The 57,671-nt window shown below is 67.3% G+C and carries 53 protein-coding genes and 1 tRNA gene (2 of these 54 running past the window's edge); 22 read left to right on the top strand and 32 right to left on the bottom strand.

Features of this window, described 5'->3' with window-relative positions; all coding sequences use genetic code 11:
• Positions 1-568, bottom strand: the 5' portion of a protein-coding gene (locus tag DR843_RS02905) for a 3-hydroxyacyl-CoA dehydrogenase family protein (protein WP_109684027.1). It extends 1,097 nt beyond the left edge of the window; only the first 568 of its 1,665 coding nucleotides appear in the window; it begins with the start codon at positions 566-568; its stop codon lies off the left edge, out of view.
• A 59-nt stretch (positions 569-627) separates the two neighbouring features.
• On the opposite strand from DR843_RS02905, the gene nucS reads away from it, so the two are divergent.
• Positions 628-1,323, top strand: coding sequence for an endonuclease NucS (nucS, locus tag DR843_RS02900; RefSeq protein ID WP_109684026.1), 696 nt, complete (start codon positions 628-630; stop codon positions 1,321-1,323).
• Here nucS and DR843_RS02895 read toward each other — a convergent pair.
• Both DR843_RS02895 and DR843_RS02890 read right to left on the bottom strand, forming a co-directional pair.
• Positions 1,309-2,748 (bottom strand): GH1 family beta-glucosidase, encoded by a 1,440-nt coding sequence (locus DR843_RS02895; RefSeq protein ID WP_109684025.1) that lies wholly within the window; start codon positions 2,746-2,748, stop codon positions 1,309-1,311. The two genes, nucS and DR843_RS02895, sit on opposite strands and share 15 nt — an antisense overlap.
• 21 nt (positions 2,749-2,769) lie before the next feature.
• Positions 2,770-3,123, bottom strand: a complete 354-nt coding sequence (locus DR843_RS02890) for an STAS domain-containing protein (RefSeq protein ID WP_109684024.1) — start codon at positions 3,121-3,123, stop codon at positions 2,770-2,772.
• 215 nt (positions 3,124-3,338) lie between these two features.
• On the opposite strand from DR843_RS02890, the gene DR843_RS02885 reads away from it, so the two are divergent.
• Positions 3,339-3,944: a cob(I)yrinic acid a,c-diamide adenosyltransferase gene (locus tag DR843_RS02885; RefSeq protein ID WP_109684023.1), complete on the top strand. Its 606-nt coding sequence runs from the start codon at positions 3,339-3,341 to the stop codon at positions 3,942-3,944.
• A gap of 9 nt (positions 3,945-3,953) precedes the next feature.
• On the opposite strand, the gene DR843_RS02880 is transcribed toward DR843_RS02885, so the two are convergent.
• Entirely contained in the window at positions 3,954-4,385 is a 432-nt protein-coding gene (locus DR843_RS02880) for a DUF2550 family protein (protein ID WP_109684022.1), read from the bottom strand.
• Between the two features lie 9 nt (positions 4,386-4,394).
• Positions 4,395-4,679 carry a F0F1 ATP synthase subunit epsilon gene (locus DR843_RS02875; RefSeq protein ID WP_109684021.1) on the bottom strand — a complete coding sequence of 95 codons (285 nt, stop codon included), beginning with the start codon at positions 4,677-4,679 and terminating at the stop codon, positions 4,395-4,397.
• A 95-nt stretch (positions 4,680-4,774) separates the two neighbouring features.
• Here DR843_RS02875 and DR843_RS02870 point away from each other — a divergent pair, with 95 nt between their 5' ends.
• The 4 genes from DR843_RS02870 (at position 4,775) to DR843_RS02855 (ending at position 8,444) form a co-directional block, all read left to right on the top strand.
• Positions 4,775-5,584, top strand: coding sequence for a TerC family protein (locus DR843_RS02870; RefSeq protein ID WP_109684020.1), 810 nt, complete (start codon positions 4,775-4,777; stop codon positions 5,582-5,584).
• 9 nt (positions 5,585-5,593) lie between these two features.
• Complete coding sequence (locus tag DR843_RS02865; protein WP_425451539.1) at positions 5,594-6,901, top strand: MurT ligase domain-containing protein; 1,308 nt, start codon at positions 5,594-5,596, stop codon at positions 6,899-6,901.
• A complete protein-coding gene (locus DR843_RS02860) occupies positions 6,898-7,617 on the top strand; it encodes a type 1 glutamine amidotransferase (RefSeq protein ID WP_109684019.1) in 720 nt (239 codons plus the stop codon). Before DR843_RS02865 ends, DR843_RS02860 begins: the two co-directional genes overlap by 4 nt.
• An 86-nt stretch (positions 7,618-7,703) precedes the next feature.
• Complete coding sequence (locus DR843_RS02855; protein WP_109684018.1) at positions 7,704-8,444, top strand: hypothetical protein; 741 nt, start codon at positions 7,704-7,706, stop codon at positions 8,442-8,444.
• 7 nt (positions 8,445-8,451) lie between these two features.
• Here the strand turns inward: DR843_RS02855 and DR843_RS02850 are convergent, their stop codons facing one another.
• From DR843_RS02850 to rpmE, 15 genes are all read right to left on the bottom strand, one after another.
• A complete protein-coding gene (locus DR843_RS02850; RefSeq protein WP_109684017.1) occupies positions 8,452-9,090 on the bottom strand; it encodes a hypothetical protein in 639 nt (212 codons plus the stop codon).
• 76 nt (positions 9,091-9,166) lie between these two features.
• Positions 9,167-10,639 (bottom strand): F0F1 ATP synthase subunit beta, encoded by a 1,473-nt coding sequence (gene atpD, locus DR843_RS02845; protein WP_109684016.1) that lies wholly within the window; start codon positions 10,637-10,639, stop codon positions 9,167-9,169.
• A gap of 42 nt (positions 10,640-10,681) precedes the next feature.
• Positions 10,682-11,599 (bottom strand): F0F1 ATP synthase subunit gamma, encoded by a 918-nt coding sequence (locus tag DR843_RS02840; protein ID WP_109684015.1) that lies wholly within the window; start codon positions 11,597-11,599, stop codon positions 10,682-10,684.
• Between the two features lie 37 nt (positions 11,600-11,636).
• Positions 11,637-13,268: a F0F1 ATP synthase subunit alpha gene (gene atpA / locus DR843_RS02835; RefSeq protein WP_109684014.1), complete on the bottom strand. Its 1,632-nt coding sequence runs from the start codon at positions 13,266-13,268 to the stop codon at positions 11,637-11,639.
• A 99-nt stretch (positions 13,269-13,367) separates the two neighbouring features.
• Positions 13,368-14,180 carry a F0F1 ATP synthase subunit delta gene (locus tag DR843_RS02830; RefSeq protein WP_109684013.1) on the bottom strand — a complete coding sequence of 271 codons (813 nt, stop codon included), beginning with the start codon at positions 14,178-14,180 and terminating at the stop codon, positions 13,368-13,370.
• Complete coding sequence (locus DR843_RS02825; RefSeq protein WP_109684012.1) at positions 14,180-14,761, bottom strand: F0F1 ATP synthase subunit B; 582 nt, start codon at positions 14,759-14,761, stop codon at positions 14,180-14,182. The genes DR843_RS02830 and DR843_RS02825 overlap by 1 nt, the downstream gene beginning before the upstream one ends.
• 49 nt (positions 14,762-14,810) lie before the next feature.
• The gene (gene atpE, locus DR843_RS02820) at positions 14,811-15,020 is read right to left on the bottom strand and encodes an ATP synthase F0 subunit C (protein WP_109684011.1); all 210 of its coding nucleotides are present in this window, start codon (positions 15,018-15,020) and stop codon (positions 14,811-14,813) included.
• A 72-nt stretch (positions 15,021-15,092) separates the two neighbouring features.
• Positions 15,093-15,887 (bottom strand): F0F1 ATP synthase subunit A, encoded by a 795-nt coding sequence (gene atpB / locus DR843_RS02815; protein ID WP_245933959.1) that lies wholly within the window; start codon positions 15,885-15,887, stop codon positions 15,093-15,095.
• Positions 15,888-16,077: 190 nt separating this feature from the next.
• Positions 16,078-16,557 (bottom strand): Cg1360 family ATP-synthase-associated protein, encoded by a 480-nt coding sequence (locus DR843_RS02810; protein WP_109684010.1) that lies wholly within the window; start codon positions 16,555-16,557, stop codon positions 16,078-16,080.
• A 60-nt stretch (positions 16,558-16,617) separates the two neighbouring features.
• Complete coding sequence (locus DR843_RS02805) at positions 16,618-17,715, bottom strand: glycosyltransferase family 4 protein (protein WP_109684009.1); 1,098 nt, start codon at positions 17,713-17,715, stop codon at positions 16,618-16,620.
• A 20-nt stretch (positions 17,716-17,735) separates the two neighbouring features.
• On the bottom strand, positions 17,736-19,013 hold the full coding sequence (locus DR843_RS02800) for a serine hydroxymethyltransferase (RefSeq protein ID WP_109684008.1): 1,278 nt from the start codon (positions 19,011-19,013) through the stop codon (positions 17,736-17,738).
• Positions 19,010-19,894, bottom strand: a complete 885-nt coding sequence (locus DR843_RS02795) for an L-threonylcarbamoyladenylate synthase (protein WP_109684007.1) — start codon at positions 19,892-19,894, stop codon at positions 19,010-19,012. Before DR843_RS02795 ends, DR843_RS02800 begins: the two co-directional genes overlap by 4 nt.
• Positions 19,895-19,904: 10 nt before the next feature.
• Positions 19,905-20,768 (bottom strand): peptide chain release factor N(5)-glutamine methyltransferase, encoded by an 864-nt coding sequence (prmC, locus tag DR843_RS02790; RefSeq protein ID WP_245933958.1) that lies wholly within the window; start codon positions 20,766-20,768, stop codon positions 19,905-19,907.
• On the bottom strand, positions 20,765-21,847 hold the full coding sequence (gene prfA / locus DR843_RS02785; RefSeq protein ID WP_109684006.1) for a peptide chain release factor 1: 1,083 nt from the start codon (positions 21,845-21,847) through the stop codon (positions 20,765-20,767). Before prfA ends, prmC begins: the two co-directional genes overlap by 4 nt.
• A gap of 75 nt (positions 21,848-21,922) precedes the next feature.
• Positions 21,923-22,141, bottom strand: a complete 219-nt coding sequence (gene rpmE, locus DR843_RS02780; RefSeq protein ID WP_109684005.1) for a 50S ribosomal protein L31 — start codon at positions 22,139-22,141, stop codon at positions 21,923-21,925.
• Positions 22,142-22,403: 262 nt separating this feature from the next.
• On the opposite strand from rpmE, the gene DR843_RS02775 reads away from it, so the two are divergent.
• Positions 22,404-24,308 (top strand): N-acetylmuramoyl-L-alanine amidase, encoded by a 1,905-nt coding sequence (locus DR843_RS02775; RefSeq protein ID WP_109684004.1) that lies wholly within the window; start codon positions 22,404-22,406, stop codon positions 24,306-24,308.
• A gap of 81 nt (positions 24,309-24,389) precedes the next feature.
• Here the strand turns inward: DR843_RS02775 and rho are convergent, their stop codons facing one another.
• From rho to lysA, 5 genes are all read right to left on the bottom strand, one after another.
• The gene (gene rho / locus DR843_RS02770) at positions 24,390-26,348 is read right to left on the bottom strand and encodes a transcription termination factor Rho (RefSeq protein ID WP_109684003.1); all 1,959 of its coding nucleotides are present in this window, start codon (positions 26,346-26,348) and stop codon (positions 24,390-24,392) included.
• A 308-nt stretch (positions 26,349-26,656) separates the two neighbouring features.
• Positions 26,657-27,562, bottom strand: coding sequence for a homoserine kinase (gene thrB, locus DR843_RS02765; protein WP_109684002.1), 906 nt, complete (start codon positions 27,560-27,562; stop codon positions 26,657-26,659).
• A 1-nt stretch (position 27,563) separates the two neighbouring features.
• A complete protein-coding gene (gene thrC, locus DR843_RS02760; RefSeq protein WP_109688351.1) occupies positions 27,564-28,643 on the bottom strand; it encodes a threonine synthase in 1,080 nt (359 codons plus the stop codon).
• A 2-nt stretch (positions 28,644-28,645) separates the two neighbouring features.
• On the bottom strand, positions 28,646-29,944 hold the full coding sequence (locus tag DR843_RS02755; RefSeq protein WP_109684001.1) for a homoserine dehydrogenase: 1,299 nt from the start codon (positions 29,942-29,944) through the stop codon (positions 28,646-28,648).
• Positions 29,941-31,317 carry a diaminopimelate decarboxylase gene (gene lysA / locus DR843_RS02750; protein WP_109684000.1) on the bottom strand — a complete coding sequence of 459 codons (1,377 nt, stop codon included), beginning with the start codon at positions 31,315-31,317 and terminating at the stop codon, positions 29,941-29,943. Before lysA ends, DR843_RS02755 begins: the two co-directional genes overlap by 4 nt.
• A 134-nt stretch (positions 31,318-31,451) precedes the next feature.
• On the opposite strand from lysA, the gene DR843_RS02745 reads away from it, so the two are divergent.
• From DR843_RS02745 to DR843_RS02700, 9 genes are all read left to right on the top strand, one after another.
• Positions 31,452-31,523: transfer RNA gene (locus DR843_RS02745), tRNA-Arg, on the top strand.
• A gap of 103 nt (positions 31,524-31,626) precedes the next feature.
• Positions 31,627-32,040 (top strand): phage holin family protein, encoded by a 414-nt coding sequence (locus tag DR843_RS02740; RefSeq protein WP_109683999.1) that lies wholly within the window; start codon positions 31,627-31,629, stop codon positions 32,038-32,040.
• A 270-nt stretch (positions 32,041-32,310) separates the two neighbouring features.
• Positions 32,311-32,397 (top strand): potassium-transporting ATPase subunit F, encoded by an 87-nt coding sequence (locus DR843_RS02730; protein WP_291521282.1) that lies wholly within the window; start codon positions 32,311-32,313, stop codon positions 32,395-32,397.
• Positions 32,397-34,070: a potassium-transporting ATPase subunit KdpA gene (kdpA, locus tag DR843_RS02725; RefSeq protein WP_109683997.1), complete on the top strand. Its 1,674-nt coding sequence runs from the start codon at positions 32,397-32,399 to the stop codon at positions 34,068-34,070. The genes DR843_RS02730 and kdpA overlap by 1 nt, the downstream gene beginning before the upstream one ends.
• Position 34,071: 1 nt before the next feature.
• The gene (kdpB, locus tag DR843_RS02720) at positions 34,072-36,201 is read left to right on the top strand and encodes a potassium-transporting ATPase subunit KdpB (RefSeq protein WP_109683996.1); all 2,130 of its coding nucleotides are present in this window, start codon (positions 34,072-34,074) and stop codon (positions 36,199-36,201) included.
• 18 nt (positions 36,202-36,219) lie between these two features.
• Entirely contained in the window at positions 36,220-36,819 is a 600-nt protein-coding gene (gene kdpC, locus DR843_RS02715; protein WP_109683995.1) for a potassium-transporting ATPase subunit KdpC, read from the top strand.
• 4 nt (positions 36,820-36,823) lie between these two features.
• Entirely contained in the window at positions 36,824-39,310 is a 2,487-nt protein-coding gene (locus DR843_RS02710) for a DUF4118 domain-containing protein (protein ID WP_109683994.1), read from the top strand.
• On the top strand, positions 39,307-39,990 hold the full coding sequence (locus DR843_RS02705; RefSeq protein WP_109683993.1) for a response regulator: 684 nt from the start codon (positions 39,307-39,309) through the stop codon (positions 39,988-39,990). The genes DR843_RS02710 and DR843_RS02705 overlap by 4 nt, the downstream gene beginning before the upstream one ends.
• A 180-nt stretch (positions 39,991-40,170) precedes the next feature.
• The gene (locus DR843_RS02700) at positions 40,171-41,070 is read left to right on the top strand and encodes a DUF559 domain-containing protein (protein WP_109683992.1); all 900 of its coding nucleotides are present in this window, start codon (positions 40,171-40,173) and stop codon (positions 41,068-41,070) included.
• 180 nt (positions 41,071-41,250) lie between these two features.
• Here DR843_RS02700 and DR843_RS02695 read toward each other — a convergent pair whose 3' ends face one another.
• Positions 41,251-42,273 (bottom strand): hemolysin family protein, encoded by a 1,023-nt coding sequence (locus DR843_RS02695; RefSeq protein ID WP_109683991.1) that lies wholly within the window; start codon positions 42,271-42,273, stop codon positions 41,251-41,253.
• Positions 42,270-43,589 carry a hemolysin family protein gene (locus DR843_RS02690; RefSeq protein ID WP_109683990.1) on the bottom strand — a complete coding sequence of 440 codons (1,320 nt, stop codon included), beginning with the start codon at positions 43,587-43,589 and terminating at the stop codon, positions 42,270-42,272. Before DR843_RS02690 ends, DR843_RS02695 begins: the two co-directional genes overlap by 4 nt.
• Positions 43,590-43,678: 89 nt before the next feature.
• Here DR843_RS02690 and DR843_RS02685 point away from each other — a divergent pair, with 89 nt between their 5' ends.
• Genes DR843_RS02685 through DR843_RS02675 form a run of 3 tightly spaced genes read left to right on the top strand, consistent with a single transcriptional unit; the run spans position 43,679 to position 46,822 of the window.
• A complete protein-coding gene (locus DR843_RS02685; RefSeq protein ID WP_109683989.1) occupies positions 43,679-44,608 on the top strand; it encodes an ABC transporter ATP-binding protein in 930 nt (309 codons plus the stop codon).
• The gene (locus DR843_RS02680) at positions 44,605-45,405 is read left to right on the top strand and encodes an ABC transporter permease (protein WP_109683988.1); all 801 of its coding nucleotides are present in this window, start codon (positions 44,605-44,607) and stop codon (positions 45,403-45,405) included. Before DR843_RS02685 ends, DR843_RS02680 begins: the two co-directional genes overlap by 4 nt.
• Entirely contained in the window at positions 45,395-46,822 is a 1,428-nt protein-coding gene (locus DR843_RS02675) for a CYTH and CHAD domain-containing protein (RefSeq protein WP_109683987.1), read from the top strand. Before DR843_RS02680 ends, DR843_RS02675 begins: the two co-directional genes overlap by 11 nt.
• Before the next feature lie 7 nt (positions 46,823-46,829).
• On the opposite strand, the gene DR843_RS02670 is transcribed toward DR843_RS02675, so the two are convergent.
• Entirely contained in the window at positions 46,830-48,179 is a 1,350-nt protein-coding gene (locus tag DR843_RS02670) for a nucleotidyltransferase family protein (protein ID WP_146202467.1), read from the bottom strand.
• A 270-nt stretch (positions 48,180-48,449) separates the two neighbouring features.
• Between DR843_RS02670 and DR843_RS02665 the strand changes: the two genes are divergently transcribed.
• The 3 genes from DR843_RS02665 (at position 48,450) to DR843_RS02655 (ending at position 53,297) form a co-directional block, all read left to right on the top strand.
• Entirely contained in the window at positions 48,450-52,385 is a 3,936-nt protein-coding gene (locus DR843_RS02665) for a multifunctional oxoglutarate decarboxylase/oxoglutarate dehydrogenase thiamine pyrophosphate-binding subunit/dihydrolipoyllysine-residue succinyltransferase subunit (protein WP_109683985.1), read from the top strand.
• 67 nt (positions 52,386-52,452) lie between these two features.
• Positions 52,453-52,626 carry a DUF6104 family protein gene (locus DR843_RS02660; protein ID WP_109683984.1) on the top strand — a complete coding sequence of 58 codons (174 nt, stop codon included), beginning with the start codon at positions 52,453-52,455 and terminating at the stop codon, positions 52,624-52,626.
• Positions 52,627-52,646: 20 nt separating this feature from the next.
• On the top strand, positions 52,647-53,297 hold the full coding sequence (locus DR843_RS02655) for a GDSL-type esterase/lipase family protein (RefSeq protein ID WP_245933956.1): 651 nt from the start codon (positions 52,647-52,649) through the stop codon (positions 53,295-53,297).
• Positions 53,298-53,302: 5 nt separating this feature from the next.
• On the opposite strand, the gene DR843_RS02650 is transcribed toward DR843_RS02655, so the two are convergent.
• The 4 genes from DR843_RS02650 to rfbB form a co-directional block, all read right to left on the bottom strand.
• Positions 53,303-54,769: a sugar transferase gene (locus DR843_RS02650; protein ID WP_170119728.1), complete on the bottom strand. Its 1,467-nt coding sequence runs from the start codon at positions 54,767-54,769 to the stop codon at positions 53,303-53,305.
• Positions 54,770-54,908: 139 nt separating this feature from the next.
• The gene (locus tag DR843_RS02645; RefSeq protein ID WP_109683981.1) at positions 54,909-56,069 is read right to left on the bottom strand and encodes a glycosyltransferase; all 1,161 of its coding nucleotides are present in this window, start codon (positions 56,067-56,069) and stop codon (positions 54,909-54,911) included.
• Positions 56,066-56,926: a dTDP-4-dehydrorhamnose reductase gene (rfbD, locus tag DR843_RS02640; protein ID WP_109683980.1), complete on the bottom strand. Its 861-nt coding sequence runs from the start codon at positions 56,924-56,926 to the stop codon at positions 56,066-56,068. Before rfbD ends, DR843_RS02645 begins: the two co-directional genes overlap by 4 nt.
• Positions 56,923-57,671: the 3' portion of a dTDP-glucose 4,6-dehydratase gene (gene rfbB / locus DR843_RS02635; protein WP_109683979.1), read on the bottom strand. It continues 253 nt past the right edge of the window; the window shows 749 of its 1,002 coding nt (coding positions 254-1,002); its start codon lies beyond the right edge, outside the window — the gene reads right to left on this strand; its stop codon occupies positions 56,923-56,925. The genes rfbD and rfbB overlap by 4 nt, the downstream gene beginning before the upstream one ends.

Below are 57,671 nucleotides of genomic sequence, written 5' to 3'. Positions count from 1 at the left end.
CCGGCTTCTTGCCCAGTCGCGTTGCCAGATCGCGCACCTCACGGACCAGCTTGGTGTCGGTGAACAGCGTGCTGATCACCTCGACCAGCGCCAGCACCGGCGCCGGATTGAAGAAGTGCATCCCGATGACGCGCTCGGGGTGCTTGGTGGCGGCCGCGATGGTGGTCAGCGACAGGCTGGAGGTGTTGGACGCCAGGATCGTGTCCGGGCGCACGATGTCATCCAGCTTGCTGAACAGGTCGATCTTGAACTCCAACCGCTCCGGGATGGCCTCGATCACCAGGTCGACATCGGCCAGGTCGGTCACCGAGGCGGTCCAGGTGACCCGGTCCAGCAGCGCCTTCTGGTCCTGCTCGGACAGCCGACCGCGCGCAACGGCCTTGCCGGTCGACGTGGTGAGGAATCCCTTGCCACGCTCGGCAAGCTCGGGCGTTCCGTCGACACCGACGACGCTCAGGCCGGCCTTGGCGAAGACCTCCACGATGCCAGCGCCCATCGTGCCGAGGCCGACGACGCCGACCGTCCCGATCCGACCCGACCCATTACCCCGTCCACCGCTTGGCACCATGTCCGAAGTCTCCCAGAGCCGGACGTCGGGCCGTCAACCGGCCGGATACGCTGGCGCCCGTGCGGATCGTGATCGCCGAATGCAGCGTCGACTACCTGGGCCGGCTGACCGCCCACCTGCCCCTGGCGACCCGCTTACTGGTCGTGAAGGCGGACGGTTCGGTGCTGGTGCACAGCGACGGCGGGTCCTACAAACCGCTGAACTGGATGTCCCCACCGTGCACCCTGACCGAGGTCGCCCCCAGCGAGGACGAGGCCGAGGAAGGCGTCAGCAACGTCTGGATCGTCCAGCACGCCAAGAACGAGGACCAGCTACGGGTTCGCCTGCACCAGGTACTGCACGACAGCGAGCACGCGCTCGGCGTCGACCCCGGGCTGATCAAGGACGGCGTCGAGGCGCAGTTGCAGGCCCTGCTCGCTGAGCACATCCACACCCTCGGCGAGGGCTACTCCTTGATCCGCCGCGAGTACTTCACCGCCATCGGGCCGGTCGACATCATGTGCCGCGACGCCGAGGGCCACACGGTCGCCGTGGAGATCAAACGACGCGGCGACATCGACGGTGTCGAACAACTGACGCGTTACCTCGAACTACTCAACCGCGATACCTCGCTGGCGCCGGTCACCGGTGTCTTCGCTGCCCAGCAGATCAAGCCGCAGGCGCGGACCCTGGCCGAAGACCGCGGAATCCGCTGTGTCACGTTGGATTACGACGCGCTCAAGGGCATCGACAACGCCGAGTCACGCCTGTTCTGAACGCTCCTGTGAGCGAGCACGATGTGCCGCGATCACCGAGGCGTAGTAGTGCCCGGAGTCCTTGATCGTCCGCTCCAGCGTGTCGTAGTCGACCCGGATGATCCCGAATCGCTTGCTGTAGCCGTAGGCCCACTCGAAGTTGTCCATCAACGACCACAGTTGGTAGCCGCGCACGTCGGCACCCGCCGCGATCGCGTCGGCGACGGCTTGCAGGTGAGCCGCGACGTACGCCGCCCGGTCACCATCCGGGACGCTGCCGTCGGCAGCTACGCGGTCGTCGTACGCCGCCCCGTTCTCGGTCACCATCAGCGGCACGTCCGGGAACCGCGCGCTCACCTCGGTGAGCAACTGGGTCAGTCCCGCCGGCTCGACCAGCCAGCCCATCTCCGTGTGCTCGCCGTCCACGTGCAGCACTTCGAAGTTCTGCTCGCCCGGCCACGCCGTGGCGTCGGTGTCTCCGTGTCCGTCGTCCATCTCCCGCGCTGTTGTGCCGTCCCAGTGACGGGCCAATGACGTTGTGTAGTAGTTGATTCCGAGTACGTCGATCGGCTGGCGGATCTGCGCAAGGTCGCCGTCGCGGACGAAGGACCAGTCGGTGATCGAAGAGGTATCGGCGATCAAATCGGCCGGATAACCGTCGCCCAACTGCGGACCGAGCCAGACCTCGTTGCCCAGGTTGCGCATCCGCCGCACCACGTCGACGTCGCGTGGGTCTTCCGGATCGGCCGGCCGGATGACGTGCAGGTTGTGCGTCACCGAACCTTTGGCAGAAGGCAGCACCGCGCGAATCGCCTGCAACCCCAGGCCATGGGCCAGGTTCAGGTGGTGGACGGCGGTCAACGCTTCGGCCTGGTCGGTGTGCCCGGGGGCGTGCACACCAGCCGAGTACCCCAGGTACGCCGCGCACCAGGGTTCGTTGAGCGTCGTCCAGATCGCAATGCGGTCACCGAGCGCTTCGGCCAGCTGCCCGGCGTACTCGGCGAAGCGGTAGGCGGTGTCCCGCGCAGGCCAACCGCCGGCATCCTGCAACTGCTGGGGCAGGTCCCAGTGGTACAGCGTCGCGATCGGCGTGATCCCTGCGTCGAGCAGTTCGTCCGCCAATCGCGAATAGAAGTCCACGCCAGCGGGATTCACCGCACCAGAACCGGTCGGCACGATCCGCGGCCACGCGATCGAGAACCGGTAGGACTGCAGGCCAAGACGTTTCATCAGGGCGACATCGCCCGGCATCCGGTGGTAATGGTCGTCGGCGATATCGCCGGTGTCGCCACCGTGCACCTTCCCCGGCGTGTGGGAGTAGGTGTCCCAGATGGACGGCCCACGGCCGTCCTCGTCAGCCGCGCCCTCGATCTGATAACTCGCGGTAGCGGCGCCGAAGACGAACCCCTCGGGGAAGGCCGGAATGGGCAGTGACGTCGATGTCATGGCGACATCATGGCAGCCGGTTCAGGCGGTGCGGGTGAGGACGCGATCCAACCGCGATCCGCGCAACAACCGATCGATGCGGGGCGACACAGCGGTCAGGACCAGCCGCCGCCCGGCACGTTCAGCCCGGTGATGGGCACCCACCAGCACCCCGAGACCCGTTGCATCGCCGATATCGGCCAGGCCGAGGTGCAGCAGGAAATCGCCGATCCCGCCGTCGATCGAGCGGACCAGCGCCGTGCGCACCTCACCCACGGTGTGCACGTTGAGCGGCCCGGTGATCGTCATCTCGACGCCGGGTACGATCTCCTCGACCTGCGCCTGCCACCAGCCGCTGAAACCTGCGTCGGCCGCACGTCGGTTCCGAGCAGACATTTCACACCTCCGGCGAGCAAACTGTGGGTTGGGTCCTATCCACTACCCGGCGGCTGTGTCGTCGCAGGGCGTTGACTGTGGAACGGTCATGGGCCAAGGAGGACGGACAGGTCCGCCAGATACTTGGCACAGCGGTCAGGGGGAATTCGGGTGCCAGCATTGAGCCACACCCAGCCGCCACCGGGGCTTAGGCGCGCCGGTGGCAGGATCAGAGCATGGTCATTCTGAGCCGTATCTATACCCGCACCGGCGACGACGGGCAGACGGCCCTCGGTGACATGAGCCGCACCAGCAAGAACGACCCGCGTCTGCTGGCCTACGCCGACACCGACGAGGCGAACAGCGCGATCGGGGTGGCTCTCGCGGCGGGCGACCTGCCCGAGGCGTTGCGCACGATCCTGCTGCGCGTGCAGAACGAACTGTTCGATGTGGGGGCCGATCTGTGTACGCCGATCGTGCCGGATCCGGCGTACCCCCCGTTACGGGTCGAGCAGCCCTGGATCGATGACCTGGAGGCCGACTGCGACCGGCTCAATGAGCAGGTCGAGACCCTGCGGTCGTTCATCCTGCCCGGCGGGACGGCCGGGTCGGCGTACCTGCATCTGGCTCGGACGATCGCACGGCGGGCGGAGCGGTCAGCCTGGCTGGCCCTGGAGACCTATGGTGATCAGCCCGGTGAACGCGGCGGGGTCAACCCGCTGACCGCGCGCTACCTCAACCGGCTGTCCGACCTGCTGTTCCTGGCGGCGCGGGTTGCCAACCTGCCCGCCGGCGGGGATGTGCTGTGGCAACCGGGCGGTGGCCGCAAGACCAAACCCTGAGAGCCGCGCTCAGGCCACGTTGGCGTTGAGCCCGGGAGGGGCGGATTCGGACCAGGATCGCAGCGCTGTGTAGTCCGATGCGGACAGGACGAGCCGATAGGTCGCCAGTCCGACCGTGCAGTCGACGGCAAGTGGCTCAGCCAGCGTCGCGAACCGCTGCCCGGTCACCGGCTGGGGCGTGCCCAGGGTGACATCGCCGCGCCGCCAGCGATACCGCGGACGCAGCCGCAGCGACAGGAACGGAAACCACTGCACCTCATCGGGTGCCACCGCCAGGAAACCGGTGCGCGCGCGGGTGCTGTTCTTCAAATACACCAGCATCAGCGGGTTTCCCCGGCCGATGATCCGTCGGCGCAGCAGGAAATAGGCAATCGTCACCAGGACGACCAGCAGGACCAGCCCGAACGCGACCTCAGCCGAGATCAGCAGGTCGTGAGTCACGCGCCAGAGCTACGCGGACGGTGCGGCGCTGCGCTCGGTCAGCGACTCGGCGTCCACCTCTTCGGCAACCAGGGTCACCACGTTGGAGTCGACCGACAGGAAGCCGCCGTCGATGTGGATCGTCGCGCGCTCACCCTCCACGGGGTCGATGCGAACCTCACCGTCGACCAGCACGGCCAGCAGCGGTGCGTGACCGGACAGGATGCCCACTTCACCTTCGGTGGTGCGGGCCGAGATTTGGGTCGCTTCGCCCTTCCAGACCTCGCGGTCCGCGGCGACGACCTCGACCTTCATACTCACAGGGCTACTCCTCGCATCGATGTACCTGCCAGTCTACCGGCAGGTCAGAGGCGGAACCGACACGCCTGTGCGCACGTTAGGCAGACATCATGGACTTGCTGACAAGCCCAGACGCCTGGCTGGCCTTCGCGACCCTATTCGCCCTCGAGTTGGTGCTCGGCATCGACAACGTCGTCTTCATCTCGATCCTGGTGGGCCGGCTCCCGGAGAGCCAGCGGCAGCGCGCCCGGATCGTCGGGTTGTCGCTGGCGATGGTCATGCGCATCATCCTGCTGTTCTTCGCCTCGTGGATCGTCGGACTCACCGACCCGATCTGGTCCCCCGGGGACGGCCGCTTCGAATTCAGTGGTCGGGACCTGATCCTGATCGCCGGTGGCCTCTTCCTGGTCTACAAGGCGGTCAGTGAGATCCACCACAAACTGGAAGGTGAGTTCGAGGACGAGGAGGCCACGGCGGGGGTCACCTCGACGTTCGGCCGCGTGATCATCCAGATCCTGCTGATCGACGCGGTCTTCTCGTTGGACTCGGTCATCACCGCCGTCGGCATGGTCGACGAACTCGCGATCATGATCGCCGCCGTCATCTTGTCGATCGGCCTGATGATGATCATCGCCGCGCGGATCAGCGACTTCGTCAACGCCCACCCCACCGTCAAGATGCTGGCGCTGGCGTTCCTGGTGCTGATCGGGACCACCTTGATCGCGGAGGGCTTCGACTATCACATCAGCAAGCCGCTGATCTACGGCCCGATCGCGTTCGCCATCGGTGTGGAGTCGCTGAACCTGATCTACGCCCGCAACGTGGCCAAACGCCGTTCGCTGCGACGACCGCCGCCGGTGCACCTGATCTCCAAATACGAGGAGACCTCGCAGTCCACCTCCGACGTGCATCCTTCGTGACCACTTAGGATGACCGGCATGCGCCATGCCCTCGCCATCAGCGTCGGCAAGGCAGCCCGTTGGGCCACCATGCGCCGCGGCGGTGGTTCGGCCGCGCCGGGCCTGGTGGCCGAGCGGATCGATCCGGGCTTCCTGCGGGCGACCCTCGGGGATCTGCCGTACGGCGTGGTGGTGGTCAGCGGGACCAACGGCAAGACGACGACCACCAAGATCGTCGTCGAACTCCTGCAGAGCCAGGGCCTGCGGGTCTTCACCAACCGCACCGGAAGCAACTTCTCCCGCGGCGTTGTCGCATCGTTGCTCGGCGAGGTCGACCGACGTGGGCGTCTCGCCGCCGACATCGCCGTGCTGGAGTTGGACGAGGCGCACGCGATCTCCTTCATCGCCGCCGTCCCGCCGCGGTACAGCCTGCTGTTGAACGTCATGCGCGACCAACTCGACCGCTTCGGCGAGATCGACCACACCGCAAGGCTGTTGCACAAGATCGCGGCCGCCACGCAGGACACGGTGGTGGTGAACGGCGATGACCCGCGCATCGGCGTACCTGCGTTTGCGGCCGACCTGACCGCGACGGTCCGCACCTTCGACACCGACCCGTCCCTGCACCGGCTCTTCCCCAGCGACGACGCGCTCTATTCCGACACCGCTGAAGACCTGCCGACGGCACCCACCGGGCCGCCGATCGACGCGGACGACACCCGTCTGGTCAGCATCGAGGACCACACCGCCGTCTTCGGATTCGCCGGGCAGGCGCACACGGTCCAGTTGCAACTGGAAGGCGTGCACAACTACCTCAACGCGGCTGCGGCGATCGGGCTGACCCGCGCCGTGGTCGGCGACCGGCTGGACACCCCGGCCCTGCTGCGCGCGCTGGCCGCGGTCAAACCGGCGTTCGGCCGGGGCGAGACCATCATGGTCGACGGTCAACCGGTGGAACTCGTGCTGGTGAAGAACCCTGCCGGTTTCCGGCTCAGCCTGGCCTCCTTCGACCCGACGGGTGTCGCCACCATGATCGTGATCAACGACGACTACGCCGACGGCCGCGATGTCAGCTGGCTGTGGGACGTCGGGTTCGAACGGCTGCGGGACAGCGGTGTGGCGATGGTCAGCGGCCATCGCTGCTGGGACATGGCACTGCGATTGCATTACGACCAGGTCGGATTCGAAGCAGTGCAGGAAGAACGCAAGCCTGCTCTGGACGCCTTCCTCGCCGCCCACCCCGAAGGCCGCAAACGGATCTTCGTGACCTACACCGTGATGCTGCAGATCCGTGACCTGCTCGGCGAGCGCGCCTACGTGGAGGCGCGAGTCTCATGAGTGAGTCATTGCGGATCCTGCAGTTGTACCCGCGTGCGATGAACATCTACGGCGACTGGGGCAACACCCTGGTGCTCGCCCGCCGCGCCGAAGAGCACGGGTTGCCGGTCGAGCTGCTCAGTTACAACGAGGGCGACCCGTTCCCCACCGATGTCGACCTGATCGTCGGCGGTGGCGGTCAGGACAGCGGTCAGGACGTCATCCAGGACGACCTGCTGGGCATCGGGGGCCAGTTGCGCGATCTGGCCGCCGACGACGTACCCATGCTGGTCATCTGCGGCCTCTACCAACTCTTCGGGCATTTCTTCCGCACCCAGGACGGCCACACGATCAAGGGCATCGGCGTCCTTGACTTGGAGACTCACGCCGGTGAGACGCGGCTGATCGGCAACGTGGTGACCCACTCGGAGCAGTTCGGCGACATCATCGGCTACGAAAACCACTCGGGCCAAACGTTTCTCGGCCCCGAGGTGCAGTCGTTGGGCACTGTCGTGGCTGGCGAGGGCAACAACGAGAAGGACCAGACCGAGGGCGCCCGTTCGCGAGAAGTGATCGGCTCCTACCTGCACGGCTCACTGCTGCCGAAGAACCCCGCCATCGCCGACCACTTGATCACCACGGCTGCCACCCGCCGCTTCGGTTCCTTCACGCCGCGCCCGCTGGATGACACGCTCGCCGAGCGCGCCCGCGAGATCGCCAGGAGACTGCCGCGTTAGGGACCGGCCTGTCGCTGCTGGCGTGCGTCGTCTGTGCGCTCGCGTACGGTTCGGCGACGGTCCTGCAAGCCCTCGCCGTACGCCGAGTGTCCGCCTTGCCGTCGGACGTCACCTGGGTGCAGCGCGCCCGGGCGGGCTGGTTGTACGCGGTCGGTCTCATCGTCGACGGCGTCGGCTTCCTCGCCTCGATCGTGGCGCTGCAGCAGTTGCCGCTGTTCTTGGTCCAGGCATTCGTCGCCTCGGCAGTGGCCGTGACGGCTGCTCTCGCGGTCCCCGCGCTGGGAATCAAGCTGTCCCGCAAGGAAATTGCGGCGATCGGCGCGATTGCGTTCGGCCTCATCCTGCTCGCGATCAGCGCCGCCGAGGGCGAGGCCCGCAGGGTGTCGAGCAACTTCGAGTGGACTCTTCTCGGCTGTGGCATTGCGCTGGGACTGCTGCTCACCATCGGACTGCTCGACCGCTCTGCTAACCGGTCCTGCATCGTCCTGGCCACGACCTCCGGACTCGGCTTCGGCGTCGTGGCCCTCGCGGCACGGGTCCTGGAGGTGCGCGATCCGTGGTGGAGCACCCTCGCCTCACCGGCTCTGTGGGCAATCGTCGCAGCCGGTGCCGTTGCGTTGGTCGCCTACGGATTCGCCCTCGACCGCGGCCGCGCGACGACCGTTGCGGCGATCACCTCCGCGGTCGAGACGATCATTCCGGCGGGCGTGGGTTTGATCGTGCTGGGCGACGAATTCCGTTCCGGCTTCGCGCCGGTCGCCGTCGTCGGGTTCGTCGTGACCCTGGGCGCGTGCTTCGTGCTCGCCGCCCGCGCCGAAGTCGAGTAGCTGCCGCTCAGCCCAACCGGCCGGTGCCGCCGTACTCCAGCACGAGTTCCTCCACGATCGGGCGGGCGTTGGCCCGCAGCACCGCTTCAGGCACTCGGGGCAGGTTCTCCTCCCAGTCCAGCAGCGGTGAGCCGCGCAGTTGCAGCATCCGGGCCGGGCGCCCCATCAACAGCAGGTGCAGGTGGGCTCCGCCGTCGCCGTACTTGGCGATCTGGGCCCGTCCCACGGACGGCAGCGCCTCGATCTGGGCGCTGATCGCCGCGAGCAGTACGCCGAACTCCGCGGCCCACGCGGGCTTCATCGTGCTGATGTCCATGTGCTCCAACGGGCTGAGCCAGAGCATGATCGGCAACCCACTGCCCTCGACCGCCAAGGAGAGTTTCCAGCGGTCGGAGTACCAGATCAGGCCCGGGTCGCTGAGATCGAGCGGCGAGGCGCACCAACAGTCGTCGGGATCCTCGCCCCGGCGTGCCGGCTCGGTCTCCGCCAGCGGCTCGAGCGGTTTGATCCGCAACGAGTTCGTCTCGAACGGGAAGATGTCCCAGCCGGGCATCTCCTCGATCGCGACCGGCAGTCGTCGCTCACTGTCCACCGCTGCTTCGACGCGGGCGTAGAAGTCCTCGGCACTCTCCGGTGTGTCGGTCACGCCCGCGAATCTACCGGGAACGCCGGCGGCTCCCCACCGTGAGGTGAGGAGCCGCTGGATGAAGCTGAAGAAGGGGTCAGCCTTCCTTCTGGATGCGCTCCCAGGCCTTCTCGACATCGTCCAGGCCACCACACATGAAGAACGCCTGCTCGGCGACGTGGTCGTACTCGCCGTCCGCGATCTTGGTGAAGGCCTCGATCGTGTCGGCCAGCGGCACGGTCGAACCCTCGATGCCCGTGAACTGCTTGGCCACGTAGGTGTTCTGCGACAGGAAGCGCTGGATCCGGCGGGCCCGGTTGACCAGCACCTTGTCCTCTTCGGACAACTCGTCGATACCGAGGATCGCGATGATGTCCTGCAGTTCCTTGTTGCGCTGCAGGATCGACTTGATCCGCACCGCGGTGTTGTAGTGGTCCGCCGAGATGTAGCGCGGGTCCAGGATGCGGCTGGTCGAGGTCAGCGGGTCCACCGCGGGGTAGATACCCATCGAGGCGATGTCACGCGAAAGCTCGGTGGTCGCGTCCAGGTGGGCGAAGGTGGTCGCCGGCGCCGGGTCGGTGTAGTCGTCGGCCGGCACGTAGATCGCCTGCATCGAGGTGATCGAGTGACCACGGGTGGAGGTGATGCGCTCCTGCAACACACCCATCTCGTCGGCCAGCGTCGGCTGGTAACCCACCGCGGAGGGCATCCGGCCCAGCAGGGTCGACACCTCCGAACCGGCCTGGGTGAACCGGAAGATGTTGTCGATGAACAGCAGCACGTCCTGGTTCTGCACATCGCGGAAGTACTCCGCCATGGTCAGGGCGGACAGCGCCACGCGCAGACGCGTGCCCGGCGGCTCGTCCATCTGGCCGAAGACCAGGGCGGTCTGACCGAGAACCCCGGCCTCTTCCCTCTCGACCATCAGGTCGTTGCCCTCACGGGTGCGCTCACCGACACCGGCGAACACCGACACACCACCGTGGTCGCGGGCCACACGGGCGATCATTTCCTGGATCAGCACCGTCTTGCCCACACCGGCACCACCGAAGAGGCCGATCTTCCCACCCTGCACGTACGGGGTCAGCAGGTCGATGACCTTGATGCCCGTCTCGAACATCTGGGTCTTGGACTCCAGGGAGTCGAAGCTCGGGGACTTGCGGTGGATCCCCCAGCGCTCCTTGACCTCCAGGGTCTCCCCCGGCTCCAGGTTCAGGCAGTCACCGGTGGTGTTGAAGACCTTGCCGAGGGTGACGTCGCCGACCGGGACGCTGATCGGGCCGCCGGTGTCCTGCACGGCCTGACCGCGCACGATGCCGTCGGTCGGCTGCAGCGACACGGCGCGCACCATGTTGTCGCCGATGTGCTGGCTGACTTCGAGGTTGACGTTCTTGGTGTCCTCGCCCTCGCCCTGACCGGCCAGGTCGACCTCGAGGGTCAGCAGGTTGTAGATCTCGGGGATCTGGTCCGCCGGGAACTCCACGTCCACGACCGGGCCGATGACGCGGGCGATCCGGCCCACGCCGCCAGCGGTCGGAGCGGTCTGCTCCGTGCTCTCAATGGTGGTCATCTGTTGCGATTCCTTCGTTGTTTCGTGCTGCGTGTCGTGGGCTCAGCTGGCATCCGCGAGGGCGCTGGCGCCGCCAACGATCTCGCTGATCTCCTGGGTGATCTCGGCCTGCCGCGCCTGGTTGGCCAGTCGCGTGTAGGTCTTGATCAGATCCTCGGCGTTGTCGGTCGCCGACTTCATCGCGCGCTGGCGGGCCGCCAGCTCGGAGGCCGCCGACTGCAGCAACGCGTTGTAGATACGGGCCGTGACGTACCGCGGCAGCAGCGCGTCCAGGACCTCTGCGGTGCTCGGCTCGAAGTCGTACAGCGGCAGCGGTCCGTCCGGGGCGTGGTGCTGCTCGTCCTCGCCCAACTCGTCGGCGCTCACGACCTCCAGCGGCAGCAGGCGCACGACCTGCGGCTCCTGGGTGACCATGTTGACGAACCGGGTGTAGACGATGTGTACCTCGTCGACACCACCGTCATCGGACCCCTTGACGAACTGGTCGGTGAGAACCTCGCCGATCTCGCGTGCTACGTCGAACGGCGGCGCATCGGTGAATCCGGTCCATTCCTGGACGAATTCGCGACGACGGAACCGGTAGTAGCTGACGCCCTTGCGGCCGACCAGGTAGGGCAGGACTTCCTTGCCCTCGCCGGTCAGCTTCTCGATCAGTTCGGCGCTCTTCTTGATCGCGCTGACCGAGTAGGCACCGGCCAGGCCGCGGTCGCTGGTGACGATCAGCACCGCCGCCCGCTTGGGGTTCTCCCGTTCGGTGGTCAACGGGTGGTTCTCGTTGGTGTGCGTCGCCACCGCTGAGCAGGCCCGGGTCAGAGCCAGCGCGTACGGCGTGGACTCGGTGACCCGCTGCCGGGCCTTGACGACCCGGCTGGCAGCGATCAACTCCATGGCGCGGGTGATCTTCTTGGTCGCCTGCACCGAACGGATCCGCTGACGGTAGACGCGTTGCTGTCCGGCCATCAGTGACTCCTTCCGTTATCGGCCGTGTGGGCGGGGCTCATGACTGCTTGACGATCTTCGCCTGGTCGATCTGGTCCTGCGTGATCTCGTCGTGCTGCTCCGAGCCTTCGCCACCCTTGTCGTCGCTGGGGACGAACTGCTTCTTGAACTCGGTCATGGCCGCCTCGAAGGCCGCCTTGCCGTCGTCGTCGAGCTTGGTGCTCTCGCGGATCGCGTCCATCGTGGGCTTGGCCGCCGAGTGCAGGTAGTCCAGGAACTCTTTCTCGAAGCGCTGGATGTCCTCGACCTTGACGTCGTCCAACTTGCCGGTGGTGCCCGCCCACAGCGCCGCGACCTGGTCCTCCAGGGCGTACGGGCTGTTCTGCGGCTGACGGAACAGGGTCATCAGACGCTCACCGCGGGCCAGCTGACGCCGGGACGCGGCGTCCAGGTCCGAGGCGAACATGGCGAAGGCCTGCATCTCGCGGAACTGCGCCAACTCGACCTTGATCGAACCGGTCACTGCCTTCATCGCCTTGGTCATCGCGGCGCCACCCACACGGGAGACCGAGATACCGACGTCGACGGCCGGACGCTGGTTGGAGTTGAACAGGTCGGACTGCAAGAAGATCTGACCGTCGGTGATCGAGATGACGTTGGTCGGGATGTACGCCGAGACGTCACCGGCCTTGGTCTCGATGATCGGCAGACCGGTCATCGAACCTGCGCCCAGGTCGTCGGACAGCTTCGCGCAGCGCTCCAGCAAGCGGGAGTGCAGGTAGAACACGTCGCCCGGGTAGGCCTCACGGCCCGGCGGACGGCGCAGCAGCAGCGACATGGCGCGGTAGGCCTCGGCCTGCTTGGACAGGTCGTCGAAAACGATCAGGACGTGCTTGCCCTCGTACATCCAGTGCTGGCCGATGGCCGAGCCGGTGAACGGTGCGAGGTACTTGAAGCCCGCCGGGTCGCCCGCGGGGGCGTTGACGATGGTGGTGTACTCCAGCGCGCCGGCCTCTTCGAGGGTGCCACGCACCTCGGCGACGGTGGAGTTCTTCTGGCCGACCGCGACGTAGATGCAGCGCACCTGCTTGACCGGGTCGCCGGACTCCCAGTTGGCCTTCTGGTTGATGATCGTGTCGGTAGCGATCGTGGTCTTACCGGTCTTGCGGTCGCCGATGATCAGCTGACGCTGGCCGCGGCCGATCGGGGTCATCGAGTCGATGGCCTTGATCCCGGTCATCAGCGGCTCGTGCACCGACTTGCGCTGCACCACGTTGGGGGCCTGCAGCTCCAGCTCACGACGGGTGTCGGAGGCGATCTCGCCCAGACCGTCGATCGGCTCGCCCAGCGGGTTCACGACCCGGCCGAGGAACGCATCGCCGACCGGCACCGACAGCACCTCGCCGGTCCGCTTGACCTGCTGGTCCTCCTCGATACCGGAGAACTCACCCAGCACGACGACACCGATGTCGTGGACGTCGAGGTTCAGGGCGATGCCCAGAGTGCCGTCCTCGAACTGCAGCAGTTCGTTGGTCATGGCCGAGGGCAGACCCTCGACGTGCGCGATACCGTCACCGGCGTCGACCACCCGGCCGACCTCTTCACGGGCAGCGGCATCGGGCTCGAACGACTGGACGTATCCAGCCAGCGCGTCGCGGATCTCATCCGGACGGATCGAGAGCTCCGTCATTGTCTTCTCCTTCTGGCTCGGCCCCGGTGGGCCGGTCCTGCAAGTCTTCTTCGAGTCTTCTTCGTCGTAGACCGGCTAGCCGGTCATGAACACAGCTGGTTAGCCGGCCAGCAGCCGTTGCGCCTGGGACAGGCGGGAAAGGATCGTGCCGTCGATGATTTCGTCGCCGACCTGGATCCGCAGACCGCCGACCACGGCGGGGTCCACGACCAGGTCGGTACGAACGCTGCGGCCGTACACCTGGGCCAGTGCCTGCGAGAGGCGCTGCTGCAACGCATCGTCCAGCGGGAACGCCGAGGTCACCGTCGCCGTCAACTGCTCACGCAGCCGGGACGCGATCTCGCCGTAGCCGGTGAGCACCCGGACCAGTCGCTGCCCCCGGGGGTGCGACACGGCCTGGGACACCAGCTCGATCGTCTGGCCCGCGGCCTTACCTTCCAGCAGTCCGCGTAGCAGGCCGGCTTTGTCGGCGCTGCTGCGCTGCGGGTCGGCCAGGGCGTTCTGCAGTTCCGGTGAGCCCGAGACCACGCGCTCCACGCGGAAGAGTTCGTCCTCCACACGGTCCAGCGAACCGTCCCGCTCCGCACCGACCAGCACCGACTCGACCGCGAGTTGCTCGGTCGCGTCCACCAAATCGCCCTCGGTGGACCAGCGAGAGCCGACCAACGAGTTGACCACCGCGATGGTGCCGTCGGAGACCTTGCCGCGCAGCAAACCGTCAGCCAGCTCCTGCTTGCCGCTTTCGCCGCGGGAGGGATCGGCCAGCGCGCGCCGCAGCGAGTGCGAGTCGTCCAGCAGGTTGGCGACCGCGAACAGCTCACCACCCACGCCGGCCGGGTCGGCACCCGCGCTCAGCTGCTGGCGAAGGACCGTGCGGCCCGCCACCAGTGCGTCACGAGAGGATCCGAGCATCAGGCGCCTGCCTCGGTCCCGACCGAGGTCGGGCTGACGTCACCGGACTCCAGATCAGCCAGGAAACGCTCGACGATGCCGCGCTGCCGGGCCTCGTCCTCCAGCGACTCGCCGACGATCTTGCCGGCCAGGTCGGTCGACAACCGGCCGACCTCGCCCCGCAACTGCACACTCGCCTGCTGACGCTCGGCCTCGATCTGCTTGTGCGCGGAGTCGATGAGGCGGGCACCTTCCTCGTTGGCCTTCGTGCGGGCCTCTTCGACGATCTGCGCACCCTGGCCGCGAGCCTCTTCGCGGATCTGGGCAGCTTCGGCGCGAGCATCCTGCAGCTGGGCCTCGTACTTCGCCTTGGCTTCGTCGGCTTCGTGCTGCGCCTGGGCAGCGTGCTCGATACCGCCCTCGATCGCGGCACGCCGCTTTTCGTACAGCTCTTCCAGCCGGGGCACGACGTACTTGGCAAACGCCCAGTAGAGGATCGCGAAGGAGATCAATCCAACGAGGATCTCCATCGGGTGCGGCAGCAGCGGGAGCTTCTCCGGCCAGCCGGCACCTTCAGAGGTGGCGAGGGATGCGACCGTCACGGTGCTTCCTTATCTCTTGCAGGGGAATGGGTTTCGCGGATGGGGCTGGTCAGCCCTTGAAGACGAACGCGAACACCAGACCCAGGATGGCGAGGGCCTCGGTGAGGGCCATACCGGTGAAGGCAATGGTCTGCAGCATGCCGCGGGTCTCCGGCTGGCGGGCGACACCGTTGATGTAGGCCGCGAAGATGAGGCCGATACCGATGCCGGGGCCGATGGCGGCGAGACCGTAGCCGAGGAATGCGATGGAGCCAGTCATTTCGATTCTTTCCTTCTGTGTGTTCCCCGGTGCGGTCGCCCCAGGGGTCGTGCTATGGGCGGGTTGACAAAATCAGTGGCCGTCGGAGCAAGCGTCGGCGATGTAGAGCGCGGCCAGCAGGGTGAAGATGAACGCCTGCAGGAACTGGATCAACAACTCGAAGAAGCTCATCAGGACCGCGAAGGCGATGGACAGCACGCCGGCGCCCTTGATCGCGAAACTGTCGATGTGCAGCAGGAGGTACTGACCTCCGACGATGAAGACCAGCAGCATCAGGTGACCGGCCATCATGTTGCCGAAGAGTCGCAGTGCCAGCGTCAGCGGCCGGATGAAGAAGTAGGTCAGGAACTCCAGGACCCACATGATCGGGACCAACCAGCCGGGTAGTCCGGCCGGGGTCAAGGAGCCCAGGTACTTGCCGAAGCCACCCTTATGCCGGATCGCGGTCACGTGGTAGACGACGTAGACGATGGCCGTCAGCACGATCGGGAAGGCGATGCGGGCCGTGGTCGGGTACTGGATGAACGGAATGAAGCCGGCAAAGTTGTTCAGCAGGATGACGGTGAACAGGCTGAACAGCAGCGGCAGGAAGGGCTTGAAGTTCTTGGTGCCGATGATGTCCTTGGCGATCGTGTTGCGCACGAAGTCGTAGGAGGACTCCAGCAACCACTGGCCCTTGCTCGGTACCAGCTTCAGGTTGCGGGTACCGATCATGTAGACGGCGATGATCAGCACCACCGACAGGATCATCATGACCGCGGGCCGGGTCAGCGCCCAGTTGCTGTCACCGCCGATCAGCGGCCACCAGAAGTCACTGGTCCCCGGCGACTCAAACTCGTCGGCGGGCAGCGCCACAAGCAAACTCACACAAACTCCTCAGTCAACATCCAGTTTGACGGTCGAACCTGGGATCGGGTGCCCCTACCCTTGGCGCATCGCTGCGACACAGAGAGCTTGTGTCGAGGTTGCCGGGAGGTACCGAATACCGGTGAAGTCACTGCGAAGGATACCCGACGCGCGGCTCCACCTTGGCCACAGGACAACCGGGCGAGACGCTTCATGGCGCCTCGTTCCGGTCAGTTCCGACGGTGTCGGAAACCACGGGGTCGTAGATCGGCTGGCGGGACCGGCGAAAACCAATCACCTGGAACACCTGCCACGCGATCACGACGACGACCACGGCGATCGCGGTCGCCGGCCCGTCGAGTGACTTGATCTGCACTGCGCCGGCGAGGATCAACCCCAGCACGAGGACCTGGCCGAAGAAGACAGCCAGCCCGGCGGCCATCAGCAGCGCCGGATCAAGGTTGCGCAGGCGCATCAGCACCAGCAGGCCGCTGGCGAAGAAGGCCAGGGCGAGCGCGGCACCGAAAAGCGCCGACAGGCCACCCGCGGGCCCGCGGACGATCAACAGCACGACGGCCGTGATCAGACCGCAGACGGCGGCGGGAACGAAAGCGGCTCGCAGCAAGGGGGCGAAGGGCGACTCAGCCAACGGCACGGGGGTACTCACCTCGGTGTCGTGTGAGTCGGACATTGACTCTCCAGCTGGTTCGTGGGCGTCATTCAGGCGTCTCGCGAGCGCTTGTGAAAACTATCACAAGCTCCGGGTCCGCCTCCACTTGGGCAGTCCCCAGGTCAGCGCCAGAGACGCCAACAGCATCACGGCCAGCAGGCTCAGCGCAACGGCTGCGGGCAGGTACGCCAGCGCCAGGATGCCCAGCGCCCCTGCCGCCGACCACAGGTAGAGCAACAGTACGGCTTCGCGGTGCGGGTGGCCCATCTGCAGCATCCGGTGGTGCAGGTGCTTGGAGTCGGCCGCCCAGAACTTGCCGCGCCGTCGCACCACCGCCCACACCACGTCGATGATCGGCAACGCCAGGATCAGCATCGGCAGCGCGATCGGCAGCCACGAGGCATAGGTCGCCGACTGGCCGGTCGAGCCGGCCGGATCGAAATTGCCGGTGAAGGAGATCGTCGCGGCCGACAGCAGCAGTCCCAGCAGGAGGGCACCGGCATCCCCCATGAAGAGCCGGGCCGGATGGAAGTTGTGCGGCAGAAAGCCCACGCACACCCCGACGAGCGCGGCGGAGATGAAGGCCGCCGAGGAGAACACACTGCCGGGCACGTCCCGCGACGCCAGCGAATAGGTCCACAGGAAGAAGGTCCCGGCCGCGATAGCGACGATCCCGGCCGCCAGTCCGTCCAGGCCGTCGACGAAGTTCACCGCGGTCGTCGTGGCCACCACGATCAGGACCGTGATCGCCGTCAGCACCGGTGCCGGCAGGATCGTCTGACCGCCCAGTGGGATGAACAGCATCGTCACGCCGGCGTAGGCCATCACCCCGGCGGCGATCATCTGACCGGCGAACTTGGTGATCGGATCCAGTTCGCGAAAGTCGTCGATCGCACCGAGCCCCGTGATCAGCACGGCCGCGATCAGCACACCGATCAGTTGGCCGAAGTTCTCCGAGACCGTCTTGGACAGATAAGGCAGATGCCCGGCCACCAGCAGCGCTGCGGCGAAACCGATCAGCATCCCGACCCCACCGAGGCGCGGAACCGGCGTGGTGTGCACATCGCGTCCTCGTACCGGCGTGAACGCTCCGAACCGGATCGCGAACCAACGCACCGCCGGGGTGACCACGAAGGTGATCACCCCGGCGATAACGGCGACAAGAACGTATTCGCGCACGCGTCAGGCGGTAGCGAGGATCAACGCGGGTAGGCCGGGAACTGCCCGACCAGTTCGTGCACCTGCGCGCGGACCTCCTTGGAGACCGCGTTGTCCGGGTCGGCGTCACCCTTGGTCACAGCCGTCGCGATGAGGTCGGCGATCGTCTTCATCTGCTCAGGACCCATGCCCTGGGTGGTGACACTCGGCGTACCCACCCGGATCCCGGAGGCGACGTTCGGCTTGGCCGGGTCGAACGGGATGGCGTTCTTGTTCAAGACGATTCCGGCTGCGTCCGCGCGCGCCTCGGCGTCCGCGCCGGTGACGCCGACCGCCTGCAGGTCGTGCAGCGACAGGTGCGTATCGGTGCCGCCCGTGGTCGGGCGGATGCCGTGCGCGTCGAGGCCGGCCGCGAGCGCCTGGGCGTTGGCGATGACTGCATTGACGTACGCCGCGTACTCGGGGGTCGCGCACTCCTTGAAGTTGACCGCCTTGGCGGCGATCGTGTGCATCTGCGGGCCGCCCTGCATCATCGGGAAGACGGCTTTGTCCAGCTTGGCGGCGTGCTCGGCCTTGCAGACCAACGCGCCCGAGCGGGGACCGCGCAGCACTTTGTGCGTGGTGAAGGTGACCACGTCGGCGTAGGGCACGGGCGAGGGGATCGCCTTGCCGGCGACCAGACCGATGAAGTGCGCAGCATCGACCCAGAAGATCGCACCGATCTCGTCGGCCAGGTTGCGGAAGAACTCGAAGTCGATCAGCCGCGGGATTGCCGACCCCCCGGCCAGGATCACCTTGGGCTTGTGCTCGCGGGCTAACTCGGCGACCTGGTCGTAGTCGATGTCCTCACTTCGCTTGTCCACGCCGTAGTGCACCGCGTTGAACCACTTACCGGAGAAGGACACCTTGGTGCCGTGCGTCAGGTGCCCGCCCATCGGCAGCGCCATGCCCAGGATGGTGTCGCCAGGCGACAGGAACGCGCCGTAGACGGCCTGGTTGGCGCTGGCGCCGGAGTGCGGCTGCACGTTGGCGTGGTCGGCGTCGAAGAGATCCTTGCAGCGCTCGATCGCGAGGTTCTCGGCCTTGTCGACCTCGGAGCAGCCACCGTAGTAGCGGCGCCCGGGGTATCCCTCGGCGTACTTGTTGGACAGCGTCGAACCCAGCGCGGTCAGGACCGCCGGGGAGGACATGTTCTCGCTGGCGATCAGCTGCAGACCACCGCGCAGGCGCTCCAACTCGGAGAGCAGGACGCCGGCGATGTCCGGGTCGAAGGCGGCAAGCTCGTCGTAGTCGGAGCCGTAGAAGGGGGTAGTGCTCACGGGTTCACCTCGGGTCGGTCGGTGCTGGGATCGTCGGTCGGGGAAGTGGTCTCGGAGTCCCAGTGCTCACCGATGGACTCCGGCGCGGGCGGGGCGTCGGCCGAGTCGAAAACGGTGGCGTCCTCGGGGAATTCGGGTGGGCTCTGATCCGGCTGCGGCTCCTCGTCGCCGGCAGCAACCGGTGGCGCGTCGTCGACCGGCTCCGGGTCGCCGGGGTCGACGCTCACCCCGAGGCCGGTGATGAGTTCTACCGGGCCGAGGACCTCGCGCAGCGCGTCCAGGCTGACCGTCCCCTCGCGCAGCACGACGGGGTCGGCCTTGGTGCAATCCAGGATGGTCGAGGGTTCGGTGTTGGCACGGGCCCCGCCGTCGAGGAACACCTCGACGAAGCCGCCGAGCGCGAATCCGGCCTCGGTGATGGTGGTCGCCGCGGGCTTGCCGGTCTTGTTGGCCGAACTCACCGCGAGCGGTCCGGTCAGGGACAACAACTCGCGGGCGATCTCGTCGTCGGGCACCCGGAGCCCGACCGTGCCGTTGGTGTCCCCCAGGTCCCAGGCCAGGGACGGCTGCGCCCGGAAGATCAGCGTCAGGCCGCCGGGCCAGAAGGCGTCCATCAACCGGTTGGCGTAGGACGGCACATCCATCGCCAGACCCGGCACGGTCTCGCGGCCCGGGATCAGAACGGGTGGCGGCATCTCCCGACCACGCCCTTTGGCCGACAGCAACGTCTGCACGGCGACCGGGCTGAACGCGTCGGCCCCGATGCCGTAGACGGTGTCGGTCGGCAGCACGATGCACTCACCGTTCTCGATGGCGGTGCGGGCTGCGGTCAGACCCTCGGAGCGCTGATCCGCGTCGGAGCAATCGAAGATCTCACTCACGATCGCGATCCTATCGGTCGCATCGGACGGCCCGGACCGCGCGCGGGCGGCCGGTCAGGTCCACTTCGTCAGCGACCTCCTGCCATCGCCCGTCGGCGCGTAACGCGGCGGGTAGTGAGTCACCTTGGCTGTCGGCGTGTTCCATGATCAGCACTCCCCCATCGCGCAGCAGATCCGCCGCGTGCGCGGCGACCGCCAGCGGGATCCGCAGCCCGTCAGCACTGCCGCCGTAGAGCGCCACCTGCGGATCGTGGTCCCGCACCTCCGGGTCGATGGGCTCCATACCGACAGGGATGTACGGCGGGTTACTGACGACCACATCGACCGCACCGGCCAGCTCCGGGAAGGCGCTGGTGGCGTCGCCAAGGCTGAGGTTCACCTCGAGGCCGAGGGTTTGCGCGTTGCGTTCCGCCCAGGCAAACGCCAGCTCGTCCAGCTCGACCGCGGACACCTGCAGGGCGGGCCGCTCCTGCTTGATCGCGAGCGCGATGGCGCCCGATCCGGTGCACAGGTCGACCACGGTGCCGCCCTCCTCGGCCACCGCAAGCACCAGATCCACCAGCAACTCGGTCTCCGGTCGAGGGATGAACACCCCTGGCCCGACGGCCAGTTCGAGGTGCCGGAACGGTGCGCGACCGGTCAGGTGCTGCAGCGGGACCCGCCGGGCCCGCTCGTCGACCAACTCGTCCAACAACTGCAGCTGGTGTGCGTCGGGACGACGACCGAGCAGCAACTCACGTCGCGCGTCGGAGGGGCTACGGCCCCAGACGTGCGCGACCAGCGCCAACCCATCGGCGTACGCCGAGGGCACGCCGGCCTGCGCGAGGCGTCCGGTGACCGTCCGCAACAGGTCCGCATCGGTGGCCCCGGTCACTGGCCGGCGGCCGCCATCCGGGCGGCCTCGTCCATCGTGACGGCGGAGTCGATGACCGGGTCGAGGTCACCGTTGAGGACAGCATCAAGGTTGTAGGACTTGAACCCGGTGCGGTGGTCGGCGATCCGGTTCTCGGGGAAGTTGTAGGTGCGGATGCGCTCGCTGCGGTCCACGGTGCGCACCTGCGAACGTCGCGCCGCGCTGGCCTCGGCGTCGCGTTCCTCCTGCTGCTGCTGACGCAGTCGCGCCTTGAGCACGCGCAGCGCGGCCTCTTTGTTCTGCAACTGCGACTTCTCGTTCTGGCAGGAGACGACCAGGCCGGTCGGCAGGTGGGTGATGCGCACGGCGGAGTCGGTGGTGTTGACGCTCTGGCCGCCGGGACCGGAGGAGCGGTAGACGTCGATCTTCAGGTCGTTCGGGCCGAAGGTGATCTCCTCGTCGTCACCGTCGTCCAGGTCGGGCATCACCAGGACCCCGGCCGCAGAGGTGTGGATGCGGCCCTGGCTCTCGGTGACCGGCACCCGCTGGACCCGGTGGACGCCGCCTTCGTATTTCAACCGCGCCCAGGGAGCAGAGCCCGGCTCCGGAGTGCCCTTGGCCCGCAGTTGCAACCGGACGTCCTTGTACCCGCCGAGGTCGGACTCGGTGGCATCGGTGATCTCGGCTTTCCACTGGTGCTTCTCGGCGTAGCGCAGGTACATCCGCACCAGGTCGCCGGCGAACAGCGCCGACTCCTCGCCCCCCTCACCGGCCTTGACCTCCAGGATGACGTCCCGGTCGTCGTCCTCGTCGCGGGGCAGCAGGAGCGTGCGCAACCTGCCCTCGGCCAGTTCGACGGCCTCGCGCAACGCCGGCAGTTCCGCGGCGAAGGCCGGGTCCTCCCCCGCCAGTTCCTCACCGGCGGCCAGATCCTCGCCTGCCTGCTTCAGCGCGTGGTAGGCGGCGACGGTCGGGGCCAACGCGGCGTACCTCTTGTTGAGCTTGCGGGAGAGTTTCTGGTCACCGAGCGTCGCGGGGTCGGCCAACTGCCGCTCGAGGTCGGCGTACTCGGCCACGATCGGTTCAGCGGACTCCAACATGCGGTTTGCCTCCTGCAGCACACAAATGAACCGCCGCCCCGCACCCAGATCGGGTGCGGGGCGGCGGCGGGAAAGTTACTTGGCGTCGGCCTTCTTGCCGTAACGCTCCTGGAAGCGGGCCACACGACCACCGGTGTCGAGGATCTTCTGCTTACCCGTGTAGAACGGGTGGCACTGCGAGCAGACCTCGACGTTGATGGCGCCGTCGGTCTTGGTGCTGCGGGTCTCGAACTGAGCGCCGCAGGTGCACGTCACCAGGGTGTTGACGTACTCCGGGTGCAGGTTTTTCTTCACTGCGGGATCTCCTTGGTATCGAAGGGTCCGGGTCGCCTGCGCGGATGCAACGGGCGTGAACCGGAAGCCAGCAACCAATTCTGCCAGACATGGGACCTGAGACCGAATCGGCGCTACCTTGGCGAACGCTCCGAGCGGTCCGGGCATTCCGATCGCGCGCGGAAATCCTCCCGAGAAAGTTTTACATTCCGTAAACACTTTCCATCGACGATGCGTGCCACAGTAACTATTGCCCAATCCACGCTCAGCAACGGAGACGTGCATGCCTTCCTCAGTATCCCGACGCAACTTCCTGATCGCGTCGCTGGCGGTGCCCCTCGCGGCCACGGCCGCTCCCGCTCTCGCAGTCGAGAGCACCGACCAATTCACCGCGGCGGCGACCAAGTACCAGGTCCCCGTCGCCGTCCTCGCGGCCGTGTCCTACGGTCAGACCCGCTGGGAGGACCACTCCGGTCGCCCCTCCACCAGCGGCGGGTACGGCCCGATGCACCTGATCGACGGCGCCGCGGTGGCCGCGGTCCGCGCCAACCGCACGGGTAAGCCCAACAGCGCACCGGTCATCGACACTCTCGCCCAGGCGGCCGAACTCAGCGGCTACTCCCCCAGCGCCCTGAAGAACGACCCCGCCGCCAACATCATGGGAGCAGCCGCCATCCTGGCCAGCACCCAGAAGTCGCTGGGCCACCCGCTCGGCGCCAGCACCGACCCGGCCTCCTGGTACGAGGCCATCGCCTCGGTCAGCGGCCTCACCTCCGCCTCGGCCCAGCAGACTTTCGCCGACGGGGTCCTGGCCGATATCCAGTCCGGCGCCGTGAAGGCGACTGCCGGCGGCACGTTGCGCATGCAGGCCCGCGCGGTGGGTTCCCCGGGCGCGCAGCGGCAGGTGCTCAGCCAGCGCGTGGCTGCCGCCAAGGCCCAGCGCCCGCGCGGCCCCGTCGATGCGCCAGCCGGACTGGACGTGGAGTGGATCCCTGCGCCCTACGAGCAGTACGGTCCGAACCCCTGGGACTACGGCAACCACGACCTGGGCTTCCGGCCCAAGTCGCCCGCCCTGAACCAGATCGTCATCCACGACATGGACGGCTACTACGACGGTTCGATCACCTTGGTGAAGGACCCCACCTATCTGGCCTGGAACTACTCGATCCGCTCAGCGGACGGGCACATCGCCCAGCACCTGGAGACCAAGGACATCGGTTGGCACGCCGGTAACTGGTACATCAACGGGCACGCGCTGGGCATCGAGCACGAGGGCTTCGCGGCCGACGGCAGTTGGTACACCGAGGTGATGTACCTCAATTCGGCCAAGCTGGTGAAGTACCTGGCTCGCAAGTACGACATCCCGTTGGACCGTAGCCACATCCTGGGTCACGACCAGGTCCCGGCGACCACCGCAGCCGGTATCCCCTCGATGCACTGGGATCCGGGTCCGTTCTGGGACTGGGAGCACTACTTCACCCTCCTGGGCGCGAACCTGCGCAAGGGCACCTCGGCAGTGCGGCCCAAGTCTGGTCAGGTGGTGCGGATCCTGCCCGGATTCGACGGCAACTTCCAGCCGTTGACCGGCTATCAGAACAGCTCCAGCACCCCCTACCCCGACCTGCCGACCAACTTCGTCACGCTACGCACCCAGCCGGACTGGGGGGCCCCGGTCTACACCGACAAGGGTCTGCACCAGAACGGCACTCCGGGCTCGACGTACGTCTCGGATATGGGTGCCCGCGCCGCCGCTGGCTGCGACTACGTCGTGGCGGAAGTCATCGGCGACTGGACGGCCATCTGGTTCCTCGGCGACAAGGTGTGGTTCTACAACCCGCGCAAGAACCCCACCGCCCGGGTGCTGCTCGGCGCGAAGGTGGTCACCCCGAAGGCGGGCAAGACCACCATCCCGGTCTACGGTCGCGCCCTGCCGGAGCCCTCGGCGTACACCGACCCCGCCGATGTCGTGGCCTGGGCGCCGCTCACCTACCAGCTGGCGTCGGCACAGTCCTACGCGTTGGTGGATGAGAAGCCGCCGACGGACTACTACAAGGCCAACACGTATGACATCGACACCCCCGGCGATCACGTCGACATCATCGGGAAGACGAAGTACTACATGATCAGCGTCGGCCACCGGATCGGCTTCGTCCTGGCCGACGACGTCCAGGCCTCCCGCGCCTGGTGATCTGACGCACGGCCTGTCCCCCGCGGCGGACAGGCGAAAGGGCCGGGAGACGTTGTCTCCCGGCCCTTTCCGTGCGATAGATCAGTCTTCGTCGTCCAGCTTGATCGAGCTGGTCTGCTGCACCTGCATCAGGAACTCGACGTTCGACTTGGTCTTCTTCAACCGGTCGAGCAGCAGTTCCAGGGACTGCTGCTGGTCCAGGGCGGCCAGCACCCGGCGCAGCTTCCACATGATCTTCAGCTCGTCGGCGCCCAGCAGGATCTCTTCACGACGGGTACCGGAGGCGTTGACGTCGACCGCCGGGAAGATCCGGCGCTCGGCGAGCTGGCGCGACAGGCGCAGCTCCATGTTGCCGGTGCCCTTGAACTCCTCGAAGATCACCTCGTCCATCCGGGAGCCGGTCTCGATCAGCGCGGTCGCTAGGATCGTGAGCGAACCGCCGTGCTCGATGTTGCGCGCTGCACCGAAGAACTTCTTCGGCGGGTAGAGCGCGCTGGAGTCCACACCACCGGACATGATCCGGCCGCTGGCGGGAGCCGCCAGGTTGTAGGCGCGACCCAGTTTGGTGATCGAGTCCAGCAGGATCACCACGTCCGAACCGGCTTCGACCAGGCGCTTGGCCCGCTCGACCGCGAGCTCGGCGACCGTCGTGTGGTCGTCGGCCGGACGGTCGAAGGTCGAGGCGATGACCTCACCCTTGACCGCGCGCTGCATGTCCGTGACCTCTTCAGGGCGCTCGTCGACGAGCACGACCATGAGGTGGCATTCGGGGTTGTTGGTGCTGATCGCGTTGGCGATGGCCTGCATGATCATCGTCTTACCGGCCTTGGCCGGCGCCACGATCAGACCGCGCTGACCCTTACCGATCGGCGCGACCAGGTCGATCATCCGGGTCGTCAGCACGTTGGGCTCGGTCTCCAACCGCAGCCGCTCCTGCGGGTAGAGCGGGGTCAGCTTGCCGAATTCCGGGCGCTGCTTGGCCTTCTCCGGGTCCAGCCCGTTGACCGTGTCCAAGCGCACCAACGCGTTGAACTTCTGCCGGTTGGACTGCTGCGACTGCTGCTGGTCGTTGTCCCGCGGCGCGCGAACGGCACCGGTGACCGCGTCACCCTTGCGCAGCCCGTTGCGCTTGATCATGCCCATCGGCACGTAGACGTCGTTCGGACCGGGCAGGTAACCGCTGGTCCGCACGAAGGCGTAGTTGTCGAAGACGTCGACGATGCCCGCGACCGGGATCAGGACGTCGTCCTCGCGGATCTGGGTGTCGACGTCGCCGAAGTCCTCGCGACCGCCCCGGCCGCGCTTGCGGTCCCGGCCGCGCTGGCGCCGGCGGGAGTTGGGCCCGTCGTTGTTCCAGCTGTCGTTGCCGCCGCTGTTGCGGTCGTTGTTGTTGCGGTCGTTGTTGTTCCGGTCGCCGGTGTTGCGATCGTTGTTGTTGCCGCCGTCGTTGCGGTTGCCGCGCTCGTTGGTGTTCTGCGAGCGGTCGGTGCCGCCCTGCGCACGATCGCCGCGGTTGTTGTTCTGCTGACCGCGGTTGCCGCGGTTGTTCTGGCCCCGGTCACCGTTGTTGCGGTTGCCGTCGCCCTGGTTGCCGTTGTTCTGGCCCCGGTCACCGTGGTTGCGATCGCTGTTGTTGTTGCGACGCTGCCCACGTTCGGCGGTGCCGCGCTCGTCGCCCTCGGCGTCAGCGTCGGCGCGGGACTCAGCGGGAGCCTCAGCGCGGCGGTCCCGCTGCTGGTGGGAGTCCGCATCCGCACTGCGGGTCTCGGCCGGCTGCTCCACGGAGCGCTCCGGCGCTGCCGTCTCGACGGCCGGCGCGGCCGGAGCCTGCGCGGCCGACTCCGGCGCGGGTGCAGTGGTGGGGGCAGTCGCGCGGCGGGATCCGCCGTCACGACCGGCACGAATGGCCTCGAGCAGATCGCTCTTGCGCATTTTCGAAGTGCCGCTGATGCCCATGGTCGATGCGAGTTGCTTGAGTTCGTCGAGTTTCAGAGTGCTCAACGAACCGCGAGCCGTGACCCGCTCGGTGGTTTCAGTCACGAAGAATTTTCCTTCCCCTCATCCAGCCGATCGGCTCTGCGAATGAGGCGTCCTCTTGAGGTACGACCCCGGCGTACTGCCTGGAGTCACGACCGCCGTGCTGACCACCCGCGAGCGGGTAGGGCAAGAACAGTCAAAGGGTGGCACCGCTGGGTGACCGTCGGGGGGTTCCGATCATGCGTCGGGAAAGGATCGCTGAGCGAGAGATTCACAGAGCGCTTCCGTCGGCGCGGTCACCGAGATCTCGGTGCTGGGACAACCGTACACCGACCGTCGGCAGAAACGTGAAATCGACGACAATCCGCGCGTCATATCTGATGTACGCCGATCGCGGCGACTCCCGGACGCACCTGCGCCCAGCCGTCGGGCGGGCTGAAGGTCGTTGCTGCATCGGTCGTCAGCACCAGCACGGTCGGCCCCGCTCCGGAGATCACCGCGGCATGCCCGGCATCGCGCAACCGGTCGACCAGGGCCATCGACTCCGGATAGGCCGGTCGTCGTGCCTCCTGGTGCAACCAGTCACGGGTCGCGGGCAACAGCAGGTCCGGCCGTTGCGAGAGTGCGAGGGTGAGCAAGGCCGTGCGACCAGCACCACTCGCGGCATCGGCCAGGGGCACGGTCGGCGCCAGCGCGGCACGCGCCTTCTGCGTCGACAAGGTGGCTTCCGGGATGAAGACCACCGGAAAAACGTTGGCGTGCAACGGGATCGACGCAGTCTCCCACCCCTCTCGACCGGACGCCCGCCACGAGACGGTCGCCCCGCCGTACACACTGGCCGATGCGTTGTCCGGGTGCCCCTCCAGGTCACCGGCAACGTCGTTGACCAGTGCCAGGGCCGTTGGGTCGGAGAGCGACGCGCCGGTCAGCGCGAGCGCGGCACCCACCCCGGCCACGATGGCGGCTGCGGAGGATCCGACACCCCGCGCGTGCGGGATCTCGTTGCGCGCGTGCAGCGTCAAGCCTGCCGGCGGGCTGACGCCCAGCCGCTTCCACAGCGTGTGCATCGACTGCACGACCAGATGGCCCTCGTCGCGGCGCACCGAGTCAGAACCCTCGCCCTCGACGTCGATCAACAGGCCGCCGTCGGTGACGGTCGCGGTCACCTCGTCGTAGATGCCGAGCGCCAGCCCGATCGAGTCGAATCCCGGGCCGAGGTTCGCCGACGACGCCGGGACCCGCACGGTCACCGACGCGCCGGGTGCCAGCGCGGCCATCTCAGCCCTCGAGGCCGAGCGCACTGGCCACGGTGAAAGCGTCGACCGGGACCCGGGTGGGATTGACGGCCGAGCCGTCAGCTTCCTTGAGCGCCCAGTCGGGGTCCTTCAAGCCGTGCCCGGTCACCGTGCAGACGATGGTTGCGCCGGCCGGGATCGCACCGCGCTCGTGCTGCTGCAGCAGCCCGGCGATGGACGCCGCGCTGCCCGGCTCCACGAAGATTCCCTCGGTCGAGGACAGCAGCCGGTGCGCCGCGAGGATGCGCTCGTCGGTGACGGAGTCGATGATGCCGCCGGATTCCTCACGGGCCGCGATGGCCTGCTTCCACGATGCCGGGTTGCCGATCCGGATGGCCGTGGCCACCGTCTCCGGCTGGTCGACCGGGTGGCCGAGCACGATGGGTGCCGCGCCGGCCGCCTGGAAGCCCCACATCGCCGGGCGCTTGGTCGCGATCGCGTCGTCGCCGACAGCGGCCTCGCTGTATCCCTTCCAGTACGCCGTGATGTTGCCGGCGTTGCCGACCGGCAGGCAGTGGATGTCGGGCGCATCGCCCAGCACGTCGATGACCTCGAAGGATGCGGTCTTCTGCCCCTCGATGCGCGCCGGGTTGACCGAGTTGACCAGGTCGACGGGGTAGGCCTCGCCGAGTTTGCGGGCCAGGGTCAGGCAGTCATCGAAGTTGCCCTCGACCTGCAGCAACTGGGCGCCGTGCGCGATCGCCTGGGACAGCTTGCCCATCGCGATCTTGCCGTCGGGCACGAGTACGCCGCAGGTCATGCCCGCCTTGGTGGCGTAGGCCGCCGCCGACGCGGACGTGTTACCCGTCGAAGCGCAGATCACCGCTTTGGCCCCCGACTTGGCCGCCATCGAGATCGCGGTCGTCATGCCGCGGTCCTTGAAGGAGCCGGTCGGGTTGAGCCCCTCGAACTTCACGTAGACGTTCGCCCCGACCAGCTTGCTCAACTTCTCCGCCGGGATCAGCGGGGTGCCGCCCTCGCCGAGGGTGATGACCGGCGCACCCTCCAGCATCGGCAACCGATCGGCGTACTCGCGGATGACCCCGCGCCATTGGTGAGCCACGCTCACAGCCCTTCTACTCGCATGACGGAGTCGACCGAATCGACCTCGTCGAGATCCTGCAACTGCTTGACCGTCCCGGCCAGCGCACCCTCTTGCGCCCGGTGCGTGACCAGGTGCAGGGAGGCGAGTTCGGGATCGGTGCGGTCTTTGTTCTGACGCATGCTCTCGATCGAAACACCTTGCGCTGCAAACACATTCGATACGGCAGCAAGCACACCGGGGCGATCCTTCACCCGAAGACGGATGAAGTACGCCGTGTACGCGGCTCCGATGGTCTGGATCGGGAAGGCCGCGTAGGCCAACTCCCCCGGACCCGCCCGGCCGACCAGCCGGTTACGCGCGGCCTGGACCAGGTCGCCGAGAACCGCCGAGGCCGTGGGCTCGCCGCCCGCGCCGCGACCGTAGAACATCAATTCGCCGGCCAGCTGCGTCTCGACGAAGACCGCGTTGAACGCCTCACGGACGCTGGCCAGCGGGTGCGAACGTGGCAGCAGAGCTGGGTGGACGCGTGCGCTGATCGCCGCGCTGCCCTCCTCGTCGGTGACCCGCTCACAGATCGCCAGCAGCTTGATGACCAGCCCGGCCTTGCGGGCTGCACGGATGTCGTCGGCGGTGATGGCCGTGATGCCCTCGCAATAGACCTCGGCGGAGGACACCCGGGTGTGGAACGCCAGGGAGGCCAGGATCGCCGCCTTGGCCCGGGCGTCGTACCCCTCGACGTCCGCGGTCGGGTCGGCCTCGGCGTACCCCAACTCCTGTGCCTCGGCCAGCACGTCGGCGAAGTCGGCGCCGGTGCGGTCCATCTTGTCGAGGATGAAGTTCGTGGTGCCGTTGACGATGCCCATCACCCGGTGCACGTCGTCACCGGCCAGCGAGATTCGCAGGGGACGGATCAACGGGATGGCCCCGGCGACGGCAGCTTCGAAGGAGAAGTCGACGTTGGCCTCGGCGGCGGCGGCGTAGAGCGACGGACCGTCCTCACCGAGCAGGGCTTTGTTGGCAGTGACGACGCTCGCGCCGTGCTCGATGGCCTTCAGCAGCAGGGTGCGGGCCGGCTCGATGCCGCCCATCAACTCCACGACGACGTCGGCGCGGGTCACCAATTCCTCAGCGTCATCGGTGAAAAGCTCTGCGGGGACACCGGATTCGGGGCGAGGCTTGGACACATCGCGTACGGCGACCCCCACCAGCTCGAGCCGGTCACCGACGCGTTCGGTCAACTCGTCCGAGTGCTCGATCAGCCGTTTCGCAACCGCCGAACCGACCACGCCGCACCCCAACAGGGCGATACGTACGCTCATTCCTCCCCCTCCGCTTCCTCGACTTCTAGGGCCAGCAAATCGTCAATGGTCTCGCGCCGGATCCACACCCTGCTACCGCCGTCGCGCAGCGCGATGACCGGTGGCCGCGGCACGTGGTTGTACTGGCTGGACAGCGACCGGCAGTAGGCGCCGGTGGCGGGGACGGCGAGCAGGTCGCCGGCCTGGATGTCGCCGGGCAGTTGGACATCGCGGACGACGATGTCGCCACTCTCGCAATGCTTTCCGACCACCCGCGCGGTGACGGGTGCGGCGTCGCTGGTCCGGTCGGCGAGCTGCGCTGTGTAGTCGGCCTGGTAGAGCGCGGGGCGGGGGTTGTCGCTCATGCCGCCGTCGACCGACACGTAGTAGCGGGTGAGTTCGTCGGTGGCGTGCACCGGCTTGACCGTCCCGACCTCGTAGAGGGTGACGCCTGCGGGACCGACGATCGCCCGGCCCGGCTCGATGCTGATGTGCGGCACCGGATGGCCGACCGCGTCGCAGGCGCGCTGCACGATGCCGGCCAGCTGCTCGGCGAGTTGCTGCGGGGTGAGCGGGGTGTCGTCATCGGTGTAGGCGATGCCGAAGCCGCCGCCGAGGTCGAGCTCGGGCAGCACGATCCCGTGCTCCTGTGCGACCTGCAGCTGGACGTGGATGAGTCGCTCCGCAGCGACCGCGAAGCCCTCGGAGTCGAAGATCTGTGACCCGATGTGGGAGTGAAAACCCAACAGTCGCAGCGCTTCCGGGTGTTTCAGGACACGCCCGACCGCGTCCATCAGCTGCCCGTCGGCGAGGCTGAACCCGAACTTCTGATCCTCGTGGGCCGTGGCGATGAATTCGTGGGTGTGCGCCTCGACACCGGTCTTCACCCGCAGCATGACGCCCTGGACGACCCCGTGCGCCGACGCGATGCTGGCCACGCGCTCGATCTCCTCGAACGAGTCGACGATCAGCCGCCCCACGCCGTACGTGATGGCATCCTCGATCTCCGGCACGGACTTGTTGTTGCCGTGCAGGCCGATCTTCGCGCCGGGGAAGCCCGCCTTGCGGGCCACGGCGAGTTCGCCGCCGGTGCACACGTCCAGGCTCAGGCCCTCCTCGAGCAGGAGGCGCGCCATCGGCGTACACAGAAACGCTTTGCCGGCGTAGAAAACGTCCGCCTGGGTGCCGATCGCACCGAACGCCTCACTGAACGCCTGCTTGAACGCGCGGGCCCGGGCCCGGATGTCCGCCTCGTCCATCAGGTACGCCGGGGTGCCGTACTGCGCGGCGACGTCCCGCAGGTCGTGGCCGGCGATCCGCAGAGCGCCTTCAGGGGTTCGCTGGGTGCCCGCCGGCCAGACGGCGGACAGGGTGGTGGCGGGTGCGGCGTTCATCACCGGCCAAAATACCGGCGCCACACCGATCGCAGCGCATCCCGTCTGGTCCGTGGACGCTAGGCGGTGGTCAGGAGCACTGCCCGGTCGGTGTTAGCCTTGCGTGTCGCAGTCACCGTCCGCGGTGCATGCGCGCCCCCGTAGCTCAGGGGATAGAGCACCGCCCTCCGGAGGCGGGAGCGCAGGTTCGAATCCTGCCGGGGGCACTTTTTGACTTTGTGCCATTCGCGCGTGCAGCGCCGCGCCGGCCGTCTTGGTCGATAGGTTGGAGGCAACCTATTTCGCACCAGGCCCGGAAGGACACCTGCCGTGATCCGCTTTCTTTGGAGTATCGCTGTCTCACTGGTGTCGGCGGCTATCGCCTTCCTGGTGACTGCCCTGATCGTCAAGGACTTCCACCTGTCCTGGGGCGGCTTCATTGTCGGCGTCCTGGTGTTCGTGGCTGCGCAGGCGCTGTTGTCCCCGTTCGTCTTCAACATGGCCCGCAAGTACGCCTCACCGGTGCTCGGTGGTGTCGGCATCATCTCCACGCTGCTGTCGTTGTGGGTCGCCAGTCTGTTCAGCGACGGGCTGCGCATCGACGGTGTCGGCACCTGGGTCCTGTCGGCGCTGATCGTCTGGCTGATCACCGCGCTCGGCTCGTGGATCCTGCTGTGGCTGATCGCCAAGAAGTACGTGAGCGCGCGCAAGTCGAACAAGGACCCGCTGGACGGCCTCGTCTGACGTCTCGACGACAAGCCTCGACCCCAGGACCCGCCGACGCCTCCGTTAGGGAGCCGTACGGAAACCGTTAGGGCGTTAGTACCCCGAGCGTCCACCGGAGTCTGATCGCAGAAGGCCCACAAACCGTGGGCCCCCGAACCCGCCAAAAGAAGGCGGCCGGGACACCTGCTCAGACGTGGGGTTCTTCGTGCTTGACGTGGCTTACATCGCCCTGATGATCGCGGTCTTCGCGCTCGTCGCGGTGATTGCGTGGGGGGTCGAGAAGCTGTGATGGTCTTTAACGCCATCGCCGCCGTACTCGGCGTGTTGGCGATCATCTACTTGGTGATCGCCCTGGTGAAACCGGAGCGGTTCTGATGACCGCGTGGCTCGCGGTCGGTCAGGCCGCAGTCCTGATCCTGATGCTGGCCATCTGTTACCGCCCGCTCGGGGACTACATGGCCCATGTCTTCACGACCGACAAGGACTGGCGCGTCGAGAAGGCCACCTACAAGGTCCTGGGTGTCGACAGCAAGCGGGAGCAGACCTGGCAGGCCTACCTGCGCAGCGTGCTGGCGTTCTCGTTGATCAGCCTGCTGTTCCTCTACCTGCTGCAGCGCATCCAGCACTGGCTGCCCTACAGCCTCGGGCTACCGAACGTGCCCGAAGGCCTGTCGTTCAACACGGCGGCCTCCTTCGTGGCCAACACCAACTGGCAGAGCTACTCCCCCGAGGCCACGATGGGCTTCACCGTGCAGGCTGCTGGCCTGGCGGTGCAGAACTTCGTCTCTGCGGCCGTCGGTATCGCCGTCGCGATCGCCCTCGTGCGGGGACTGGCCCGGCGCAAGACCGGCATGCTCGGCAACTTCTGGGTCGACCTGGTGCGCTGCTGCCTGCGCATCCTGCTGCCCATCAGCGTGGTCGGCGGCATCATCCTCATCGCCACCGGCGTCATCCAGAACCTGCACAACGTCACCGACATCACGACACTGGCCGGCGGCGTGCAGCACCTGCCCGGTGGACCGGTCGCCAGCCAGGAAGTCATCAAACTCCTGGGCACCAACGGCGGCGGCTTCTTCAACGCCAACTCGGCGCACCCGTTCGAGAACCCCAACGCGGTCAGCAACATCATCGAGATCTTCCTGTTGCTGGTCATCCCGATCGCACTGCCGCGCACCTTCGGCAAGATGGTCGGTTCCAACAAGCAGGGGTACGCGATCCTTGCGGCGATGAGCACCCTGGCGATCCTGTCGCTGATCGGTCTGACCTGGATCGAGGCGAAGGGCTGGGGCAGCGCCACCCAACTGGCCGGCGCGGCCATGGAGGGCAAGGAGCAGCGGTTCGGCATCAACGGCTCGACCCTGTTCGGGACGGCCAGCACGCTCACCTCCACCGGCGCGGTCAACTCGATGCACGACTCGTTCACCGCTCTCGGCGGCATCTTCCCGATGCTCAACATGATGATCGGCGAGGTCGCCCCTGGCGGCGTCGGCTCCGGCCTGTACGGCATGTTGATCCTGGCGATCATCACCGTCTTCATCGCCGGCCTGCTGGTCGGTCGCACCCCGGAGTACCTGGGCAAGAAGATCGGGCCCCGGGAGATCAAACTGGCCAGTCTCTACATCCTGGTCACACCGACCCTGGTGTTGGCGGGCACGGCGCTCAGCTTCGCGATCCCGTCAGTCCGGGAATCCGTCACGGGCACCTCGATCCTCAACCCGGGTGTGCACGGCCTGTCCGAAGTGCTGTACGCCTTCACCTCGGCCTCGAACAACAACGGCTCGGCCTTCGCCGGCCTGACCGCCAACACCCCGTGGTTCAACACCGCGTTGGGTCTGGCGATGCTGCTCGGCCGGTTCATTCCCATGGTGTTCGTCCTTGCCCTGGCCGGTTCGCTGGCCAAACAGGACAAGGTTCCCGAGACCGCCGGCACGTTGCCCACCTATCGCCCACAGTTCGTCGGGTTGCTCGGTGGCGTGACGATCGTCCTGGTCGCCATGACCTACCTGCCCGCGCTCGCGCTGGGCCCGCTCGCTGAAGGACTGCACTGACATGTCGATCATGACCGACGAACCCATCGTCGACCAAGAGCACGAACCCGCCACGAAGACAGCGGCATTCGGTCCGCGTCAGCTGATCAAGGCACTGCCTGAAGCGCTGCGCAAACTGGACCCCCGCCAGATGTGGCACAACCCGGTGATGTTCATCGTCGAGGTCGGTGCCGTGCTCATCACGGCCATCGCCATCGCCGAGATCTTCACCGGTGCCGAGAAGTCCGGCGGCGGCGCCGTGCCCGGCATCTTCTCCTGGACCATCGCCATCTGGTTGTGGCTCACGGTGATCTTCGCCAACCTTGCGGAGGCCGTGGCCGAGGGCCGCGGCAAGGCGCAGGCGGACAGCCTGCGCAAGACCCGCACCGAGACCACCGCCCGGGTGATCACCGGGTACGCCGAGGGGTCGACTCCCAGCGACAACGACCAGACCCATGTGGTCAGCTCCGCGGAGTTGCGCCTCGGGGACTACGTCGATGTCGTCGCGGGCGAGGTCATCCCCGGTGACGGTGACATCGTGTGGGGCATCGGCTCGGTCGACGAGTCGGCCATCACCGGCGAATCCGCCCCTGTGGTCAGGGAATCCGGCGGTGACCGCAGCGCGGTGACCGGTGGCACCCGGCTGCTGTCGGACCGCATCGTCGTGCGCATCACCTCCAAACCGGGTGAGACGTTCGTCGACCGGATGATCGCCCTGGTCGAAGGCGCCTCTCGGCAGAAGACCCCCAACGAGATCGCCCTGAACATCCTGCTCGCGAGCCTGTCGATCGTGTTCGTGGTCGTCGTCCTCACGATCAACCCGATCGCCTCGTACGCCGGTGCTGCCGTCAGCGTTCCCGTGCTGGTCGCTCTCCTGGTCTGCTTGATCCCCACCACCATCGGAGCACTGCTCTCGGCGATCGGCATCGCCGGGATGGACCGCCTCGTCCAGCGCAACGTGCTGGCGGTGTCCGGTCGGGCCGTCGAGGCCGCCGGCGACGTGACCACGCTGCTGATGGACAAGACCGGAACCATCACCTACGGCAACCGGCGGGCGACCGAGTTCTACCCGTTGCACGGGATCGACCACGACGAACTAGCCCGTGCCGCAGCACTTTCCAGTGCTGGCGACGCGACACCGGAGGGCACCTCGATCGTCGACCTCGCGCTTGAGCGCGGGATCCACGAAGAGGCCCGTGACGGTGACGTCGTCGTCCCGTTCACCGCTCAGACCCGGATGAGCGGGGTGGACCGCGCGGACGGGACGCAGGTCCGCAAGGGTGCGGGCTCCGCCGTACGCGCCTGGTTGACGGGGGCACACGCCAACGACGAGTTGGCCCACATCGTCGAGGACATCTCGACCAAGGGCGGCACCCCGCTGGTGGTTGCCACCAAGGACGCCCGCGGTCACGGCAAGGTGCTCGGTGTCGTCTACCTCAAGGACGTCGTCAAGGACGGCCTGGTGGAACGCTTCGCCGAACTGCGCTCGATGGGGATCCGCACGGTCATGATCACCGGTGACAACCCGTTGACCGCCAAGGCAATTGCCGACGAGGCCGGAGTCGACGACTTCCTGGCCGAGGCCACCCCTGAGGACAAGCTGGCGCTGATCCGTCGGGAGCAGGAGGGCGGCCGGCTGGTTGCGATGACCGGTGACGGCACCAACGACGCGCCGGCCCTCGCCCAGGCCGACGTGGGCGTGGCGATGAACACCGGCACCTCCGCAGCCAAAGAGGCCGGCAATATGGTCGACCTCGACTCCGACCCGACCAAACTCATCGAGATCGTGGCCATCGGCAAGCAGCTGCTGATCACCCGGGGTGCGCTGACGACGTTCTCCATCGCCAACGACATCGCGAAGTACTTCGCGATCATCCCCGCGATGTTCGCCGGTGTCTTCCCGGCCCTGCAGGCGCTGAACATCATGCACCTGCACAGCCCGAGCTCGGCGGTCGTCTCCGCGATCATCTTCAACGCGGTCGTGATCATCGCGCTGATCCCGCTGTCCCTGAAGGGCGTGAAGTACCGCGCCGCCTCAGCCAGCCAGATCCTGTCGCGCAACCTGCTGATCTACGGCCTCGGCGGTGTGATCGTCCCCTTCGTGGGCATCAAACTGATCGACCTGCTGGTCAGCCTGATCCCCGGCTTCTGAACCACCAAAGGAACTGAAATGGTCCTCGTAGCAAAGCAATACGGTGTCGCCCTGCGGGCGCTGCTGGTCCTGACCGTGATCCTCGGGATCGCCTACCCGTTGGCGATGACCGGGGTCGGGCAGGTCGCGTTCGGCAACCAGGCGAACGGCTCCCTGGTGCAGGTCGACGGCAAGACCGTCGGCTCCAGCCTCATCGGGCAGAACTTCACCAACGCCAAGGGCAACCCGCTGCCGCAGTACTTCCAGCCGCGGCCGTCGGCGGCCGGTGACGGTTACGACGCGAACGCCTCGTCCGGTTCCAACCTGGGACCGAACAACCCCGACCTGATCAAGGCGATCAAGGAGCGCCGTGCGCAGGTGGCGGCGTTCAACCACGTCTCGCCGAGCGCCGTACCGGCCGATGCGCTCACGGCCTCTGCCTCGGGTCTGGACCCGGACATCAGCGTGGCCTACGCCGACCTTCAGGTACGCCGAGTGGCCCAGGCCCGGGGCCTGTCACCCGCCGCCGTGCAGCACCTGGTGGACACTATGACGAAGGGACGTGCGCTCGGGGTTCTCGGCGAACCGCGGGTCAACGTCCTGGAACTCAATGTGGCCTTGAACGCACTGAAGGGGTGAGCCGGTGAGCCGAGGCAGGCTGCGGGTCTTCCTCGGCGCCGCACCGGGGGTCGGCAAGACCTACGCGATGCTCGAAGAGGGGCAGCGGCTGGCTGCCCTCGGTGGGGACGTGGTCGTCGCCTGGGTGGACACCCACGGCCGGGCGGCGACCGCGGCCATGGCCGCTCCGCTGGAGCAGATCCCCCGCCGCACGATGCACCACCGCGGCGTCGAGTTGTCCGAACTGGACCTCGACGCCGTGCTGGCGCGTCACCCGGACGTGGCGCTGGTCGATGAGTTGGCGCACAGCAACGCGTCGGGCAGCGCCCACGAGAAGCGCTGGCAGGATGTCGAAGCGCTGCTGGACGCCGGCATCGACGTGATGTCGACGGTCAACATCCAGCACATCGCATCGCTGAACGACGTCGTCGAGAAGATCACGAAAGTCCCTCAGCGAGAGACCGTTCCGGACGAAGTGCTGCGTGCCGCGGACCAGATCGAGTTGGTCGACCTCACTCCGCAGGCGCTGCGCAACCGGCTCTCCGACGGCCACGTCTACCCCGCCGAACGCATCGACGCAGCCCTGTCGCACTACTTCCGGCTGGGCAACCTCACGGCGCTGCGCGAGTTGGCCCTGCTGTGGTTGGCCGACGAGGTCGATTCGGCGCTGCAGAACTACCGAGCGCAACACAACATCGACGGCACCTGGGAAGCACGCGAACGCGTCGTCGTGGCGCTCACCGGCGGCGCGGAGGGTGAGACGCTGCTGCGTCGCGGCGCCCGGATCGCCTCGCGTAGTTCCGGTGGCGACCTGCTCGCGGTGCACGTCAGCTCCCCCGACGGGCTCTCGGCGACCAACCAGCAGAATCTGGCCGCCCAGCGGGCCCTGGTCGAGGAACTCGGCGGCACGTTCCACGAGATCGTCGGGCAGGACGTCCCGGCGTCGCTGATCTCCTTCGCCAAAGGGGTCAACGCGACCCAGCTGGTGATCGGGGTGAGCCGGCGCAGTTGGTTGCAGACCGTGCTCACCGGCCCGGGCATCGGCAACGGGGTGGTGCGGCAGTCCGGCAGCATCGACGTCCACATCGTCACGCACGCTGAAGCCGGGCGCCGGTTCGCGCTGCCCTCGGTGTCCGGCGGCCTGACCGCCCGCCGACGGTGGGTGGGCTTCGCGCTCGCCCTGGTGCTCGGGCCGCTGCTCACCCTGCTGCTGAAGACGATCCGCTCCGACGACGCGATGACCGCGAACGTCCTTGCCTACCAACTGTTGGTCATCGTGATCGCCCTGGTCGGCGGCTTCGGTCCCGCGCTCTTCGCGGCCCTGATGTCCGGACTCACGCTGGACTACTTCTTCATCTCGCCCTACTACACGATCACCATCAACCAGCCCCTGCACGCGCTGGGCCTTGGTCTGTATGTGATCAATGCTCTCCTGGTGTCGTACGTCGTGGACCAAGCCGCTCGACGTACCCGCCTGGCGCAACGGTCGGCCGCCGAGTCGGAGCTCCTGGCCACGGTCGCCGGCAGTGTGCTGCGCGGTCAGGACGCGTTGGCCGCTCTCCTGTCTCGGACGCGAGAAGCGTTCGGCTTCAATGCCGTTCGCGTGGTCTCTGATGGCACCGAAGTGGCCCATGACGGTACGCCGAGTGGTGACCCGTCCGTGCAACTGCCGGTCGGTCCCTCGGCCGGCTTGGAGGCCTTCGGGCCGGCGGTCGACGCGTCCGAGCGCCGCTTGCTGGAGGTCATCGCGACTCAGGTGGCAGCTGCGTTGGAGCACTCAGCCCTGGAGGAGACCGCCGCCACGGTCGGGCCACTCGCGGTCAGCGACAAGGTGCGCAGTGCGTTGTTGTCGGCGGTGAGTCACGATCTGCGGCGACCGCTGGCGGCGGCGATGGCTTCGGTCGGTGCACTGCGCTCGATGCCGGAGGACCTGTCCGCGCAGGACCGTGCCGAGTTGCTGGCGACGGCCGACGAGAGCCTGCAGACGCTGTCCTCCCTGGTGACCGATCTGCTCGACGCCAGCCGGTTGGAAGCAGGCATCCTGGCGGTCGCGGCACGGCCGGTGTCAGCGGCTGAAGTCGTGCTGCCGGCCCTGGACGAACTCGGCCTCGGACCCTCGAGTGTCACCCTCGACCTGCCGGCGCAGGTGCCGCCGATGCAGGCCGATCCGGTTCTGCTGCAACGGGTCCTGGTCAATCTGCTGGCCAACGCCACCCGCTTCAACCCACCGGGCACCCCGGTCCGTCTGGCCGCGTCGAGCCTGGCGGACGTCGTCGAGCTACGCGTGGTCGATCACGGACCTGGGGTGCCGGACGATCGCAAGGACCTGATCTTCACGCCGTTCCAGCGGCTCGGCGACACTGACAACGACCGGGGCATCGGCCTCGGCCTCGCACTCTCGAAGGGATTCACCGAAGGCATGTCCGGGACGCTTACGGCCGAGGACACCCCCGGCGGCGGACTGACGATGGTCGTCTCGCTGCCCACCGCGCCGTCGCTGGTGTCGGCATGAAGATCCTGATCGCCGACGACGACCCGCAGATCGTGCGCGCGCTTCGAATCACGTTGCGGGCCAGTGGGTACGACGTGATCGCCGCAGCCGACGGTGCGACAGCGATCCAGGCGGCCATCGAGCAGAAGCCGGACCTCTACATGATCGACCTCGGCATGCCGAACCTCGATGGCGTCGAGGTGATCACCGCGGTGCGGGGTTGGTCGACTGCGCCGATCCTGGTCGTCTCCGGTCGGACCGGGTCTGCGGACAAGGTCGAGGCGCTGGACGCCGGGGCGGACGACTACGTGACCAAACCGTTCGCGATCGATGAGTTGCTGGCCCGGATCCGCGCGCTCGGTCGTCGGGGCGCGCCCGTTGAGAGCACCACGGGCGAGTCGGCAGTGGTCAATTTCGGCCTCGTGACCGTCGACCTCGTCGCGCACACGGTCCGCCGTGATGGGGCACCCGTGCACCTCACGCCGACGGAGTGGCAGTTGCTGGAGATCCTGATCCGCAACGCCGGGCGACTGGTCACCCGCCAGACCATCCTGACCCAGGTGTGGGGGTCCGAACACGTCACGGACACCGGCTATTTGCGGCTCTACATGTCGCAACTGCGCAAGAAGCTCGAGGACGACCCCGCGCAGCCCAAGCACCTGCTCACCGAGCAAGGCATGGGCTACCGCTTCGAACCGTGACCCGGCTGTCGTCACGCGACCACAACCGACCACTCGACACGAAACGACCGCCACCCCGGCCTCCCCCGCGACCACAACCGACCACTCGACACCAAGCGACCGCCACCCCGGCAGCGATCCCTCGTCGAGGGCTGTGGATAACTTCTGCGGACGATTGACGCGGGTCCGCACAATCGCCGCATGGCCGAGCGATTCTTTACCCGACAGCAACTCCTGAGGCACGGTGTCTCCCCGCGCGAACTGCGTCCTGGGGGCCGCTTCCAGCGAGTGCTCCGCGGTGTCTACGTCTGCGAAGACAAGATCACGTTCCATACGCTGCTCGACGCCGCGCTTCACCGAGCTCCGGACGACGCGATCGTGTCCCACCACACTGCCGCCGCGTTGTGGGGTGGCGTTGTCCCCAACAGCAGCACGATTCATCTGAGCGTCCGTCCGGACACCATCCTTCGAATGGCTGGAATCACCGCGCACCGCGTGAACGAGAGTCAGCACGTGATGTTGAACCGGCGCCGCGTCACGACCCCGGCACAGACCTTCATCGACCTCGCCGGGGTGCTGGAACTCATCGACCTGGTCGTCCTCGGCGACACCTTGGTGCGCAAAGGGCGCGTGCATGTCAACGAGCTACGCGCAGCGGCAGATGCCGCGACCGGACGAGGTGTCGCCCGAGCTCGGACTGCCGCCGGCCTGGTTCGCGAAGGCAGCGAATCCGTCCAGGAAACCAAGACCCGGCTGCTCGTCGTCCTGGCCGGGCTGCCGGAACTGGTCAGCCAGTACCGGGTACGGGATGAGAACGGCGCAATCCGTGCCCGACCAGACCTCGCCTACCCGCAGTGGAAGGTCGCCATCGACTACGACGGTCGGACCCACTTCGACTCCACCCGTGATCGGCAGAAGGACACAATCCGTCGGGAGTGGCTCATTCAACATGGCTGGCAATGCGTGACGATCTACGCAGACGACTTGTTCAAGGATCCGGCGGGCATCCTCGAGCGGATCATCGCCGCCATTCGCGCCAACGGTGGTTCGGTCCGCGTGACCGGATCGACGTGGCAGCGGCACTTCCACGTAACCCGCTGACCGAGGAGCCGCGACCACAACCGACCACTCGACACCAAACGACCGCCACCCCGGCCCCCGCCGCGACCACAACCGACCACTCGACACGAAACGACCGCCACCCCGGCCCCCGCCGCGACCACAACCGACCACTCGACACGAAACGACCGCAGCCAGCGACCGCAGCCGACGAGCGGCCGGCTACGACTGCGTCGCGTCCGCCACTTCGCCGACCAGTTCCTCCAAAACGTCCTCGAGGAACACCACACCCGTGGTCTCGCCCGTCGATGACACGACCCGGGCCAGATGCAGGCCGGTCCGCTGCATCGTGAGCAACACGTCTTCGACCTCCGCCGACGGTCCGACCGTGGCCATGTTGCGGATCCGCTTGGGCGGCACGGGTTCGCCGTACGCCTCGTCGGTCGCGTAGAGCACGTCTTTCAGGTGCAGATACCCCACGAGCGATCCGTCCGGGCCGACCACCGGATAGCGCGAGAAGCCGTGCTCAGCGACCAACCGCTCCACGTCAGCCGGGCTCGCCCCGAGCGGCACGGTGATCAACTGCGACAGCGGCACCGCAACGTCCGAGGCGACGTGATCGCTGAACTCCAAGGCGTCGACGAAGCGCTCGTGCTCGGCCGACTGCAACAGGCCCTCGCGCGTCGACTCCTCCACGATGGTGCCGACCTCCTCGGCGGAGAAGGTGGAGGCGATCTCGTCCTTGGGCTCCACCCCGAGCCGCCGCACGAAGAACTTGGCGATCCACTCGACCAGAGCGATGACCGGGCGAAGGACCTTGGTGATCCACAGCAGCGGCGGTGCCAGCAACAACGCCGCCCGATCGGGACCAGCGATCGCCAGGTTCTTCGGAATCATCTCCCCGACCACGACGTGCAGATACATCACCAGCAGCAGCGCCAGCAGCAACGCGATCCCGCTGGCCCACGCATCGCCCAGGCCGAGGGAGTGCAAGGGCGCTTCCAGCCAATGATGGATCGCGTCCTCGGCGACAGCACCCAGCAAGACCGAGCAGACCGTGATGCCCAGTTGCGCACAGGCCAGCATCGAGGCGACGTTCTCGAACGCCTCGAGCGCCATCTTCGCCCGCGCCGAACCCGCCGCGGCCAGCGGTTCGATCTGCGAGCGCCGGGCCGCCATGACGGCGAACTCGGCTCCGACGAAGAACGCGTTACCGGCCAGGAAGAGCAGCGACAGCCAGATCATGACGCCCCACCCGAGGGAGCGGACGGCGACGGCGACACCTGCACCCGGTCCACCCGCCGGTGGTCCATCGACAACACCCGGACCGTCCAGCCGTCGACGGCGACCTCATCGCCGACCCGCGGCACCCGGCCCACCGAAGCCATCACGAAGCCGCCCACTGTCTCGTAGTTGGGGCCTTCGGGAATGGGGGCGCCGATCCGGTCGACCACCTCGTCGGGGCGCCACAGCCCGGACACCGTCCACGTCCCGTCGGGCAGCATCCGGCTGGCGTCCCGCAGGTGGTCATGCTCGTCGACGACTTCGCCGACGATCTCCTCGATGACGTCCTCCAGCGTGACGACACCGCTGGTGCCGGAGTATTCGTCGACCACGATCGCCAACTGCAGACCCGATGCCCGCAGCAGCAGGAGCAACGGATCCAGACCGACCGTCTCCGGGACCATCACCGGCGGGATCATCAGGTCCGTGACGGGCACGTTGACGCGTTCCTCCGGCGGTACGGCGATCGCGCGCTTCACGTGGACCACCCCGACCACGTCGTCCCAGTCCTCCCCCAACACCGGGAACCGGGAGTGGCCCGAGTGCCGGGCGGTGGCAACCACATCGGCCGCGGACGCCGTACGTTCGATCGAGGTGCACCGCACCCGGGGACTCATCACGTCGGCGGCCGACCGTTCGCCGAAGTCCAGCGACCGCGCCAGCAGGCGCGCGGTCCCCTCCTCCAGCGTCCCGGCCTCGGCCGACCGGCGCACCAACGACGCCAACTCCTGAGGCGTGCGTGCCCCGGATAGTTCCTCCTGCGGTTCGATCCCCAACCCGTGCAGGACCAGGTTCGCCGATCCGTTGAGGATGCTGATGACCGGCCGCATCACCGTCGCGAAGAGCCGCACCGGCGGGGCGACCACTTTGGCCACGGGCAACGGCGTCGAGATCCCCAGGAACTGCGGCACGAGTTCGCCGAAGATCATCGAGAAGAGGGTGGCCAGGATCAACGCCAGCAACGTGGACAGCGCCCGCACGGACCCGTCCGACATGCCCAACGCGTGCAGCGGTCCTTCGAGCAGTTTGCCCAGCGACGGTTCGACCAGATAACCCAGGACCAGCGTGGTCAGGGTGATGCCCACCTGAGCGGCGGACAGTTGCGTCGACAACGTTTTCAGCGACGGCAGGACGGTGCCGGCCCGCAGATCGCCGCCGTCGATCGCGCGTTGCACCGTGGGTCGGTCGAGGGCCACGAGGGAGAACTCCGCACTCACGAAGAGTGCGGTGCCCGCGGTCAGCGCCACCCCGGCCAGGACGAGAAGCCATTCGATCATTGCCGCCCATCGTCCCAGACCCGTGGGGATACGAGTGCGGATGGTTGGATGGGCTGGTCAGCAACCCCCACCCGCGAGAGGTGTCGAGAATGACCGACGACGCTGTCCCTGGACGCATCGTCGTCTCCGGGCTGCATAAGACCTTCGGGCACTTCGAGGCCGTCACGGATCTGAGTTTCACCGTCGAACCGGGCCGGATCACCGGCTTCCTCGGCCCCAACGGCGCGGGCAAGACCACCACTCTGCGGATGCTGCTGGGCCTGATCCACCCGACTCGGGGTACGGCGACCATCGGCGGCGCCCGGTACGTCGATCTGCCGCACCCGACGCAGACCGTCGGTGCCTCGTTGGAGGCGAACTTCCATCCGGGCCGCACCGGGCGCAACCATCTGCGGGTCCTGGCCGCGGCCGGCGGGATCCCTGATGAGCGGGTCGACGAGATGCTGCACCTGGTCGGCATCCCGGCCGCCGCGAACAAAGCCGCCGGCGGCTACTCGATGGGGATGCGCCAACGACTCGGCCTGGCGGGCGCGATGCTCGGCGATCCGCAGGTGCTGGTGCTCGATGAACCCGCGAACGGCCTTGACCCCGAAGGCATTCGCTGGTTGCGTCAGTTCCTTCGGCACCTCGCCGGTGAAGGCCGCACGATCTTGATCTCCAGCCACTTGCTGTCCGAGGTCGAGCACACGGTCGACGACGTGGTCATCATCGCCAACGGCCGTTCGGTGCGCTCCGGCCCGATGGAGGAGATCCGCGGTGAGCCCAAGGTGTTGGTGCGTACGCCGAACGCCGGACTCCTCGTCGAAGCGTTGACTGCCCGGGGCGTCCAGTCCGCGACGGATCCCGACGGCACGGTCCACGCGGTGACCGGTGATCTTGCCCTGATCGGCGACACCGCTCTTGCCGCCGGAGTCGCAGTGCACGAACTGCGCACCGAACAAGCCGATCTGGAGGCGCTCTTCTTCGAGCTCACCGAAGCTCCGGAGAACGCCAACCGCAACCTGGGAGCCGCGTCGTGAACGCCTTGAAGTCGGAGATCCTGAAGATCTTCACGACCAAATTGTGGTGGGGGCTGTTGATCGGCGCGGTCATCGTCGCCGGCGGCGTTTCCGCCCTCTTCGCGGCGCAGATCGGCACCGACCAGATGCGCGACAGCGCCAGTGAACTGAGCCAGGTCAGTCCGTCGGCCGCGCAGAGTGTCTACTCCGCCGGATTCCAATCCACCTTGCTGCAACTGTTCCCGTTGGCGCTGGGTGTGCTCATCGTGACCGCGGAGTTCCGGCACAAGACGTGGACCGCGACCGTTCTGGCGACCCCCAAGCGCTGGCAGATCTCGGTCGCCAAGATGGCCGCAGCCGTCGTGGTGGGTGTCGTCTACGGCATCGTCTGCGACATCGCCGCGGTGATCGGCGGCGGGCTGGTGATGAAACTGGCCAAGAACGGGTCGTTCTATCTCGGCTCCGGCGACGTCTGGCAGACGCTGGCGTTGATGCTGTTGGTCTTCGTGATCTGGGTGCTGCTCGGCATGGGGTTCGGGTTGCTGCTGCGCAACCAGATCGCAGCGGTCTTCCTCGCGATCGGCCTGGCGTTTATCGGTGACATCCTGTTCAACGTGATCTTCCGGTTGCTGCACTGGGATGGGGCAACGGCCTATCTGCCCTCCTCCCTCACCAGTGCCACGCTGAACCCGCAGCTGGCCAATGTGCCGGGCCAGCATTACTTGACCTGGTGGGCGGCCGCGATCGTGCTGACCGCCTACGGAGTGGGGTTGGCCGTGGTCGGCTCGATCATCAACCAGCGTAAAGATGTCCTCTAAACCGCGGCTGACGAAGCTCACCGAGATCGAACGCAAGTTCTCGGTGGCCTCGCCGACCGCGCAGCCATCCTTCGCTGGTCTGGCCGGCATCGCTCGGGTCGACTGTGACGAACCGGTCACGCTGGAGGCCACCTACTTCGACACGCCGGACCGTGACCTGCTGCAGCACCGGATCACGTTGCGCCGCAGGGTCGGTGGCGCCGACGAGGCGTGGCATCTGAAGCTCCCCCAATCGGCCGGTGCCCGTTCGGAGGTCCACGCGCCGCTCAGTGACGATCTGCCTGCGCAACTGCGGTCGGTCATCGCGGCCGTCGTGCGTGACCGCCCCCTGGAGCCGCTGGCGACGCTGCGGACCACCCGCACGGTGACCCACATCGTCAGCGAGGACGGCGCGGTCGTGGCTGAGTTCGCCGACGACGAGGCTGTCGGCGTGGACCTGTGGACCGCACCCGATGCCGAGATCAGCTGGCACGAGTGGGAGATCGAACTCGTCGGCACGACCGACCGCGACCTGCTGGACCGTCTGTGCCGGCGCCTGCTGGATGCCGGGGCGAAGCCGTCCACCTACCCGGCCAAGCTGGTGCACGTCGTGGGCTCCCCACCGAAACGATCGACGTACGCCGATCCGACCGTTGCCGCGCTGGTGCGCCTGACCGCCGACCTGGTCGAGCGGGACCGTTGGGTACGCGAGGACCGGCCCGACGGCGTACACCAGATGCGGGTGACCACCCGGCGGCTGCGGTCGCTGTTGCGCAGCCACCCCACGCTGCTTGCGTTGCCCGGCGGACAGCAGGTGGAGAGCGAATTAGGTGAATTGGCAGCCACTCTCGGGGTGGCGCGGGACGCGGAGGTGCTCGCGACGCGGTACGCGCAGGCGCTTGATGCGTTGCCGGACCAGGTGGTCCGCGGTCGTGCGCACGAGCGGTTGGTCACCAGTTCGCGAGCGGCCTACACCCGGGGACTGCGGCGCGCGGTCCTGGCCCTGGACAGCGAGCGCTACTTCCGCCTGCTGGACGGGCTGGATGAGTTGGCGAGCGCAGCTGCCGACGGCGATTTCAGCGCGGCGGCATCCGTGACCCACGCCCGGCAGAAGCTGCGTAAAGCTGCGAAGAAGGCCCGCCGCGAACCCTGCGATGAGCATTTCCACGCAGTCCGCAAGAAGGCCAAGCAGGTGCGGTACGTCGCGGAGGCGGCCGGTAAGCGCAAACTGGCGAAGCGGGCCAAAGCGATCCAGACCCTGCTCGGCGATCATCAGGACAGTGTCGTCAGCCGGGCCCACCTGCTGCGGGTCGCGGACCAGGCCGCGGCGGCGGGCGAGGACACGTTCACCTACGGCCTGTTGTGGCAACAGGATCGCCAGGAGGCTGAAGCACTCGAGCAGCAGTTGCCGCGTCTTTTGCGCAGGGTTGCCCGCTGACCGCGAACTACTGAAGGACCCCGAGACGGGTCATTTCCTGCTGGAAACCGGTGATGACGGTGCGCAACTCATCCGTCGGTTGCGGCCACATCGCCGCGGCCTCCTGGACGGCCCGGTCGACGTCACCGCCGGTCTCGTCCAGCAACGTGAGGATCGCCAGGCCGACACCGTTCAACCGCATCGGCGATGACGAGCCGCCACCGGAGAGCCGCAGCACGAACGCCTCATCGTCGACTGCGTGGGCCGGCTCGGGCAGATAGACCGCCCAGCGGCCCCCGGCTCCGGGAGCCGGATCGGCCGGGGCGGGCTCCTCGAGGACCCGGGTCGACGCGGGCGACGACGGCATAGCGGGGGTGCCGGGCGCGGGGCTGCTGGGTGCGGGGCTGCTGGGTGCGGTGTCCCCCACCGCTGCGGCGCCGGGCGGCTGGGGGTCCGCGATCGCCGTACGCCGGGATGCCCACTGGGTGCGCACGACGTTGCGCACCGCCGGCGGCACCAGTCCCGCTGCCCGGACCAGACGTTGCACGTAGGCCCTGGCGGTCGGCAGGGCGGCGTCGGGCAGCCCCGGGTAGTCGATCAACAGGTCTTCTCGCGACGGCAGGACGGCCCGGTAGATCAGCCGCAGCCGGGTGGTGCCGCTCGCCTCGGCGATCGCAACCAACCAGCCCTCGGTGTTGGTCGGACCGGAGTTGAGCTTCCAGCGCGCGAACTGTGCCGAGGGGCGGGCGGGTACCTCGATCTGCCAGCCGAGGGGGTTGAGCTCGGCCGCGACCACCTCCGAGGCGCCCGTGCGGTGGATCAGGTCGCGGGTCGCGGTGCGCTCGGCGTCGGACATGGCCGCAAACCGCCCCGTCGAACTGGTCACCTCCCCCGCGTTCTTGGCCAGGGTCGGCGTGCGCAGACCGTGCAGCAGGACGATCAGAGCGTGCGCCGGATAGTCCGGTCCCCACAGCTCGACGCCGGCCACCTCGTGGCGTTCCCGGTGCTCCCACAGCGCCTCGAACACCACGTCCGGGTCGGCGAAGAACCCCGGGAACCGGGTGTGTACGTCGATGTCACAGGGCCAGTCCGGGTGCAGCAACGCGGTGGAGTGAGTGACGAACCGGGCGTGGGCTGAGGACTCCGGGCGCCGCCGCCAGCCGCGGGCCGCCAGCGCGTCGATCAGTTCCGGTGCCCGATCGGCGGCACACAGGACGTCTACGTCCCCGGGCACGTAGTCCTCGGCCCGCAGACCTTGCTGCACCGCGACGACGCCCTTGATGAACAGCGCCGGAAGGTGCAGTTCCTCTGCGACATCGGCGACCAGGGCATGACCCAGCGACACCGCTGCCGCCAGTGGCAAGGTCATCGTGGTCAAGCCGGTCACCTCGGTGGATCGAGCCGCAGAAACCCCGGAATCGCGGCGTCGCCGATAACCGGGCAAGGCTAGCAGTGCGGCTGCGGACGGGCGGCGGTTCGCCGGCGGGCGCAGACCCACGGGCCGTCTGGGAACAGCGGGCACCCCACCAGGCGTTGCGTATATAGCACATCCGGACGCGGTGTGTGACCCTCCGGTGCCTAACCGCTAGGGTGGATCAGGCAGTTGTCGGGCTGGGGCCCGCACGAAATCACATGATGGAAGAGGCGCATTCGCGTGTCATCACAGTCCTCCGACCCCCTCGCCGCATTCGCAGGCAACGAGTGGCTGGTCGATGAGCTGTACGAGCAGTACAAGGCCGACAAGAACTCCGTCGACAAGGCGTGGTGGGCGTTCTTCGCCGACTACACCCCCGGTGCCGGTAGCACTAACGGAGCCGGCAGCACCAACGGAGCCGGTAGCACCAACGGTGCCAACGGCCACGCCGCCGCCACGAGCAACGGCAGCACCAACGGGCATGCCGTTGCCAGCGCCACCGCACCTGCCCCAGCCACGAAAGCCCCCGCGGCGACCCCCACGCCGGTCGAAGTCGTCCAGCCGACCACGCCCGATGAGGATCTGGACCGCTCGATCCAGCCGGTCGACGGCACCGAGGACAACCCCCGCGAGACCGAGGAGCGCGCCGATGCGGCCGCGACCCAGATTCTCGACCCCTCCGAAGCTGAGATCAGCACCGAGCTGCCCGTGGCCCGCGACGGCATCGCCTCCCCCGAGGAGATCGAGCCGGCCGCCGACGAGCGGGTGCCGCTGCGCGGTGTTGCCGCACGGATCGTCACCAACATGGAGGCCAGCCTCGAGGTTCCGACCGCGACCAGCGTGCGCGCGGTCCCGGCGAAGCTGCTGATCGACAACCGGATCGTGATCAACAACCACCTGTCCCGCAGCCGCGGCGGCAAGGTGTCCTTCACGCACCTGATCGGCTACGCGATCGTGAAGGCCCTCAAGGTCGTGCCGGACATGAACTCCGCGCTCGGCGAGGACGACAAGGGCAAGCCCGTGCTGGTCAAGCCGGGGCATGTGAACTTTGGTCTGGCGATCGACCTGGCCAAGGAGGACGGCTCCCGGACCCTGGTCGTCCCCAACATCAAGGGTGCCGACGAGATGAACTTCGCCCAGTTCTGGGCGTCCTACGAAGCCATGGTCAAGCGCGCACGCGACAACAAGCTGACGATCGACGACTACGCGGGCACCACCATTTCGCTGACCAACCCCGGCGGTATCGGCACCGTGCATTCGGTGCCGCGGTTGATGAAGGGTGCGGGCGCCATCATCGGCGTCGGTGCGCTGGAGTACCCCGCCGAGTGGGCGGGTGCCTCGACCAACACGTTGAACAAGAACGGCGTCAGCAAGATCCTGACGTTGACCTCTACCTACGACCACCGGATCATCCAGGGCGCGGTGTCCGGTGAGTTCCTGCGCGTCGTCAACGAGTTGCTGCTCGGCGCCGAAGATTTCTACGACGAGATCTTCGCCGCGCTGAAGATCCCCTACGAGCCCGTGCGGTGGGTCCGGGACATCGACACCAGCCACGACGACGACATCTCCAAGGTCGCCCGTGTGCAGGAAGTCATCCACGCCTACCGGGTGCGTGGTCACCTGATGGCCGACACCGACCCGCTGGAGTACAAGCAGCGTCGGCACCCCGACCTGGACATCACCCAGCACGGCCTGACCCTGTGGGACCTCGACCGGGCCTTCCCGACCGGCGGATTCGGTGGCAAGCCGTTCCTGAAGCTGCGCGAGATCCTGGGCATCCTGCGCGACGCGTACTGCCGCAGCGTCGGTATCGAATACATGCACATCCAGGACCCCGAGCAGCGGGCCTGGGTGCAGGCGAAGGTCGAGCGCGGCTACGAGAAGCAGTCCCCGGACGAGCAGTTGCGGATCCTGCGCAAGTTGAACGCCGCCGAGGCTTTCGAGACCTTCCTGCAGACCAAGTACGTCGGGCAGAAGCGCTTCTCCCTCGAAGGCGGCGAGACCGCGATCGCGTTGCTGGACCGGGTGCTGTCGGCCGCTGCCGATGACGGGATGGACGAGGTGTGCATCGGTATGCCGCACCGCGGCCGCCTCAACGTGCTGGCCAACATCGCCGGCAAGTCCTACAAGCAGATCTTCCAGGAGTTCGACGGCACCCAGGACCCCAAGTCGGTCCAGGGCTCCGGTGACGTGAAGTACCACCTGGGCACCGAGGGTGAGTTCGTGTCCGACGCCGGCAGCAAGACCAAGGTCTACCTGGCGGCCAACCCCTCCCACCTGGAGGCGGTCAACCCCGTCCTGGAGGGCATCGCGCGAGCCAAGCAGGACCGGATCAACTTGGCCGGTACGGCGTTCACCGTCCTTCCGGTGTTGATGCACGGCGACGCGGCCTTTGCCGGCCAGGGTGTGGTCGCCGAGACGCTGAACCTGTCGCAACTGCGCGGGTACCGCACCGGCGGCACGATCCACATCATCGTCAACAACCAGGTCGGCTTCACCACGGCGCCGAGTCAGTCGCGTTCCTCGACCTACTCCAGTGACGTGGCCCGGATGATCCAGGCACCGATCTTCCACGTGAACGGCGACGACCCCGAGGCGTGTGTCTCGGTGGCCGAGTTGGCCTACGAGTTCCGGCAGAAGTTCCACAAGGACGTCGTCATCGACATGGTGTGCTACCGCCGCCGCGGTCACAATGAGGGCGACGATCCGTCGATGACGCAGCCGATGATGTACGAACTCATCGAGGCCAAGCGCAGTGTGCGCAAGCTGTACACCGAGGCGCTTGTGGGTCGCGGTGACATCACCAAGGACGAGGCGGACGAGGCGCTGCGGGACTACCAGCAGCAGTTGGAGCGGGTCTTCGCCGAGACCAAGGCGGCCAAGGCAGAGCTCACCGCAGCACCGTCGGACAGCTCGCAGTCCACGGATGCGGCCGGGCACGGCGGCCTGGAGCGCCCACGCGCCCAGCAGGAGGACGACGCCCGCGCCGACCAGAGTGGTCAGTCCACCGCGATCAGCATCGAGACGTTGAAGAAGCTCGGCGACACGTGGGTCAACCCGCCGGAGGGCTTCACGATCCACCCGAAGCTGCAGAAGCTGATGGAGCGTCGCTCGGCGATGGTCTCCCAGGGCGGAATCGACTGGGCCATGGGCGAACTCATGGCGCTGGGCTCCTTGTTGATGGACGGCACGCCCGTCCGGTTGGCCGGCCAGGACAGCCGCCGCGGCACCTTCGTGCAGCGCCACGCGGTCCTGATCGATCACGAGAACGGCAACGAGTGGACCCCGCTGCGCTACCTCGCCGAGGACCAGGCGTGGCTGTGGATCTACGACTCCCTGCTCAGCGAGTACGCCGCGATGGGCTTCGAGTACGGCTACTCGGTCGAGCGCCCGGACGCGCTGGTCCTGTGGGAGGCGCAGTTCGGTGACTTCGCCAACGGCGCGCAGTCGATCGTGGATGAGTTCATCTCTTCCTCCGAGCAGAAGTGGGCGCAGCGTTCCTCGGTGGTGTTGCTGCTCCCGCACGGCTACGAGGGCCAGGGACCGGACCACAGCTCGGCGCGGATCGAGCGCTACCTGCAGATGTTCGCCGAGAACAACATGACGATCGCGCACCCGAGCACCCCCGCGTCGTACTTCCACCTGCTGCGTCGTCAGGCCTACGCCCGCCCGCGTAAGCCGCTGATCGTCTTCACCCCGAAGCAGTTGCTGCGGTTGAAGGCGGCGACGTCCAACCCGGAGGACTTCACCAAGGGCCGCTTCGAGCCGGTGTTGCGCGACCAGCGCGCGCTGGACGCCGGCAAGGTCACCCGGGTGCTGATGGCTTCCAGCCGGATCGTCTACGACCTGGAGGCTGAGCGCGAGAGCCGCGGCGACGACACCACCGCGATCATCCGCCTGGAGCAGTTGGCGCCGATCCCGGCCAAGGAGATCGCCGACGCGCTGGCGCAGTACCCGCACGCCGACATCGTCTGGGTGCAGGACGAGCCGAAGAACCAGGGCGCCTGGCCGTTCCTGGCCCTCAACCTGCCCGAGCAGCTCGAACCGTTGGGTGAGTCCCGGCCGATCCGGGTCGTGTCCCGCCCGGCCGCGGCGTCGCCGGCGACCGGATCGGGTGCCAAGCACCGGGCCCAGTTGGCCGAACTGCTCAAGCAGTCGTTCGACCGCTGATTTCCCGTACGGCGCGTGGCCGGCTTCCCTGCGGGGAGGCCGGCCGCTCTCGCGATAGGTTCAGAACATGTACTTCACGGATCGTGGCATCGAGGAACTCGCTGCTCGCCGTGGCGAGGACGAGGTGAGCCTGGAATGGCTCGCGGAGCAACTGCGCACGTTCGTTGATCTCAACCCGGAGTTCGAGGTGCCCGTCGAACGCCTCGCATCCTGGCTCGCCCGACTCGACGATGATGAATGAACCCCTCGGAGGACCCTTCCGTGACTGACACCACTCACGAACCCGACTTCGCCCCGACCCGTCAGTTCGAGGTGGCCGGCGAGGATCGCCGTACCACCATCTGCTTCGTCGGTGATTCGTTGGTCGCCGGCTACGCCGACCCGAAGGCCCTCGGGTGGGTCGGACGGGTCCTGGCGCGCACGCCGCACCCCGGCGTCGACCTCAACGCCTACAACCTCGGTGTCGCCGGCGAGAACTCGACCGACTTGCTCGGCCGGTGGCAGGGCGAAACGGCCGTTCGGTGGCGCGATTCCAACGAGCGCCGACTGGTGGTCGGAGTCGGACTCAACGATCTGCGCGCAGGTCTGTCCACCGCGCGCTCACGGTTGAACCTGGCCAACATCCTCGACGACGCTTCCAGCAGCGCAGTCTCCACCTTCGTCGTGGGGCCGCCGCCCACTGTCGATCCCGAAACCAACGGGCGGCTGCAGACGCTGGTGGACGCGCAAGCCGACGTCTGCTCGCGCCGTCGGGTGACGTACGTCGACTGCTTCCGACCGCTGCTGCAGCACGAGCAGTGGAACGCCGACCTGGCTGCGACCGACGGCATTCACCCTGGCCAGGCCGGCTACGGGTTGATTGCGTGGTTGGTGCTGCACGCCGGCTGGCAGCACTGGCTGCAGCTGGACTGAACCGGTTAGTACGCGCCGTCCCGCATCAGGACAGCTCGCACCGTCTTGATCAGGATCAGAATGTCGCCGGCCAACGACCAGTTCTCGACGTAGTACAGATCCTTGCGGACCGTTTCCTCCCAGGTCAGGTTGGAGCGCCCGCCGACCTGCCACGGCCCGGTGATACCCGGCTTGACGTTCAGCCGCCGCTTGACGTGCGCCTCGTAGGACTCGACCTCCGATGGCAGCGGCGGCCGCGGGCCCACCAGCGACATGTCCCCGATCACCACGTTGAACAATTGCGGCAGCTCGTCCAGCGAGTACTTGCGCAAGAACGCGCCGACCCGGGTCACGCGGGGGTCGTCGCGCAACTTGAACAGCGCGCCGTGGCCCTCGTTGAGATCCTGCAGTTCGGCGAGACGATCCTCGGCGTCGACACACATCGAGCGGAATTTGATCATCTGGAACTTCGACCCGTTGACCCCGACTCGGGTCTGCCGGAAGAACACCGGGCCGGGGCTGTCGAACTTGATGACGACGGCGATCGCGAGCAGCAGCGGGGACAGGATGAGCAGTCCGGTGACCGATGCGACCAGATCGAAGGCCCGTTTCGCCGCGAAGCGCACACCGCTGTAGCGGGGCATCTCCACACTCATCAGGGGCAGACCCTCGATCGGCCGCCAGTGGATCCGCGGGCCGGCGACGTCGGTCATCCGGCTCGCCAGTGCGAGACTCAGCCCGCTGCCCTCCATGCTCCACGACAATTGCCGCAGGGAACCCCGGTCGACCCGCGACTGACCAGCAACGATGATCCCGCTGGCGCCCAGCGCCTTCGCCGAGGCCAGCGCCCCCTCCATCGCACCGATGTCGGGCACCACCTCGCCGTTGCTGAGCTCAAAGTCGTCGGCGCGCTCGGCGCCGGTCGCCACTCCGGCGACCCGGTACCCGGCGGCGGGGTGGCTGCCAACCCGCTGCGCGACGTACCGCACCTCTTGTGGGGCGCCGATGACCAAGACCGGGTCGACGAACCGGCCACGGCCCCGCTGCCGGTTCAACCGCATCCGGGCAACCGCTCGACCGACCAGAAGCAGGCACAGGCCCAGCGGCAGCGCGACGGCGAGGAAGCTACGCGAGATGTCCAGCTTGAAGACCATGGAGACGATGGCAAACAGACCGAACACTGAGAAGGTCGCTCGGATGACCCGGCGGAACTCCTCCGAGCCCAACGCCAGATATTCGGCGCGATAGGTCTGGGCCCCCCACAGGCTGACCATCCAGCACACGACCAGCGCGACGGAGACCCACAGGTAGTCCGAGGAACTCGGCGCGTGCTTGTCGGTCTGCCCGAAGCGCAGCACGAAGGCACAGGCCACCGCGATCGTGACGAGTACGGCATCCAAGGTGACGAGGCGGGCACGGACAACCGATCGCCAGGCAACCGGGGCCTTTACCTTCTCGGTTGCGAATACGCCGGCAACCGTGGCGGTCGACACTTGTGCCTCCACAACAGTCCTTTCCCAGACTTAGTTACGCAATCGTAAGTCCCAGACTCGAGCTCTGCGCCGAACTCGGCCGAATCAGTTCCATCCTCAGGAGTCGCGAGGCAACGCTGCCGGACGTGGCCTCGCGCAATTACGCGAACTCCGTCAGCGACTCCTTCTGCGAGTCCGTCGTGAGTTCTGCCCGCAGCAGCTGCTCGTACTGGGCCAGAACCGGCCCCCAGCTGTAGAAGTCTTCGGCCCTCGCACTGGCCTGTTTGGACATCTGCGCCCGTGTCTCGGGCTCGGCGAGGACCGCGGAGATCTCGCGGGCGATCGCTCCTGCCTCCGGGGGAACGAAGTGTCCGTCGGGTCCGAGCACCTCGCGGTTGAACACCGAGTCACGCGCAACGATCACCGCGCCACACGACATGGCCTGGACCAGGGAAGGATTGGTGCCACCCACCGAGTGCCCGTGGAAGTAGACGCCGGCGTTCGCCCACAGCCAGTTGAGGAAGTTGTCGTTCTTGACCTGGCCGAGCAAGTGCACGTTGGGACGCTCGGCACGCAGGGCGACCGCAGCGTTCCACAGCGGATTGGTCTCGTCACCGCCACCGACGATGACCACGTGCGCACTGGACGGCAGGTCCCGGGCTGCCTGCAGGAAGAGGTCAATGGAGTTCTCCGGGACCAACCGGGCTGCGACCATCACGTAGTTGCCCGGTTCCAGCCCGTCCAGCGCGGCCACCGGGGCGCTGTCCAGCATCGTCTCGTCGCATTCGCCCCCGTACGGGATGAAGGTCGACTCCCGCGCGAAGACCCGCTTCCAGTACGCCGCGATGTTCGTGGAGTCCGAGATCAACTGATCGGCCCAGCGCGCGGAAGCGCGGGCGCCGGCCAGGAACACTTGCTTTGCCTTGGGCCCCCACTTCTCGCGCTCCCATTCCAGACCGTCGACGTTCATGACAACGGGGATGCCGCGTGCTTTGAGCGCGGGCAGGAAGAAGCCGTTCGCGACGTTCATGACGAGTGCGACATCCGGCTTGCGTGCCGCCGCGGCAGTCGTGGAGGTCAGACCGTAGGACAGCGTGCTGAGCGAGGTGGTCTCCACGCCGGGGGTGAACCGAACGCGGATGCGCGGATCGGCCTCCGCGGGGACGGTCTGGCCGGGGCGGGAGTAGACCTCCACGTCCCACCCGTGCTCCCACAGGTACGGCGCGAGGTGGCGGACCAGCGTCTCGAACCCGCCGTAGTAGCTGGGGTAGCCGCGAGTGCCGATGATGGCGACTCGGGGGCGGCGCGTGGCGTCGGTCATCGCGCCCCCGCCAGGTCGGCCTGACCCAGGAAGCGCGATAGTGCGTTGTCCCACTCGGGTAGCGCAGTGACACCGGCGTCGGTCCACCGGTCATGCGACAGCACGCTGTACGCCGGGCGGGGCGTTGCGCTCGGATATGCGGCCAGCGTCGTGGGCAGGACCCGGTCCGCGTCGTGTCCCAGCCCGTGGAAGATCGCACGGGCGAATTCCCACACGGTCGTTGCGCCGCTGGACGTGCCGTGCCACACGCCGTAGGGCGCATCGGCGTCCACTAACCGGACAATCGCCTCAGCCAGGTCAATTGTCCACGTCGGTTGTATCCACTGATCATTCACAACCTGTACAGTGTCGCGCTCCTCGGCCAGCCGTGCCATCGTCTTGACCAAATTCGGTCCGTGCTCGCCGTAGAGATAGGCGGTGCGCACGACGTAGTGCCGCGCGCAGGTGGCGCGCACGGCCCACTCCCCCGCTGCCTTGGTCCGTCCGTACGCCGTGCGTGGAGCGATCGGCGCATCGACCGGTGCGGGCGTGCGGGCAGACCCGTCCAGGACGTAGTCGGTCGAGACCTGCACCAAAGTGCTCCCAGCGGTTTCGCACGCTGTGGCGAGGTTCGCAGCTCCGACCGCGTTGACCGTAAACGCCTCTGCCTCATGGGTTTCCGCCGCATCGACCGCTGTCCAAGCAGCCGCGTTGACGACGACATCGAAGCCGACCACCTGATCTGTCACCTGGGCGGGATCGGTGATGTCCAGATCGGTGTGCGACCACCCGGTGACGTCATGCGCGGTCGCCCGCAGGGTCGTCACGAGGTCGGTGCCGAGCATTCCGCTGGCACCGACGACCAGCCATCGCGTCACTGGTTGGCACCCGCTGTGGCGTACCGACGCTCGGTCACGTCTTTCTCCGGGCGCCACCAGGCCTCGTTGGACCGGTACCAGTCGATCGTGGCGGCCAGGCCGGATTCGAAGTCGGAGTACTGCGGCTGCCAACCCAACTCGGTGCGTAGCCGGGTCGAGTCAATGGCGTACCGCCGGTCGTGGCCGGGCCGGTCGACCACGTGCTCGAAGTCGTCGGGCTCCTTGCCCATGCCGGCCAGGATCAGCCGCACGACCTCGAGGTTGCTCTTCTCCCCGTCGGCGCCGATCAGATAGGTCTGGCCGATCTGGCCGCGCTCGATGATGGTCCACACCGCGCGGTTGTGATCATCGACGTGGATCCAGTCCCGCACGTTCAGTCCGTCGCCGTAGAGCTTGGGGCGTTGCCCGTCGAGAACGTTGGTGATCTGGCGCGGAATGAACTTCTCAACGTGCTGCCGCGGACCGTAGTTGTTCGAGCAGTTGGAGATCGTGGCGCGCACCCCGAACGAGCGCACCCACGCGCGAACCAACAGGTCGCTGGCGCCCTTGGTCGAGGAGTAGGGGCTGGAGGGGTTGTACGCCGTCTCCTCGGTGAACCGGGAGGGGTCGTCCAACTCCAGGTCGCCGTACACCTCGTCAGTGGAGATGTGGTGGTAGCGCACGTCGTGCGCGCGGACGGCTTCCAGCAGGTTGTAGGTGCCGACGACGTTGGTGGCGACAAACGGCCAAGGCTCCCGCAGGGAGT

This window comes from Branchiibius hedensis (assembly GCF_900108585.1).
GTDB classification, from domain to species: Bacteria; Actinomycetota; Actinomycetes; order Actinomycetales; family Dermatophilaceae; genus Branchiibius; species Branchiibius hedensis.
The sequence above is the reverse complement of the archived record's forward strand: the minus strand, read 5'-3'. Positions and strand labels throughout refer to the sequence as shown.

Bases quoted from the DNA above. Each gene is read 5' to 3' on its own strand.
- DR843_RS02895 (WP_109684025.1), bottom strand. From the start codon at position 2,748: ATGACATCGACGTCACTGCCCATTCCGGCCTTCCCCGAGGGGTTCGTC.
- DR843_RS02890 (WP_109684024.1), bottom strand. From the start codon at position 3,123: ATGTCTGCTCGGAACCGACGTGCGGCCGACGCAGGTTTCAGCGGCTGG.
- DR843_RS02885 (WP_109684023.1), top strand. From the start codon at position 3,339: ATGGTCATTCTGAGCCGTATCTATACCCGCACCGGCGACGACGGGCAG.
- DR843_RS02875 (WP_109684021.1), bottom strand. From the start codon at position 4,679: ATGAAGGTCGAGGTCGTCGCCGCGGACCGCGAGGTCTGGAAGGGCGAA.
- DR843_RS02870 (WP_109684020.1), top strand. From the start codon at position 4,775: ATGGACTTGCTGACAAGCCCAGACGCCTGGCTGGCCTTCGCGACCCTA.
- DR843_RS02865 (WP_425451539.1), top strand. From the start codon at position 5,594: ATGACCGGCATGCGCCATGCCCTCGCCATCAGCGTCGGCAAGGCAGCC.
- DR843_RS02860 (WP_109684019.1), top strand. From the start codon at position 6,898: ATGAGTGAGTCATTGCGGATCCTGCAGTTGTACCCGCGTGCGATGAAC.
- atpD (WP_109684016.1), bottom strand. From the start codon at position 10,639: ATGACCACCATTGAGAGCACGGAGCAGACCGCTCCGACCGCTGGCGGC.
- DR843_RS02840 (WP_109684015.1), bottom strand. From the start codon at position 11,599: ATGGCCGGACAGCAACGCGTCTACCGTCAGCGGATCCGTTCGGTGCAG.
- atpA (WP_109684014.1), bottom strand. From the start codon at position 13,268: ATGACGGAGCTCTCGATCCGTCCGGATGAGATCCGCGACGCGCTGGCT.
- DR843_RS02830 (WP_109684013.1), bottom strand. From the start codon at position 14,180: ATGCTCGGATCCTCTCGTGACGCACTGGTGGCGGGCCGCACGGTCCTT.
- atpE (WP_109684011.1), bottom strand. From the start codon at position 15,020: ATGACTGGCTCCATCGCATTCCTCGGCTACGGTCTCGCCGCCATCGGC.
- DR843_RS02810 (WP_109684010.1), bottom strand. From the start codon at position 16,557: ATGTCCGACTCACACGACACCGAGGTGAGTACCCCCGTGCCGTTGGCT.
- prfA (WP_109684006.1), bottom strand. From the start codon at position 21,847: ATGTTGGAGTCCGCTGAACCGATCGTGGCCGAGTACGCCGACCTCGAG.
- DR843_RS02775 (WP_109684004.1), top strand. From the start codon at position 22,404: ATGCCTTCCTCAGTATCCCGACGCAACTTCCTGATCGCGTCGCTGGCG.
- thrB (WP_109684002.1), bottom strand. From the start codon at position 27,562: ATGGCCGCGCTGGCACCCGGCGCGTCGGTGACCGTGCGGGTCCCGGCG.
- DR843_RS02755 (WP_109684001.1), bottom strand. From the start codon at position 29,944: ATGAGCGTACGTATCGCCCTGTTGGGGTGCGGCGTGGTCGGTTCGGCG.
- lysA (WP_109684000.1), bottom strand. From the start codon at position 31,317: ATGAACGCCGCACCCGCCACCACCCTGTCCGCCGTCTGGCCGGCGGGC.
- DR843_RS02730 (WP_291521282.1), top strand. From the start codon at position 32,311: ATGGTCTTTAACGCCATCGCCGCCGTACTCGGCGTGTTGGCGATCATC.
- kdpA (WP_109683997.1), top strand. From the start codon at position 32,397: ATGACCGCGTGGCTCGCGGTCGGTCAGGCCGCAGTCCTGATCCTGATG.
- kdpB (WP_109683996.1), top strand. From the start codon at position 34,072: ATGTCGATCATGACCGACGAACCCATCGTCGACCAAGAGCACGAACCC.
- kdpC (WP_109683995.1), top strand. From the start codon at position 36,220: ATGGTCCTCGTAGCAAAGCAATACGGTGTCGCCCTGCGGGCGCTGCTG.
- DR843_RS02705 (WP_109683993.1), top strand. From the start codon at position 39,307: ATGAAGATCCTGATCGCCGACGACGACCCGCAGATCGTGCGCGCGCTT.
- DR843_RS02700 (WP_109683992.1), top strand. From the start codon at position 40,171: ATGGCCGAGCGATTCTTTACCCGACAGCAACTCCTGAGGCACGGTGTC.
- DR843_RS02695 (WP_109683991.1), bottom strand. From the start codon at position 42,273: ATGATCTGGCTGTCGCTGCTCTTCCTGGCCGGTAACGCGTTCTTCGTC.
- DR843_RS02690 (WP_109683990.1), bottom strand. From the start codon at position 43,589: ATGATCGAATGGCTTCTCGTCCTGGCCGGGGTGGCGCTGACCGCGGGC.
- DR843_RS02685 (WP_109683989.1), top strand. From the start codon at position 43,679: ATGACCGACGACGCTGTCCCTGGACGCATCGTCGTCTCCGGGCTGCAT.
- DR843_RS02675 (WP_109683987.1), top strand. From the start codon at position 45,395: ATGTCCTCTAAACCGCGGCTGACGAAGCTCACCGAGATCGAACGCAAG.
- DR843_RS02660 (WP_109683984.1), top strand. From the start codon at position 52,453: ATGTACTTCACGGATCGTGGCATCGAGGAACTCGCTGCTCGCCGTGGC.
- DR843_RS02645 (WP_109683981.1), bottom strand. From the start codon at position 56,069: ATGACCGACGCCACGCGCCGCCCCCGAGTCGCCATCATCGGCACTCGC.